Genomic DNA, 56,665 nt, shown 5'->3' with positions numbered 1-56,665 from the left:
GTTGATCGAGGCCAGCACCCCGCTGTGCCTGTTGCAGGACGCCGGCCGGTTCGGCGTGAGGCACCTGGGCGTGACCCAGGGCGGCGCGGCGGACTGGCTGTCGATGAGCTGGGCCAATTGGATGCTCGGCAATGCGCCGGACGCGGCGGTGGTGGAGATCACCCTTGGCGGCTTCACGGTGTTGGCCGAAGACGATTGCGTGCTGGCGTTGGCCGGGGCGGACCTGGGCGCGCGCATTGACGGCCAGGGCGTGGCGTCGTGGCGCTTCTTCAGTTTGCGCAAAGGCCAAGTGTTGGCGCTCACTCAGCCCGTGCTTGGCGCCCGGGCCTACCTGGCGGCGCCTGGCGGGTTCGACGCACCGCACGTCCTGGGCAGTCGCTCGACGGTTGTACGTGAAGAGCTCGGCGGTCTGGATGGGCGAGGGCGAGCGCTGGGTCGCGGTGAGCGCTTGAGCTATTCGGGCCCGGCGACGCCGCGCCCAATGCCGTACACGCGGATTCCGGATTTCCAGCAGGTGCAGCCGCTGGACCTGATCCTCGGCGCGCAGAACGGTGCGTTCAGTGGGCGTAGCCTGTTTGATGCGTTCAATACCGATTGGACGCTGGACAGTCGCGCCGACCGCATGGGCATGCGGTTGTTGGGCGCGGCGCTGGAATACCAGGGGCCGGCGATGATTTCCGAAGGTATTCCGCTGGGCGCCGTGCAGGTGCCGCCGGACGGCCAGCCGATCGTGCTGCTCAACGATCGGCAAACCATCGGCGGTTATCCGCGCCTGGGCGCCTTGACCCCGCTGTCCCTGGCCCGGCTGACGCAATGCCTGCCCGGGACGCAGGTGCGGTTGCGGCCGGTGGTGCAGGCGGTTGCGCATCGGCAGCAGGTTGAGTATTTGCAGGTGTTTTTGAAAGGCTAGAAGCATCGTCGGATCGCCGCCCGGAGCAAGCTCGCTCCCACAAGGGATCTCAGGTGTGACGAAGATCTCTGTGGGAGCGAGCTTGCTCGCGATGAGGCCTGTACAGGCAACCAAAAATCCTACTTGGAAAGAAACCGCATCCCTTCCTCCAACCCCCGCAACGTCAGCGGGTACATCCGGTCTTCCACCAACTCGCGCACGATGTTGGTCGAGGCGGTATAGCCCCAGGTGTCCTTGGGGTACGGGTTGATCCAGATGAGCTTCTTGTATTTCTCCATGAAGCGCTGCATCCACACGTAACCGGCTTCTTCATTCCAGTGCTCGACGCTGCCGCCGGCCTGGGTGATTTCATAGGGCGCCATGGCCGCGTCACCAATGAAGATGACTTTGTAGTCGGCGCCGTATTTGTGCAGCAGATCCTGGGTCGAGGTGCGCTCCGAGGTGCGGCGCAGGTTGTTCTTCCACACCGATTCATAGACGAAGTTGTGGAAGTAAAAGTACTCCAGATGCTTGAACTCGGTCTTGCAGGCCGAGAACAGTTCTTCGCAGATTTTCACGTGGGCATCCATCGAGCCCCCGATGTCGAACAGCAGCAGCAACTTCACGGTGTTGCGGCGCTCCGGGCGCATCTGGATATTCAGCAGGCCGGCGTCCCGGGCGGTGTGGTCGATGGTGCCGTCGATGTCCAGTTCTTCGGCCGCGCCCTGGCGAGCGAACTTACGCAGGCGGCGCAGGGCGATCTTGATGTTGCGAGTGCCCAACTCCACTTGATCGTCGAGGTTCTTGTACTCGCGCTGGTCCCAGACCTTGACGGCCTTGCCCTGGCGCTTGCCAGCGTCGCCGACCCGAATGCCTTCCGGGTTGAAGCCGCCGGAGCCGAACGGGCTGGTACCGCCAGTGCCGATCCACTTGTTACCACCGGCATGGCGTTCCTTCTGTTCTTCCAGGCGTTTCTTGAATTCTTCGATCAGCTTGTCCAGGCCGCCCAGGGATTGGATCTGCGCCCGTTCCTCGTCGGTCAGCGAGCGCTCGAATTCCTTGCGCAACCAGTCTTCGGGAATCAGCGCCTGGAGGTGATCGTCGAGTTTTTCCAGGCCGTTGAAGTACGCGGCGAACGCCCGGTCGAACTTGTCGAAATGCCGTTCATCCTTCACCAGGATCGCCCGGGACAGGTAATAGAACTCGTCCATGTCGGCGAAGATCACCCGCTGTTTCAGCGCGTTGATCAGGTCCAGCAGTTCGCGCACCGACACGGGCACCTTGGCGGCGCGCATCTCATTGAACAGGTTAAGCAGCATGGCAATCGCCCTCGCTCTTGTTGGACGAAGAGGATCAGCGCGTGCCGCGACGGCTCATGAACGCCAGGCGCTCAAGCAATTGCACGTCCTGTTCGTTCTTGACCAGGGCGCCGGCCAGCGGCGGAATCGCCTTGGTCGGATCGCGCTCGCGCAGCACTGCTTCGCCGATATTGTCGGCCATCAGCAGCTTGAGCCAGTCAACCAATTCGGAGGTGGAAGGTTTTTTCTTCAGGCCTGGCACCTTGCGCACGTCGAAGAACACGTCCAGCGCTTCGCTGACCAGGTCCTTCTTGATGTCCGGGTAGTGCACATCGACGATTTTCTGCAGGGTGGCGCGGTCAGGGAACGCGATGTAGTGGAAGAAACAGCGGCGCAGGAAGGCGTCCGGCAGTTCCTTCTCGTTGTTGGAGGTAATGATGATGATCGGGCGCTGCTTGGCCTTGATGGTTTCGTCGGTCTCGTAGACATAGAACTCCATCTTGTCGAGTTCTTGCAGCAGGTCGTTGGGGAATTCGATGTCGGCCTTGTCGATTTCGTCGATCAGCAGAATGACTCGCTCCTCGGACTCGAACGCTTCCCAGAGCTTGCCCTTCTTCAGGTAGTTGCGCACGTCGTGGACCTTGTCCACGCCCAACTGGGAATCGCGCAGGCGGCTGACCGCGTCGTACTCATACAAGCCCTGGTGGGCCTTGGTGGTGGACTTGATGTGCCAGGTGATCAAGCGCGCGCCGAAGGACTCCGCCAATTGTTCGGCCAGCATTGTCTTGCCGGTGCCCGGCTCGCCCTTGACCAGCAACGGTCGCTCCAGGGTGATGGCGGCGTTGACGGCCAGTTTCAGGTCATCGGTGGCCACGTAGGCGCTGGTGCCTTCGAACTTCATCTGCAACTCCTCGAACGGTGTCGCCGGCCCGGCGAGGCGGGGCGCGCGAAATAAATGTCGTGCCCGACTATACCGCGAGGCCCCGCCGACTGTGAACGCAGACGCTGTATTCAGTCTCTGAATGGGTCGTCACATGTTGACTCAGTCTCGGCGGCTTGCCAGTATTGCGTATCGCCAAATTGGCGATACATTCACTGGCATGTCCACTAAATATCGATTCAAGAATACGTACCGCATTCAATTGCGCGAAAGGGACCATCCGCCGCCCCATGTCCATCTCACCGGAGGTGGGGTTGATGTAGTCCTTAGCCTGGAAACCGTCGAAGTTATGATGGGCCGGGCACCGCCATTGATTATCAAGGAAGCGCTGGACTGGGTAAGGTCCCATCAGGCGCAATTGCTGGAGGAATGGCAACGATGCTACCCATGAAAAGGCCGCGGTTATTGGCCGTGCAGCCTTCATTACCGTTCAGTCTCGAGTTGACGTTTATCGACGGCCAGCGATTGACGCTGGATTTGACCGCCGACGTGCAACGTTACCCTGGCCTGAAACCCTTGCTGGAAAAGGGTGCGTTTGCGGGTGCAGCCCTTGGCGATGATGGCTGGAGCGTGGAATGGCCCTATCTGGATATCCAGATCGGCGCTGATACCTTGTATTTCGATGCGCTGGCGCAGAATGCCGTGGATGAAAACACTCGCATTTTCATCGACTGGCGCGCCCGCACCGGTTTGCCACTGAACAAGGCGGCCGAAGCGCTGGGCGTGAGCGCCCGTAGCATCAGTCGCTACAGCAGCGGTCGGGAGGCTGTGCCGCGATCGCTTGCCCTGGCGTGCCTGGGCTGGGACTCGCTGCAAAGCGGAGCGGGCCGAGCAGTGGCTGAGCAAAAAGGTCGCTATCGCGTAACGCCCAAAACTTAATCCTTCGAAGGTGGCGGTTGCTCGTAGCGGGCATTGAAGGCCTGGACGAAACCGTTGCGCAGAATCTGCAGGAAGGCTTCGAAGGCACTGATGTCCTGCTGATGCACATTGCCACTGAGCTCGACCCGGGTAGCAAACTGGTTCTTGCGCTGGTTTTTCAGAGCGGTTTCGCTTGTGCCGACCAACGCTTCCCAGACCGAGCGGAAGATGTTTTTGTTCTGGTTCTCCACGTCTTGCTGCCAGTCGAATACGTCCACGTCACGCAGCAGTGGCTTGATGTAGCCGCTGAGCCGGGCGTTGTCGGCTTCGGCCTCGATCACCAGGTCGCCGTGGCCGGCGTTGAAGTCGAATTTTCCATAGGCCGCGGCGAAATCGTTCAGGCGCTTGAGCTCGATGTTGGTGGCGCGCAAGCGGAAGTCGAAGTCCTCGAAGTTGCTCAAGGGGTCGAAGGTCGCCTGGACTTCCAATGGTGCGTGTTCCGCCACCAGGGCCTTGCCTTCGAAACGGGCGTCGCGCTTGCCTTCGGTGTCCACGACGTTGGTCAGGTTATAAAAGCTGGCGTTGACGTTGGTGGCCCGCAGGTTCACCGGCGGCTTGGAGTTGAAGTTGCGAAAGGTGAGCTTGCCGTCATTGATACGCACCTCGTTGAGTGTGATGGGCATCAGCTTGCTCAGTTGTTCTCGCCAGTTGGTGCCCCGGCCTGTCTGGGAATTCTCGCGGTTGGCCCCGCCGTCGACGAAGTTGACTTCCGGATGGGCGAACTCCACTTCGGCGACGACCGCATGGTCATACCACAGCGAGTGCCAGCTTACGGACAAGTCGACCAATGGAGCATCGACGAACGGCACCGGGACCTTGCCGTCGACCTTGGTGATCTTCAGGCCATTGATCCGATAGGCGCCGCGCCAGAGGGCCAGATCGACGTCCGTGACTTGGCCGTGGTAATCGCCCATGTTGGCCAGTTTGTCGTTCAGGTAATCGCGCACCAAATAAGGCAAGGCGAAATGCACGGCCACCAGCAACGCAACGATGGCGACGAATGTCCACAGTGGCCAGCTGTATCGACGCTTCATAAGAGTAGTCTCCGTTGTTAATGCCATTGACTGTTGCAACAACGGGAACGTTCGGTGCAACTGGACGGCCTTCGGCAACAGGCTTACCTTTAAACGCTAAATTTTCTCTGTATTAAGGACCCGGCCATGAGTCGTATATACGCTGACAACGCCCATTCCATTGGCAATACGCCATTGGTGCAGATCAATCGCATCGCCCCGCGCGGCGTGACCATCCTGGCGAAAATCGAAGGGCGTAACCCGGGTTACTCGGTCAAATGCCGGATCGGCGCGAACATGATCTGGGACGCGGAAAGCTCCGGCAAACTCAAGCCCGGCATGACCATTGTCGAGCCGACCTCAGGCAATACCGGCATCGGCCTGGCGTTCGTGGCCGCCGCCCGTGGCTACAAGCTGACGCTGACCATGCCCGCCTCGATGAGTATCGAGCGGCGCAAAGTGCTCAAGGCCCTGGGCGCGGAGCTGGTGCTCACCGAACCGGCCAAGGGCATGAAAGGCGCCATCGAGAAAGCCGCCGAGATCATGGCCAGTGACCCGTCGAAATATTTCATGCCGCAGCAGTTCGATAATCCGGCGAACCCGGCGATCCACGAAAAAACCACCGGCCCGGAAATCTGGAACGACACCGATGGCGCGGTAGACGTGCTGGTCGCTGGGGTAGGCACCGGCGGAACCATTACGGGGGTTTCGCGGTATATCAAGAACACCTGTGGCAAGCCGATCCTGTCGGTGGCGGTGGAGCCCGAGGCTTCGCCGGTAATCACCCAGGCACTGGCGGGACAGGAGATCAAGCCCAGCCCCCACAAGATCCAGGGGATCGGCGCAGGTTTCGTACCGAAGAACCTCGATCTGTCGATCGTGGACCAGGTCGAGCGGGTCACGGATGACGAATCCAAGGCCATGGCCCTGCGCTTGATGCAAGAAGAAGGCATCCTTTGCGGCATTTCCTGCGGTGCGGCCATGGTCGTGGCGGCGCGCCTGGCGGAGAAGCCGGAAATGCAGGGCAAGACCATCGTCGTGATTCTGCCGGATTCGGGCGAACGGTACCTGTCGAGCATGCTGTTCAGCGATTTGTTTACCGAGCAGGAGATTCAGCAGTAACCACAGGCAGGGAGTGGCGAGGGGTTTTCTGTGGCGAGGGGATTTATCCCCGCTGGGCTGCGAGCAGCCCCCATTGCGATCAATTGCAGGATCTGTTTGGCCTTGTTGGGGTCGCTTCGCGACCCAGCGGGGATAAATCCCCTCGCCACAAATAGGTTTAGTTGCTCTGAAGATTGATTTGGTGTCAGCCAAGGTTCAGGCGACGCATGTTAACAAGGGCTTTGTTGCGTAATCCTCAACAGTGAATGTTGCGCCCGGCGATGTTTAACCGGCAAAGGGACGTTTAACATGGCCGGCCGCCGCGTCGGGCTGATGACGTTGCGTAAATGGTTCCAGACAAGGAGTTAAAAAGAATGACCGTTTCGTTTGTCGCGAAGGCCTCGGTGCTGCTGCTTTTCCTGGGCAGTACGCTGTATGTGCACTTGCGTGGCAAGGCGCGTTTGCCGGTGCTGCGCCAGTTCGTCAACCATTCGGCATTGTTCGCCCCTTACAACGCCTTGATGTACCTGTTTTCCGGCGTGCCCTCCAAGCCTTACCTCGATCGCAGCAAGTTCCCCGAACTGGACGTGCTCAAGGAGAACTGGCAAGTGATCCGCGACGAAGCGATGCATCTGTTCGACGAGGGTTACATTCGCGCCGCCGAGAAAGACAACGATGCCGGCTTTGGCTCGTTCTTCAAGAAGGGCTGGAAGCGCTTCTACCTCAAGTGGTACGACAAACCGCTGCCGTCTGCCGAGTTGCTGTGCCCCCGGACCGTCGAGCTGGTCAGCCAGATCCCCAATGTGCGAGGCGCGATGTTTGCCTTGTTGCCGGGGGGCAGTCACCTGAACCCCCATCGCGATCCCTTCGCCGGGTCCCTGCGTTACCACCTGGGGCTGTCCACACCCAATTCCGATGATTGCCGGATCTTCGTCGACGGGCAGATCTACGCCTGGCGCGACGGTGAAGACGTGATGTTCGATGAAACCTATGTGCATTGGGTCAAGAATGAAACATCGCAGACGCGTGTGATTCTGTTCTGCGATGTCGAACGGCCGTTGAGCAACCGGTTGATGACCCGGCTCAACCGCGCCATCAGCGCCTTCCTCGGGCGGGCCACCGCACCGCAGAACCTTGATGACGAACGTGTCGGCGGTATCAACCGGGCCTATGCCTGGAGCAAGTCGTTCAGCGACGGCATCAGCGGCAAGGTCAAGCAATTCAAGCGCAAGCACCCCAAGGCCTATCGGGTCATGCGTCCCGTCCTGGCCGTAGCCGTATTCACGGCGCTGGGCTACTGGTTGTTTGTCTAGATATTGCGTTACACATAGAGCGCTGGTTATAGTCGGCGCTCGGTTTTCGACCCATCCCCCAAGAGATCGGCTCATGCCTGCATTCCCTTTCACCGCGGTCGTGGTTCCAGCGTTCAACGCTGGCGTCGTGCCGTGCGGGAATCGGTCGCCTGAGCAGATCGGTCAATACCCTCCACCTGTCAGTCGCTCACCGGTATACGCCTGCGTATCACCGCCGGGTGTTGGTGTTCAGGGCTGATCGGCAACGGTTGCCGTTCCCTGTGCCCGCCTGAAAAAACGACTGGATTTCAGCTTCGGCTGAGTTGGCTTCTTGCCTGACTACAGGTGGTATTCATGTTTTTCCTTTCCAAAAACGCCTTATTGGCGACGGCTTCCACGAGCCTGTTCGTTCTGCTGTGGAGCAGCGGGGCGATCTTTTCCAAACTGGGCTTGGCCCACGCGTCACCTTTCGCCTTCCTGCTGATCCGTTTTGCTATCGCACTGTGTGCGTTGGTGCTGTTGATACCCATGTTGAAGTTCAAGTTGCCCAGGTCCGGCAAGCCGATGTGGTACGCGGCGGCGACCGGCCTGGTGTTATTGGGCGCCTACCAGATTTTCTATCTGTTGGCGCTGCAACTGAACGTCACCCCCGGGGTGATGGCCACGCTGATGGGTGTGCAGCCGATCCTTACCGTGGTGCTCATGGAGCGCCAGCGTTCCTGGCAGCGGATGTTCGGCCTGGCGCTGGGATTGGTGGGCTTGATCATGGTGGTGTATCAGGGCATCGGCCTGGCCGGCATGTCACTGGCGGGCATGCTGTGCGGGTTGTTGGCGCTGGTGAGCATGACGGCGGGGTCCATCATGCAGAAGCGCATCACCGATAATCCGCTGGGCACGCTGCCGGTGCAGTACCTGGCCGGGCTCGTGTTGTGCGCGGTGTTCGTTCCGTTCCAACCGTTCCACTTCGAGCACGGCGCGGGTTTCATCGTGCCGGTGTTGTGGATGGGGCTGGTGGTGTCGGTGCTGGCGACGTTGTTGCTGTACCGGCTGATCGCCCGGGGTAACCTGGTGAACGTCACCAGCCTGTTCTACCTGGTGCCGGCGGTGACGGCGATCATGGACTACCTGGTGTTCGGCAACCGGTTGGCGTTGTTGAGCTTGCTGGGGATGGCGTTGATCATTGTCGGGTTGGTGTTTGTGTTTCGTAAGAGCCGATAGCTAATCGCTGGCAGCACCATCGCTTTCGCGAGCAGGCTCGCTCCCACAGGTTACGCGCAATCCCTGTGGGAGCGGGCTTGCTCGCGAAGCTTTTCGGCCATCCCAATGAACTACCGACTAGACACCCCAGGCTTCAACACCAACCACAACGCTGCCGCAATCAACACCCCGCCATACACATGCGCCATGCCCAGCGGCTCATCCAGCAGCAACGCGCCCCACAACACCCCGAACGGCGGGATCAGAAAGGTCGTGGTCATGGACTTGACCGGGCCGATGGAGCTCAGCAGCCGGAAATAAAGAATATAGGCAAATGCCGTACACACCAGGCCCAGGCCCAGCAGTGACAGCCAGACGCTCCAGCCACCCCAACTGGCCGGCGGTTGGGTGATCACGCTGTAGCCAAACAGCGGCAACAGGAAGAGCGTGGCGCCGAACATGCTGCCCAGGGCGGACAGGCGACTGTCCAGGCCGCCTTGATGATCGAGCCAGCGCCGGGTAAGGAAGCCGGCAAAGCCGTAGCAGGTGGTTGCGAGCAGGCAGGCGAGGGCGCCCATCAGCAGTTGCAGGTCGAACGCCACCGGGCCGGCCCGGGTGAGGATCGCGACGCCCATCAGGCCGAGAAAGACCCCGCTGACCTTCGCCGCCGTGAGTGGCTCGCGGAAAAACAGCCCACCGATCAACACGCCCATCAGCGGTGTCGTCGCGTTGAAGATCGCCGAATAACCGGCCGGCAACACTTGCGCTGCCAGGGAGTAGAACGTTGCCGGAATACCCGAGTTGATCAAGCCCAGTACCATCACGGCTTTCAGCTTGCCGCGAAAATTCCAGTCGACACGCATCAGCGCGAGGATGACCAGCAGGCCGACGAAGGCAATGGAAACGCGGAAGAAGGCCGTAGGAATCGTGCCAAGGACCGGGGCGATGATGCGCATGAACAAAAAGCTCGCGCCCCAGATGGCGGCCAATGACAGCAAACGCAGGATATCGACGAGGTTCACGAATCTGTCCTTCCTTGATCGGGCCGCAAGTGTCGCCCCGCCAAACACCGATGGCAATGGTTGCGTTGCCGAGCAATTGACCTCTAAGCTCAATCGCCAATAACAAGCATGACCCGCCGAGGTTTACCCTATGCCGCAGCCATGGCCCGCCACCGATATCGCCCGTTCGATCCTCGACGGCTTCGACGATTATCGCGAGCATTTCCGGCAGATCACCGATGGCGCCCGCGCCCGGTTCGAGCAGGCCCAATGGCTGGAGGCGCAGGCGGCATCGGCGGCACGCATCAATCTGTATGAAGAAAAAGTTTTCGAAACCGTCGGCAGGTTGCGCGACGCCTTCGCTGCCGAAACCTTGATGGATGTCGGCTGCTGGCCGCTGGTGAAAAGCGCCTACATCAGCCTGATCGACCTGCGCTTTGACGACGAATTGTCGGAGACCTGGTACAACTCGATCTTCTGCGGCCTGTTCAGTCATGACCTGATCAGCGACGGCACCATGTTCATCCACACGACGCGGCCAAGCCTGCGCCGTGCCCGCGCGGCCCAGACCCGTAGCTACAAGCCCCAAGGGCAACTGGACAAGATGCTGGTGGCGATCTTCGCCGATTATCGCTTCAGCGAGGAGTACGCCGACCTGCCTGGCGACCTGCAACGCCTCGAAAGCCAATTGCGCGAGAACCTGCCGGACTGGGTCTGCAAGGACCCGGAACTGACGGTCGAACTGTTTTCCTCGGTGCTCTATCGCAACAAGGGCGCCTACCTGGTGGGCCGCATCTACACCCGCGACGACCAATGGCCGCTGGTGATCCCGCTGCTGCACCGCGAAGGTCGCGGTATCCAGATCGACGCGCTGATCACCGACGAGGCGCAGGTGTCGATCATCTTCTCGTTCACCCGTTCGTACTTCATGGTCGACGTGCCGGTGCCGGCGGAATTCATCGGTTTTCTCAAGCGCATCCTGCCGGGCAAGCACATCGCCGAGTTGTACACCTCGATTGGTTTCTACAAGCACGGCAAGTCGGAGTTCTACCGCGCATTGATCAACCACCTGGCGAACACCGACGACCAATTCATCATGGCTCCGGGCGTGCGCGGCATGGTCATGAGCGTGTTTACCCTGCCGGGCTTCAACACGGTGTTCAAGATCATCAAGGACCGTTTCTCACCGTCGAAAAACGTCGACCGGGCCACGGTCATCGAGAAGTACCGACTGGTGAAAAGCGTCGACCGGGTCGGGCGCATGGCCGACACCCAGGAGTTCGCCGACTTCCGCTTCCCCCTGGGCAAGTTCGAGCCGGCCTGCCTGGAGGAACTGCTGGAAGTGGCGCCGTCCACGGTCTCGGTAGAAGGCGACACCGTGCTGATTCGCCACTGCTGGACCGAACGCCGGATGACGCCCCTGAACCTCTATCTGGAAAACGCCAACGAAGCCCAGGTGCGCGAGGCGCTGGAAGATTATGGCCTGGCGATCAAACAGCTGGCGGCGGCCAATATCTTCCCCGGCGACATGCTGCTCAAGAACTTCGGCGTGACCCGCCACGGCCGCGTGGTGTTCTACGACTACGATGAAATCTGCTTCCTCACCGAAGCCAACTTCCGTCACATCCCCCAGCCGCGCACGCCGGAAGACGAAATGGCGTCCGAGCCCTGGTATTCCATCGGCCCGCTGGACGTCTTCCCGGAAGAATTCCCGCCGTTCCTGTTCGCCGATGCCGGCCAGCGCAAGCTCTTCGATCAACTGCACGGCGAGCTGTACAACGCTGACTACTGGAAAGGCCTGCAAGAGGCTATCCGGGCGGGGAAGGTGATCGATGTGTTCCCGTATCGGCGTAAGGGGTAGAAGCAGCTTCAAGCTTCAAGCTTCAAGCTTCAAGTTTCGGGTTTCAGGCCGGTGCCGCTTGCAACTTGTCGCTTGCAGCTTGAAACTTGCCGCTGCTCCTACTCCCCTGCGTACCTGATGACCGACCAAGCCCCTACAATCGACAAACTGCTGAAAAACCTCGATCACGCCATGCTCGCCGACCGGCACCGGTTGCGGCGGCAGTTGCTCGAGCTGCGCAAGAAACCCGACGAAGCCAAGCTGGCCCAGTGGGTGACGCGCATGCAGGCGTCGTGCGACCAGGTGCTGGCGCGCAAGGCGAGCGTGCCGTCGATACGCTACGACGACAACTTGCCGATCGCCGCCAAGCGCGACGAAATCAAGGAGGCGTTGCTCAAGCATCAGGTGTTGATCATTGCCGGCGAAACCGGCTCGGGCAAAACCACGCAGTTGCCGAAGATCTGCCTGGAAATCGGCCGCGGCCAGCAGGGCTTGATCGGCCACACCCAGCCGCGCCGCATCGCGGCCCGCAGCGTGGCGAGCCGGGTCGCCGATGAGCTGGCCACGCCGCTGGGCGCGCTGGTGGGTTATCAGGTGCGGTTCGAGGACCAGAGCGACGCCAACACCCTGATCAAGCTGATGACCGACGGTATCCTGCTGGCCGAAACCCAGAACGACCGTTACCTCGAACGCTACGACACGATCATCGTCGACGAAGCCCACGAGCGCAGCCTGAACATCGACTTCCTGCTCGGCTACCTCAAGACCCTGCTGCCGCGTCGTCCGGACCTGAAAGTCATCATCACCTCGGCGACCATCGACCTGGAGCGCTTCTCCAAGCATTTCGATGACGCGCCAATCGTTGAAGTCTCGGGCCGCACCTTCCCGGTGGAAACCTGGTATCGCCCGCTGACGCTGGAGCAGGACGAGGAGGGCAACCGGGTCGAGGACGACTTGACCGTCGACCAGGCGATCCTCGCCACCCTCGACGAAATCGCCGCCTACGAGCGCAGCGAACGGCGCAGCCCCGGTGACGTGCTGGTGTTCCTGCCGGGCGAGCGGGAGATTCGCGACGCCGCGGAGATGCTGCGCAAGGCCCAGCTCAAGCACACTGAAATCCTGCCGCTGTATGCACGCTTGTCGCCGGCCGAACAACAACGGATCTTCCAGTCCCACCCGGGCCGTCGCGTGGTGCTGGCGACCAACGTCGCCGAGACCTCGCTGACCGTGCCGGGCATCCGCTACGTGATCGACAGCGGCACCGCGCGCATCAGCCGCTACAGCTATCGCGCCAAGGTCCAGCGCTTGCCCATCGAAGCCATTTCCCAGGCCAGCGCCAACCAGCGCAAGGGCCGCTGCGGACGGGTCGAGCCGGGGATTTGCGTGCGCCTGTACAGCGAGGAAGATTTCCTCAGCCGTCCCGAGTTCACCGATCCGGAAATCCTGCGCACCAACCTGGCGGCGGTGATCCTGCAGATGCTGCACCTGCGCCTCGGCGAAATCACCGATTTCCCGTTCATCGAGCCGCCGGACGGCAAGGCTATCAGCGACGGTTTCAACCTGCTGCAAGAACTCTCGGCGGTGGACCGCAACAGCCAGTTGACGCCGTTGGGTCGGCAATTGGCGCGCCTGCCGGTGGACCCACGCATGGGCCGCATGTTGTTGGAAGCGGCGAAATTGGGCAGCCTCCAGGAAGTGCTGATCGTTGCCAGCGCCATGTCGATCCAGGACCCGCGCGAGCGTCCGCCCGAGCGCCAACAGGCCGCCGACCAGGCCCACGCCCAATGGAAGGACGCGGATTCGGACTTTGCCGGGCTGGTCAATCTGTGGCGCGGTTTTGAAGAGCAGCGCCAGGCCTTGACCGCCAGCCCGCTGCGCAACTGGTGCCGCAAGAACTTCCTGAATTATCTGCGCCTGCGCGAATGGCGCGATTCCCATCGCCAGTTGAGCCTGATCTGCCGCGACATGCAGCTGAGCCTCAACAAGGACCCGGCCGACTACCCGAAACTGCACAAGGCCGTACTGTCGGGCCTGTTGAGCCAGATCGGCCAGAAGACCGAAGACGGCGATTACCTCGGTGCTCGCCAGCGGCGCTTCTGGGTCCACCCCTCGTCGGGCCTGGGCAAGAAACGCCCGCAGTGGCTGATGACCGCCGAGCTGGTGGAAACCACCAAGTTGTACGCACGCATGGTGGCGAAGATCGAGCCGGACTGGATCGAACCGCTGGCCGGGCACCTGATCAAGAAAAACCACTTCGAGCCCCATTGGGAGAAGAAGCGCGGGCAAGTGGTGGCCTATGAGCAAATCACCTTGTTCGGCCTCATCGTCGTCGGTCGCAGGCCGGTGCACTACGGGCCGGTGGATCCGGTGGTGTCCCGTGAGTTGTTCATCCGCGAGGCGCTGGTACGCGGCGAGATCCAGTCGAAGGCCAAGTGCCTGAGCGCCAACACGCGCTTGCTGGAACAACTCGACGAGCTCGAAGCCAAGGCCCGTCGCCGTGACATCCTCGCGGACGAGGAAACCCTGTTTGCCTTCTACGATGCGCGCCTGCCCGCCGAGATCCACCAGACGGCGACGTTCGATAGCTGGTACCGGATCAACAGCCAGAAAGACCCGCAGCTGCTGATCATGCGTGAGGAAGACGTGCTGGCCCGCGAGGCGAGCGAGGTGACGGCCAACCAGTACCCCGACACCTTGCGTGTCGGCGACCTGACCTTGCCGTTGAGCTATCACTTCGAACCCAACCATCCCCGCGACGGTGTGACCTTGCGGGTGCCGGCGCCGCTGCTGCCGATGCTCCCGCCGGAGCGTCTGGACTGGCTGGTGCCAGGGATGATCGAAGCCAAGTGCATCGCCCTGGTGCGTAACCTGCCCAAGGCTTTGCGCAAGAATTTCGTGCCGGTGCCGGACTTCGTCAAGGCGGCGCTGCAGCGCATTACGTTTGCCGAGGGCTCGTTGCCACAGTCGTTGGGGCGTGAGCTGCTGCGCATGACCGGCGCGCGGGTCAGTGACGAAGCCTGGGCCGAAGCGGCACAGCAGGTGGACAGTCATTTGCGCATGAACCTGGAAATCGTCGATGGCCAGGGCAAGTTTCTCGGCGAAGGGCGAGACCTGGCCGAACTGACCGCGCGGTTTGCCGAAGCCAGCCAGGCCGCGTTGGCCGTGCCGCAAACGGCCAAGAGCCAGGAACCGGTGGAAGCGAAAGTCTTCGCGCCGGTGGCCGAGAAAACCCAGCAGAAGATTGCCGGGTTGTCGATGACGGTCTACCCGGCATTGGTGGAAGAGGGCGGGGTGGTCAAGGAAGGACGCTTCCCGACCCCGGCCGAAGCCGAGTTCCAGCATCGTCGCGCGTTGCAGCGCTTGCTCATGCAGCAATTGGCCGAAACGGCGAAGTTCCTCCGTGGCAAGCTGCCGGGATTGACGGAGTTGGGCCTGCTTTATCGCGATTTGGGACGCGTCGACAGTCTAGTGGAAGACATCCTGCTGGCCAGCCTCGACAGCTGCATCCTCGAAGGCGAGCCGAGCCTGCCCCGTGACGGTGCCGCACTGGCGGCCCTGGCCGAACGCAAGCGCGGCGGCTGGACCGAGCACGCAGAACGCCTGGCGAAGCTGACCCTGGACATCCTCAAGCTCTGGCACGGCCTGCAAAAGCGTTTCAAGGGCAAGATCGACCTGGCCCAGGCCGTGGCGCTGAATGATATCAAGCAACAGCTTAGCCACCTGGTGTACCCGGGCTTCGTGCGGGAAACCCCGCACCAATGGCTCAAGGAGCTGCCGCGCTACCTCAAGGCCATCGAGCAACGCTTCGAGAAGCTGGGCAGCCAGGTGCAGAAGGACCGGGTCTGGAGCGGCGAGCTGTCCAACCTCTGGGCGCAATACCAGGCCCGCGCCAGCAAACACGCCCAGGAAGGCAAGCGCGATCCGCAATTGGAGCTGTACCGTTGGTGGCTGGAGGAATACCGCGTTTCGCTGTTTGCCCAGCAATTGGGGACCAAGGTGCCGATTTCCGACAAGCGTCTGGGCAAGCAGTGGGGGTTGGTGGAGGCTTGATCAGATAGTTTGACAACACCTGCCATCCCCTGTGGGAGCGAGGCTGCTCGCGAAAGCCGTGGTTCAGTTGCATTGATCTTGCCTGATACACCGCCTTCGCGAGCAGGCTCGCTCCCACAGGATTTTGTGTCGTCAGTAAGGGAACATGGGCCAAACGCCAGCCTTTATGGCAAACTTCGCGGCTATAAATGCCGGTCCCGTGGTTTTGCGCTTCAATCTCACGGGCGGATCGGAATAAAGCGATGCCTGGGCTGCTTCCCCGGATGGGAAAAGTCCCTTTGTGTGTTGGTACGTCGGTGCCAATATTTTCTGCCTGAACAGATCAGAGACACGACCATGCATAACGTCGTCATCAGCGGCACCGGCCTGTACACCCCGGCCAACAGCATCTCCAACGAAGAGCTAGTGCAATCTTTCAATACCTATGTCGCGCAGTTCAACGCCGATAACGCCGAGGCCATCGAGCGCGGCGAAGTGGAAGCATTGACCGAATCCAATGCGGCGTTCATCGAAAAGGCGTCGGGCATCAAGAGCCGCTTTGTCATGGACAAGGACGGTATCCTCGATCCACAACGCATGACCCCACGCCTGCCCGAGCGCTCCAACGACGAGTGGTCGGTGCTTTGCGAAATGGCCGTCGGCGCCGCGAAACAAGCCCTTGAGCGCGCCGGCCGTACCGCCGCCGACATCGACGGCGTGATCGTTGCCTGCTCCAACCTGCAGCGTCCATACCCGGCCATCGCCATCGAAGTCCAGGAAGCCCTGGGCATCGAAGGTTTTGGTTTCGACATGAACGTGGCCTGTTCCTCGGCGACGTTCGGCATCCAGGCCGCCGCCAACAGCGTGCAGCTGGGCCAGGCCCGGGCGATCCTGATGGTCAACCCGGAAGTGTGCACCGGCCACCTGAATTTTCGTGACCGCGACAGCCATTTCATCTTCGGTGACGCGGCCACGGCTGTGATCATCGAGCGCGCGGACCGGGCGACCTCGCCGTACCAGTTCGACGTGGTCAGCACCAAGCTGCTCACCAAGTTCTCCAACAACATCCGCAACAACTTCGGCTTCCTCAACCGCGCGGCGGAAGAGGGCATCGGCACGCGGGACAAACTGTTCGTCCAGGAAGGCCGCAAGGTGTTCCGTGATGTCTGCCCAATGGTGGCGGAGCTGATCGGCGCTCATTTGGCAGAAAACCAGCTGAACGTCGGCGAAGTGAAGCGATTCTGGCTGCACCAGGCCAACCTGAGCATGAACCAGCTGATCGTGCGCAAGCTGCTGGGACGCGAAGCCACCGAAGAGGAAGCCCCGGTGATCCTCGACCGCTACGCCAACACCAGCTCGGCCGGTTCGGTGATTTCATTCCACATGTATCAGGACGACTTGCCCAGCGGTTCGGTCGCGGTGCTCAGTTCGTTTGGCGCCGGCTATTCGATCGGCAGCGTGATCCTGCGCAAGCGTTGATCTGCCCCTGCTCGATTTCCTGTGGCGAGGGAGCAAGCTCCCTCGCCACAAAAAGCAGCCTGATCAGCTCTTCACCGCTCTAGCTTGCCGCTCGTAGCTCCCCGCTCGAAGCTGCTCTTTTTTTATTCCCTTTCGAAGTAAAAAGTTCCGCTGTCATAAAATCTTTATGTGATAGCAACTCGCCTGACATAACCCATCGCCAAGATCCCCTCCCAACACCAGCGGGCCCAGTTCCGCGTGTTTTCTAACGCATAGACTACCAACTAGGGGAATTCTTCGATGATCCGTAAGCACTTCGCAGGTGTTGCCGCCAGCGCACTGGCAATGGCAGTAACCGCCCAGGCTTTCGCCGGCACCGTGACCACTGACGGCGCCGATATCGTGGTCAAGACCAAGGGCGGCCTGGAGGTCGCTACCACTGACAAAGAGTTCAGCTTCAAGCTCGGCGGTCGTTTGCAGGCTGACTACAGCCAGTTTGATGGTATCTACACTGACAACGGCAACTCGGCAGACGCCGCTTACATCCGCCGTGCCTTTCTGGAACTTTCCGGCGTGCTGTACACGGACTGGGCCTATACCATCAACTACGACATGTCCCACAACAGTGGTGACTCCGACAACGGTTACTTCGACGAAGCGTCCTTGGCCTACAACGGCTTCAAGCCTGTTTCGATCAAGGTTGGCCGTTTCGACCCCGACTTCGGCCTGGAAAAAGCCACCAGCTCCAAGTGGGTGACCGCGCCAGAGCGTAACGCCGCCTACGACCTGATCGACTGGGCCAACAGCCACCAGAACGGCCTGGGCATCCAGGCGTCGAGCACTTTCGCCGATTCGTTCTACGCCTCGGCTGGCGTGTTCAGCAAAGACACCGACGACACCGACGGCGACAGCGTCAAGCAGGTCAACGGTCGCTTCGTGTTCGCACCGATGCACGACGCCGGCAACGTGCTGCACTTCGGCCTGAACGTGGCTTCCCGTGACGTGTCCGACACCGTGTTCGATGCACGCTACCGCTCCCGCCTGGGCATGCGTGGCGTTGAAACCCTGGGCGGCAATGACGCCGGTCCAAACGGCAACCGTCCGGTACTGGGCGGCGCCAACAACTCCCCGGCCGGCTCGTACGACCGCGACACCGCGTTCGGCCTGGAAGCCGCTTTCGCCATGGGCCCGGCGTCGATCCAAGGTGAATACATCACCCGCAAGACCAAGGCTGACGCCGACGGTTTCGAAGACATCAAGGGCCACGGTTTCTACGTTCAGGGTGCCTACACCATTACTGGCGAGTCCCGTGGCTATAAAGTTGGCAAGTTTGATGCGATCAAGCCGCAGAACAAGTCCATCGGCGCCTGGGAAGTGTTCTACCGCTTCGACAGCATGACCGTTGAAGACGACAACATCACCACTGCAAGCGCCACCCGCGAAGTGGGTGATGCCGAAGCCAAGGTGCACAACCTGGGTGTGAACTGGTACGCCAACGAAGCGGTGAAAATCTCGGCCGCCTACGTCAAGGCCAAGACCGACAAGGTCACCAACGTCAACGGTGATGACGACGGCGACGGCTTTGTCATGCGCGCCCAGTACGTGTTCTAAATCGCTGACCTGATACACCGCTACATCTTCATCCGTTACAGCTCCTTTGAACCCCGCCTCTGGCGGGGTTTTTTTATCCCCGTCCGCTCAGGATCGGCGATACTCGCCTGATCCGTCGTCTGGATCCCGGGGAACCGCATGCCGCTTCACGTCTTGGACAGCCTGTCCGCCATCGCGCCACACGAGTGGGACGCGCTGGTGCCCGTCAACCAACCCTTCCTGCGCCACGCTTTTCTCACCGCCCTGGAAGACAGTGCCAGCCTGGGCTCGCATACCGGGTGGCAGCCCGAGCATCTGCTGCACCTCGAGGAGGGGCGGATGCTGGCGGCGTTGCCCAGCTATCGCAAATGGCACTCCTATGGCGAGTATGTGTTCGATCACGGCTGGGCCGACGCTTGCGCCCGGGCCGGCATCGACTATTACCCCAAGCTGCTGACGGCGGTGCCGTTCAGTCCGGTGAGTGGCCCGCGACTGTTGACGGCGCGTGCTGAGGATGGCCTGGAGTTGCTGGGCAGCTTGCCGGGCTATCTGGAGATCGAAGGGCTTTCCAGTGCCCACATTAATTTCACCGATGCCTCTACCGATGCTGCTCTGGCCGGGCAGGAGGGCTGGTTGCAGCGGATCGGCTGCCAATACCACTGGCAGAATCGCGGCTATCGGGACTTCCAGGATTTCCTCGATGCGCTCAGTTCCCGCAAGCGCAAGCAGATGCGCAAGGAACGCGAGCAAGTGGCGGGGCAGGGCATTGATTTCGAATGGCTGGAAGGCCGTCAGTTGGACGAGGCGCAGTGGGATTTCGTCTACGCCTGTTACGCCAACACCTACGCGGTGCGTCGGCAGGCGCCTTATCTGACCCGTGCGTTCTTCAGCCTGCTGGCCGAGCGCATGCCCGAGGCCATTCGCGTGGTGCTGGCCAAGCAAGGTTCACGGCCCGTGGCGATGGCGTTCAGCCTGGTGGGCGGCGACAGTTTCTACGGACGTTACTGGGGATGCCTGGCGGAATTCGATCGCCTGCATTTCGAGACGTGTTTCTACCAGGGCATGGACTATGCGATTGCCAATGGCCTGCAGCGTTTTGACGCCGGGGCCCAGGGGGAGCACAAGTTGATTCGCGGGTTCGAACCGGTGATCACGCGCTCGTGGCACTACCTGCGTCATCCAGGCCTGAAAGCGGCGGTGGCGGATTTTCTCGCACGCGAGCATGAGGGCGTGATGGCGTATGCCGAAGAGGCCAGGACGGCACTGCCTTATCGGCAGTGCTGAGGATGTTATGAAATCCCGTGGCGAGGGAGCTTGCTCCCGCTGGACTGCGCAGCAGGCCCCTGCGGTGTATCTGACACATCGCAGTGCCAGATACAGTTTGGGGCTGCTACGCAACCCAGCGGGAGCAAGCTCCCTCGCCACGGGGTTTTGTGCTTAACCAGGGTTCAATCGATCCCGACAAATCCACCCGTCTGATGCTGCCACAGCCGCGCATACAACCCACCCTGGGCCAACAGCTCGGCATGGCTGCCGGTCTCGGCGATCCGACCTTTCTCCAGCACCACCAGCCGATCCATCCGGGCGATGGTGGAGAGGCGGTGGGCGATGGCGATCACGGTCTTGCCTTGCATCAGCGTCTCGAGGCTTTCCTGGATGGCTGCCTCGACTTCCGAGTCCAGCGCTGAGGTCGCTTCGTCCATGATCAGGATCGGCGCGTCCTTGAGCAGCACCCGGGCAATAGCGATGCGCTGGCGCTGGCCGCCGGAGAGCTTCACGCCGCGCTCGCCGACGTGGGCATCGAAACCGGTGCGGCCTTCGGCGTCCGAGAGCAATGGGATGAACTCATCCGCCCGGGCCTTGTGAACCGCTTCCCAGAGTTGCGCGTCGGTGGCGTCAGGCTTGCCATAAAGCAGGTTGTCGCGGATCGAACGGTGCAGCAGCGACGTGTCCTGGGTGATCATGCCGATGCGCGCGCGCAGGCTTTCCTGGCTGACGTGAGCAATGTCCTGGCCATCGATGAGGATGCGCCCGCCCTGGACGTCATAAAGACGCAACAGCAGGTTCACCAGCGTCGATTTACCTGCGCCGGATGGCCCGATCAGGCCGATTTTCTCGCCTGGCTTGATCACCAGGTTCAGGTCGCCGATCACGCCGCTTTTCTTGCCGTAGTGGAAATCCACATGCTCGAAACGCACTTCGCCCTGGGCCACCGCCAGTGGCTTGGCCTGCTCGCGGTCAGTGACGCTGACGGGCTGGGAGATCGTCTGCAGGCCGTCCTGGACCATGCCGATGTTTTCGAAGATGCCGGTGACCACCCACATGATCCAGCCGGACATGTTGACGATGCGGATCACCAGGCCGGTGGCCAGCGCAATCGCACCGACGCTGATCAGCGATTGGGTCCACAACCACAGCGCCAGGGCCGTGGTGCCCACGATCAGCAGGCCGTTCATGCTGGTGATGACCACGTCCATGCTGGTCACCACGCGGCCGGCCAGCTGGGCTTTTTCGGTTTGCTCCTCGATGGCTTCGCGGGCGTATTGCTGTTCGAAGTTGGTGTGGGCGAACAGCTTCAGCGTGGTGATGTTGGTGTAGCCATCGACGATCCGCCCCATGAGCTTGGAGCGGGCATCGGACGACACCACCGAGCGTTCCTTGACCCGCGGTACGAAGTAATACAGCGCGCCGATGTAGGCGGCGATCCACATCAACAGCGGGATCATCAGGCGCCAATCGGCTTCGGCGAACAGCACCAGGGAACTGATGGCATAGATCAGCACGTGCCACAACGCATCCACGGCCTGCACCGCCGAGTCCCGCAGGGAGTTGCCGGTCTGCATGATGCGCTGGGCGATGCGCCCGGCGAAGTCGTTCTGGAAGAAGTTGAGGCTCTGCTTGAGCACGTAGCTGTGGTTCTGCCAGCGGATCAGGCTGGTCATGCTCGGGCTTAGGGTCTGGTGGACCAGCAGGTCATGCAGGGCCACGAAGATCGGCCTGAACACCAGCGCAACCACGGCCATCCACGCCAGTTCAAGGCCGTGGACCTTGAAGAAGTCGGCGCTGGGCGTGGCCTGGGTCAGGTCGATGATGCGGCTCAGGTAGCTGAACAGTGCCACTTCGATCAGCGCGCCGATCAGGCCAACCACCAATAGCGCGGCGAAGCTGGGCCAGACTTGTTTCAGGTAATAGGTGTAGAAGGGCAGGACGCGGTTCGGCGGGGCCGATGTCGGGGCGTCGCGAAAGATGTCGATCAGTTTTTCGAAACGGCGATAAACCATGGGTTACATAGCCCGGGCAGGGCTCTCCTTATTTGCTGTGGGCGGCGCGGGATCGCCGACGCCGCCCAGGCTTGCCCTGCGGGTTTAGTCGATGCGCTTGGCCGACTTGATGATCACAGGGTCGATCGGCACGTTTTGCATGCCTTGTTTGGTGGTGGTCTGGGAGTTGACGATGATGTCCACCACGTCCATGCCCTTGACCACCTTGGCGAACACTGCGTAGCCGGCGTCGCGGCCTGGGTCGAGGAAGGCGTTGTCGGCCACGTTGATGAAGAACTGGCTGGTGGCCGAATCCGGGTTGGAGGTGCGGGCCATCGACAAGGTGCCGCGCACGTTATGCAGCCCGTTGCTGGCTTCGTTCTTGATCGGCGCCTTGGTGTCTTTCTGTTGCATCTGCTGGGTAAAACCGCCGCCCTGGGCCATGAAGCCCGGGATCACACGGTGGAAAATCGTGTTGTTGTAGAAGCCGCTGTCGACGTACTCAAGGAAGTTCTTGGTACTGATAGGGGCCTTCACCGGGTCCAGTTCGATTTCGATCTGGCCGTTGGTGGTGTCCAGCAAGACATGCGGCGCAGGCGCGGCCATCAGGTTGGCAGCAAAAAGGATGGTGCCGGCGGCGAGGGCGAGTTTTTTCAGCATGGGTTCAATGATCCTGGGTAGTGGAATCGATAGCGGTCAAGAATTCGAGCAGGGTCTGGTTGAAGCGTTCAGGTTGATCCAGCGGCGTAGCGTGCCGTGAATCGGTGATGACTGCCAGTCGTGCGTCAGGCAATAGCTTTACATAAGCCTCTTTCAGCGCCACCGGGGTGTAGTCGTGATCGGCGCAAATAATGAGGGTTGGACAGGCAACTTGCGCCAGGCGTTCCTGTACGCCCCAGCCGACAATGGCGTCGAAGCTGGCGAGATAAGCACGTTTGTCGTTCGTTGCCCAGCGCCGGGCCATTTCCAGGCGCAGCTCGGTCTGTTCGGGCTTGGGAAACAGCTTGGCGCCGAGGGCCTTGCCGATGGTTTCCAGGCTGAGCAGGCGCATCAGGCTCCAGCGCTTGAACCATTGCCAGCAATCATCGGGCGTGCGGACCTTGACCTCGGGGGCACTGTTGACGATGCACAAACTCTTGACCCGCGCGGGTTCGTCGACGGCCAGTTGGAAACAGATCATGCCGCCCATGGACCAGCCCACCAGGTGCACGGCGCCCAGGTCGAGGTGATCGATCAGCGCGCCCAGGTCTGCGCTGAAACCGCCGATGCTGTAGCGCTCGCGTGGCTTGTCGGAGCGACCGTGGCCACGCACATCCAGCACGATCAGGCGATAGCGGGCGGACAGCACCGGGATCTGCTTTTCCCAGTCCCGTGTGCTGGAACCCAGCCCGTGGACCAAAACCAGGGGCGCGCCTTGGCCATATTCCTCGTAGTGCAGGTTGCAACCTTCGTGCGCAAAATAGGCCATCGGCGAAGTCCTTGTCAGGCTTGTTCAGGGGCGGCGAACGGTGCATCCAGCGGCGCCGTGTCAAAGGTGCGCAGCAGTTCGATGAGGATTTGCGTGGCCGGGCCCAGGGGTTTTTCCTTGTTGGAGAACAGATAGAAGGTCGAATTGCGGCTGCCTCCCTGTTCCAAGGGTAGACGCTTGAGCAAGCCTTCCTTGAGTTCTCGTTCGATCATGTGCCGGGGCAACCAGGCGAATCCCAGGCCGCTGCCGACAAACGTCGCGGCAGTGGCGAGGCTGCCGACGGTCCAGCGTTGTTCGGCACCAAGCCAGCCGACGTCCCTGGGCTGTTGGCGGCCGGAGTCGCGGATGACCACTTGCAGATGGCTTTCCAGGTCCTGGAAGTTCAGCTCGCGGTTGAGGCGGTGCAGGGGGTGCTCGGGATGGGCCACTGCGATGAATTCGACGTCGCTCAACTCCGCGCCCAGGTAACCGGGAATGCTGAAGCCGCTGATGGCCAGGTCGGCCACGCCTTCGAGCAGCACTTCCTCGACGCCGGACAACACTTCCTCACGCAGCCGCACCCGGCAGCCTCGGCTCTGCGGCATAAATGCCGTCAGCGCCCGGACGAGGCGGGCGCTGGGGTAGGCCGCGTCGACCACCAGGCGCACCTCCGCTTCCCAACCTTGCTCCATGTGGTGGGCCAGGTCTTCCAGTTGGCTCGCCTGCTTCACCAGTTGCCGCGAGCGGCGCAACAATACGCCGCCGGCCTCGGTCAGCACGGCCTTGCGTCCATCGATGCGCAGCAGCGGCACGCCGAGCTGGTCCTGCATGCGGGCCACGGTGTAGCTCACCGAGGATTGGGAGCGGTGCAGCACTTCGGCGGCCTGGGCGAAACCACCGTGGTCCACCACCGCCTGCAACGTTCGCCATTGATCAAGGGTCACGCGGGGCGCTTTCATATTGAGCTCCTCTTGTCCTAAGCTGGCGGTCCCTTGGTGGAGACTGCCGAATGAAAAAAATCTGTTGTGCGCTGCTGGCCCTGTTGCCGCTGACCGCCTTTGCCTACCCGATCGACGTGGAAAAACACCTCAACGGCCTGAGCATCGACTACAACGCCTACGACACCGATGCCGACATCGGCTCGATCCAGGTCAACAACTACGGCAGCACCGATGCGGCCTGCAAGGTGGTGTTTCGCAACGGCCCGGAAGCGCCGCGCACCCGCAACATCGAAGTCGCCGCCGGCAAGTTCAAGAACGCCACCGCCAAGTTCAACCGCAACATCATCAAGCTGCGCATCGAGCTGACCTGCAAGCCGAAATAGCCGGCGGCGGGGCAGCGCCATAAAGCTTGCTCCGCTTATAAACGAAAATATCGATGTGTTGCAGCAATTATTTGCGCTTTTTCATCGATATGATCGCGCTTAACCTTCACTCCATCGACTGACAACATTTTCAGATGGAGCCTACAAGCCATGTCCCGCGTCCTGATCATCGAAAGCAGTGCCCGCCAGCAAGATTCTGTTTCCCGTCAACTGACCCAGACCTTCATCAGCCAATGGAAAGCTGCGCATTCGTCCGATGAAATCACCGTTCGCGACCTGGCCGTCAATCCGGTGCCGCACCTGGATGCCAACCTCCTGGGCGGCTGGATGAAACCGGCAGAGCAGCGCAACGACATCGAGAATGCTTCGCTGGAGCGCTCCAACCAACTGACCGACGAACTGCTGGCCGCCGACGTACTGGTGATGGCGGCGCCGATGTACAACTTCGCGATTCCCAGCACCTTGAAAGCCTGGCTCGACCACGTGCTGCGTGCCGGTGTGACCTTCAAGTACACCCCCACCGGCCCCCAGGGTTTGTTGACCGGTAAACGCGCCTTTGTGCTCACCGCACGCGGCGGCATTCACGCCGGCGGCGCCTCCGATCACCAGGAACCGTACCTGCGCCAGGTCATGGGTTTCATCGGTATCCATGACGTGGCCTTCATCCATGCCGAGGGCATGAACCTGGGCGGCGACTTCCAGGAGAAGGGTTTGAACCAGGCCAACGCCAAGCTTTCCCAGGTCGCCTGAGCCGTTAATCCTCGGGTAATCGCCGAGTGGTCTAGTGACTCGGCGCTTCCCTTCAAACCGTTTTGCGCATCGAACCTCCCTTTGCACTTATTGCTCCTGAGTGCATCAGCCCGATTGAACGCTTTAGCGAGATCGGGCTTTTTTTTTGCGTGCAATTTTCCATTCGCTGAATGCCCATGTGGGAGCGAGCTTGCTCGCGAAGGCGTCGTGTCAGTCGATGCATTAGCTGCCTGATACTCCGCTTTCGCGAGCAAGCTCGCTCCCACAGGGTCTGTGTAGAGAGGTAATTAGCGACAACCACCAAAACCCGCTATCTTCGCCGCCATTCAAAACGAGGAGCGGTATGGGCTATCTACTTTTTGTGACCTTGATCCAGGCATTTTCCTTCAGCCTGATCGGCGAATACCTGGCGGGGCATGTCGACAGTTATTTCGCGGTGCTGGTGCGCGTCGTGCTGGCGGGACTGGTGTTCATTCCCCTGACGCGCTGGCGTCAGGTCGAGCCATCGTTCATGCGCGGGATGCTGTTGATTGGCGCTCTGCAGTTTGGCGTGACCTACGTCTGCCTCTATCTGAGTTTCCGAGTGCTGACCGTGCCGGAAGTGCTGCTGTTTACCATCCTTACGCCGCTGCACGTGACCTTGATCGAAGACGCCCTCAATCGTCGCTTCAATCCCTGGGCCTTGATCGCGGCGCTGGTGGCAGTGGCCGGCGCGGCGGTGATTCGCTACGACCGGATCAACCCGGATTTCTTCATGGGCTTCTTGCTGCTGCAACTCGCCAACTTCACCTATGCGGCCGGGCAGGTGTTGTACAAGCGCTTGGTGGCGCGTCACCCAAGCGACCTGCCGCATTATCGGCGTTTCGGTTATTTCTACCTCGGCGCGCTGATGGTGGCGTTGCCGGCGTTCCTGCTGTTCGGCAAGGCTGATTTCTGGCCGGAGGCGCCGTTGCAATGGGGCGTGCTGGTCTTCCTCGGGCTGGTCTCCACCGCGTTGGGGCTGTACTGGTGGAACAAAGGTGCCTGCCTGGTCAACGGCGGCACGCTGGCGGTGATGAACAACCTGCACGTGCCGGTGGGGCTGCTGGTGAACCTGCTGATCTGGAACCAGCACGAGGCGCTGGGGCGGTTGCTGCTGGGTGGGTCGGTGATACTGGCGGCGGTGTGGATCAGTCGGTTGGGGGTACGACAACCTCAGCCTTCACCCTAACCCCTGTGGGAGCGAGCTTGCTCGCGATGGCGCACTATCAGTCAGCATCTATGTTTCTGACACACCGCTATCGCGAGCAAGCTCCCACACAGGGGAATCGGGTTGGCTTCAGACCACCTGCTTCTGCGCCTCCGGCAGGTGACTCGCCCCCAGCACCGCCGGCAGCAACCCCGCCCGCAGATCCGTGCCGCTCGGCTGCTGGTACAGGCCCAGCCCGAACTCCGGCATCACCGCCAGCAGGTAATCGAAGATATCCCCCTGGATGCGCTCGTAGTCGGCCCACACGGTGGTGCCGGTGAAGCAGTAGATTTCCAGCGGGATGCCCTGTGCGGTGGTCTGTAGCTGGCGCACCATGCAGGTCATGTTCGGCTGGATCTCCGGGTGGCTTTTCAAATAGGCCAGGGCATAGGCGCGAAAGGTGCCCAGGTTGGTCATCCGCCGACGGTTGGCCGCCATCGCCGCGACGTTGCCCTGGGCTTCGTTCCAGGCCTTGAGTTCGGCCTGTTTGCGGCCCATGTAGTCGGTCAGCAGGCGAACCTGGGACAGGCGCTGCTCTTCGTCGTCATGCAGGAAACGCACGCCGCTGGCATCGATGAACAGGCTGCGCTTGATCCTTCGTCCGCCGGATTGCTGCATGCCGCGCCAGTTCTTGAACGACTCGGACATCAACCGCCAGGTCGGGATCGAGACGATGGTCTTGTCGAAGTTCTGCACCTTGACCGTGTGCAGCGTGATGTCCACCACATCGCCGTCGGCGCCCACCTGCGGCATCTCGATCCAGTCGCCGACCCGCAGCATGTCGTTGCTGGTCAACTGCACGCTGGCAACGAACGACAGCAGCGTGTCCTTGTAGACCAAGAGGATCACCGCCGACATCGCACCCAGGCCCGACAGCAGCAACAGCGGCGAACGATCGATCAGCGTGGCGACGATGATGATCGCGCCGAACACATACAGCACCATTTTCGTCAGTTGCACATAGCCCTTGATCGAGCGGGTGCGTGCGTGTTCGGTGCGGGCGTAGACGTCCAGCAGGGCGCTGAGCAGGGCGCTGATGGCGAGCAACATGAACAGGATGGTGAAGGACAGCGCGACATTACCGAGGAAAACCGTGCTGGTCTTGCTCAAGCCAGGCACCAGATGCAGGCCGGACTGAATGATCAGCGACGGCGTCGTCTGCGCCAGGCGATGAAAGACTTTGTTCTGGCGCAGGTCGTTGACCCAGTGCAGGGCCGGTTGCCGGCCGATCAGCTTGGCGCCGTGCAGGATCAGGTAGCGCGCCACGCGCCCGAGCACCAATGCGATCGTCACCAGCAGCGCCAGCGCAAGGCCGGAATGCAGCAGCGGATGTTGATCCAGGGCGCCCCAGAAATCCTGGAGGTTGAGCCAGAGTTGTTTGATATCCATGGGTGAGACGGTCTTCTGTGAGCGCGATGGGGCGAATTAGAGCATTTAAGCGCCGCGAAGTGACCGTTGATCGTCAATCCTATGATCAAAACACGCTGATTTGCTGCCGTTTGCACAAAGAAACTCGGCCTTCGCGCTCGAAACCGTTACCCTATGCAGCTGTTTTTTTGCATTTCTTCGAGGTAGCACCCGTGTTTTCCCAATTCGCCCTGCACGAACGCCTGCTCAAAGCCGTGGCCGAGCTTAAATTTGTCGAGCCAACGCCGGTGCAGGCAGCGGCTATTCCGCTCGCGCTCCAAGGGCGTGACCTGCGGGTGACGGCGCAAACCGGCAGCGGCAAGACCGCCGCGTTCGTGCTGCCGATCCTCAACCGCCTGATCGGCCCGGCCAAGGTCCGCGTCAGCATCAAGACCCTGATCCTGCTGCCGACCCGTGAACTGGCCCAGCAGACCTTGAAGGAAGTGGAGCGCTTCTCGCAGTTCACCTTCATCAAGTCCGGCCTGATCACCGGCGGCGAAGACTTCAAGGTCCAGGCCGCCATGCTGCGCAAGGTGCCGGACATCCTGATCGGCACCCCGGGGCGGATGATCGAGCAATTGAACGCCGGCAACCTCGACCTCAAGGAAGTCGAAGTGCTGGTGCTGGACGAAGCCGACCGCATGCTGGACATGGGCTTTGCCGAAGACGTGCAGCGCCTGGTGGACGAATGCGTCAATCGCCAGCAGACCATGCTGTTCTCTGCCACCACCGGCGGTTCGGGCTTGCGCGAGATGATCGCCAAGGTGCTGAATAACCCTGAGCATTTGCAGCTCAACGCGGTCAGCCAACTGAACTCCACCACCCGCCAGCAGATCATCACCGCTGACCACAACCAGCACAAAGAGCAAATTGTGAACTGGTTGCTGGCCAACGAGACCTACGAAAAAGCCATCGTCTTCACCAACACCCGGGCCATGGCCGACCGCATCTACGGTCGCCTCGTTGCCCAGGAATACAAGGCGTTCGTGCTGCACGGCGAGAAAGACCAGAAGGACCGCAAGCTGGCCATCGACCGCCTGAAGCAGGGCGGCGTGAAAATCCTCGTCGCCACCGACGTCGCTGCCCGTGGCCTGGACGTGGATGGCCTGGACATGGTCATCAACTTCGACATGCCCCGCAGCGGCGACGAATACGTGCACCGCATCGGTCGTACCGGTCGTGCCGGCAACGACGGCCTAGCGATCTCGCTGATCTGCCACGGCGACTGGAACCTGATGTCGAGCATCGAGCGCTACCTCAAGCAGAGCTTCGAGCGCCGCACCATCAAGGAAGTCAAAGGCACCTACGGCGGACCGAAAAAGGTCAAGGCGTCGGGCAAGGCCGTTGGCGTGAAGAAGAAAAAGGTCGACGGCAAGGGCGACAAGAAAAAAACCGGCGCCAAGGCCCCGACCAAGCGCAAGACCGCCAACCGCCCGAAGACCGACGCCCCGTCGCTGGTCAGCAAGGACGGCATGGCCCCGCTCAAGCGCCGCAAGCCAGAGGCGCCGGCGGCTGAGTGAGTTGGCGTTAGCGCTTCATGAAAAAACCGGACCTTGGGTCCGGTTTTTTTATGCACAGATGAATCTGACACGACGCCCGTGGCGAGGGGATTTATCCCCGCTGGGGCGCGAAGCGGCCCTAAATCTGGCAACCCGGTATGTCAGATTAATCGGGAGGGCCGCTTCAGCCCAGCGGGGATAAATCCCCTCGCCACAAAAGCTGGTCATGCCTGACTCAGCGATCACTCCGCCTTCTTCTGCGCCTCTTCCAACTCCTGCAGACGCTTGTCGATCAACTGGCACTTGTCCGGCAGATCCTTGCTGGAAGTCCCCAGATCCATGGCTTGCAGTTCGTCATTCATTTCCTTGGCCTTGGACGGGTCCTGCTCGGTGAGCTTGGCAACCTTATCCGCCAGTTGCTCGCGCTTGAGGGTGGCTTCTTCAGGCGTGCAGGTGGCCCAGGCGGGCAGGGCGCAGGCGAGGGTGGCGGCGAGGGTGAGTTTGATGAGGGTTTTCATGGCTCGGGCCTCGTATTCCTTTGTTGGGCGGATATCCGGTTGAGGCTGGGGGCGGGTGGAAAGTTCATTGATTTACCATTTAGAAAATCCCGCTTTTGGCTTGTTGCGCCAGCAGTTTCTTTGCCTGTCCGCCGGCAGCAGGCGAGTCGAGAAGCGCATCCCTTCGATAAACCTATCAGTAGAAGCCTCGCACCAGCAGCATAACCGCACCGATGAAAACCACGCCCTCCATTAAAAGTGAATGCCCGCCCGGTGTCACATAGCGTAATAAACGGCGGGCGACAAACGCCCCGGGTACGGTTGCCAATCCGATCAAAAGCCCGCCCAGCACCAGTTTGGCGTCGAGCTGCTGGAACCCTCCGAATACGGCTACCTTGACCAGTCCCATCGTCAAAGAGATGACCGCATCGGTTGCAATGAGAGGAGCGCCGTATAGCCCCGACGACAAGAGGATGGTGCTGAGTACTGGACCAGTTCCAGTCATTGCCCCATTGACGAGGCCAAACCCCGCGCCGCAAACGCCTTCTCCCAGGCTTCCAAGAGCGTGGTTGGATGACGAACGCAACCGTCGGAACAAGATGCTGCAAAACATGACCCCGCTGAGCAGGACGCAAATCCATCGTGAGGACAGCAGGGTGTAGCTGTAAGCACCCAAGGCGCAACAAGGCAAGCCCGCGCACAGCAGTCTTTTGACGTGTACCCACTCGATAGCCCGCCAAAACGCCCAGGCTCGGCTACCGTTAGTCAGGACCATGCCGACCGCCATTAGGGGGATCACGTTCTCAACGCCAACAATAGGCACCAGTGCGATGGGCAGGATCAATCCCGTCCCGAAGCCTGAAACGCCTCCGATCAGGGATGCAAAGAATGCAACGGCGGCGATCACTACTGCCTCGTACAGGCCAACGTTTCCCAACTGCAACCCCCTCTATTCTCCCGACCGTGTCTGGCATGATTAAGCAAAGTCCGGCTGCTGCTACAACGTTCAAGCAAAAAGGGAACAGATTTGAATGGCAACTACTTATCCTTCTTCGGGTATCCATTCTTCCTGACTTCGGTCCTGGTGATCGACGTCTTTTCATCAGTATGGGGTAAGGCTTGGGTCTTCGTTTTATAGCGCACGGCTCAACTGTTGATGCTGTGCTTGTAGAACCTGGTCTGTACCCAGAGTCCATTTTGCTTTCCGCGCATGTGAAAAACGGCGACCCGAAGGTCGCCCGTTTTCGTTATTCAGCAGCTTGCGCTCGCAGCCGTCTCCCAATCACATCCAACACATCACACCCATCGCGCAGCGATATCGTCAGCAGCTTGCAAAAATCAGAAAGCACAACCGTATCGGAGCTGATGTCCGAACGGAACGCGATGTTTTCCAGCAGCTGGGTCACGGTGCGGATGCGGTAGTCGGCGGTTTCAAAGAGTACGTCGAGTGGGGCGTCGGTTTCGATGAGGAGGGTGGCAGGCGTGCAGTCGACGCCAGTGATGGGCATGTATCTGGTCATAGCAAGAGCCTCGGAAGTTGATGAGCCTCTCTGTTGATGCGAGTCGCCAAACCCGGTCGTCTTTTTGAGCGACGAGGGACTATAGGCTGGCCCGGTCCAGTGCCACAAGACACCGCTTTCCGAGCTTCGTGTAGGACGTTTGGCCTGGCATTTGTCGGCTTAAAGCAAGCGACTGCTACGCAGTCGAGCGGGGGCAAGCTCCCTCGCCACGGGGCGGTGCTCGGCTTGAAGATTGTGCTTATCCGCATCGTTAGCCGCAGGGGTTGGCCTCTTAGTGTCCGTTGGGATGTGGATAAGTCCTCGTTTCTTCCACTACGAGCTGTTTTGTCATCTGTCTATTTGTAGGAAGTTTCAACCTTCGAGCGAGATCCTTCGTACTTCTATAGGGGACGCGTCTGATTTCAGAAGGACGGTTTCGACAGTAGTCTCTTTGGTCAGAGGTGCGCCGCGTCGAACCATTGGCCGGATCAGTATGTGGCTGGCGCGGTTGGCTACACCGAACGGCGAGGCGATGAGATCCGCATGCCTCCGCCCGATAGCTACGAAATAGGAGGCATACGTTATGTCGAAAACATCGAAAACTGACTGGGAGCGCTTGGCCAAGTTGGATGATGCGGACATCGATACCAGCGATATCCCCGAATTGGATGAGAACTTCTTCCGTCGCGCCGAGCTGCGTGTGCCGGTAAAACAGGCGGTGACTATTCGCCTTGATGCCGATGTGGTTGAGTGGTTCAAGGGGCAGGGTGCGGGTTATCAAACACGCATCAATCAGCTTCTTCGGCAATACATGCAGGCTCAGCAGGGCCATCGTCGGTGAGCAAATCAATGACAACGGGCGACTGAGAAGTCGCCCGTTGTCATTGATTCTGTTAGCGGCGCTCGCAGGTCTTCCGATTCGATCAATCCTCTCGCGTAGCGCTGTGGTTAAGGCAAAACTGGCGACTGCTACGCAGCCGAGCGGGAGCAAGCTCCCTCGCCACGAGATCGCGCTCGACTGGGTTGCTTGGCGCATCAGCTGTGGCAGCAACTGTGGGGCTTGGCCTCTTCGTATTTATCGTGATGCCGTACCCAGTCCATGATTTCGTCTTCGTTGCGGCCCTTGGGCGTGAGGTCGAGGTAGTTGTAGGTGCCGACCAGGATGTCGAGGCCGCGGGCGTAGGTGGAGTAGGTGTGGAAGATGTCGCCGGCTTCGTTGCGATAGAAGACGCTCAGGCCTGGGAGTTCGCCTTCGGTGGTGTCGGTTTTTTCGTAGTTGTAGGTGGCTATTCCAGCGGCGGTGTCTTCGGTTTTAAAGCTGACACCGAAGTCATAGTTGAAGTCGCAGCCATGCGATGAAACCCAGTCGAAGGCCCAGCCCATGCGACGCTTGAAGGGTTGGAATTCAGCGAAGGGCGCGCGGGACACGGCCACCACGGCGACGTCGTGGTGGGCCAGGTGTTGGTTGGCGCCGTCGATGTGGTCGGACAGGAACGAGCAGCCTTGGCAGCCTTCGGTCCAGCCGGGGCCGAACATGAAGTGGTAGATGATCAGTTGGCTGCGGCCGCCGAACAGGTCGGCGAGGCTCAGTTCGCCGTGGAGGCCTTGGAAGCGGTAGGGTTTGTCGATTTTTACCCAGGGCAGGGCGCGGCGTTCGGCGCTGAGTTTGTCTCGTTCGCGGGTGAAGGCTTTTTCGTGGGCCAGGTGTTCGCGGCGGGCGGCGAGCCATTCTTCACGCGAGACGACCTGATGGTGCTCGATGTTCATGGGGCTTCTCCTCAGGGATGGATATACCGACGATTGCAAAAGTTAGTCGTTTGGCTGGCGGCGGATTCGACAAACCGTTGGTCGGCTTGTGGATATGGGCGGTCGAAAACCCGGCTGAACGGCGCTGAACCGCTTCGGTCACACGTTAGGTAGGCATCTCTCTCTCAAGCTTTAGAGGATGGACCAGGATGACGACTTATAACTGGGACTTGATCGAACGGTTGCTCCACGAAGTGCAGAACGGCGCCGGCCACAGTTTTACTCCTCGGCCTTATGCGGAGCAGCACGCGGCGGAAAAGGCGGCTCAGGGCGAGGAAATCGAGAACCTCGATCATCTGAAAGCGGTCGCTGGGGAGTACGAAAAATTACTGCTGGAGCGTGGGTATATCGAGCCCCGGCCAGAGGAGGAGGGCGGCAACGGCGAGAATTTTGTGCTGACACCACGCGGCTCGCGGTTGTTGAGCCTGATCGACAGCAGCATTCCGGGCAATGATCATCCGCGCCAGGTGCTGGATGAGCAGGAAGATGCGCTGGATGAGTTTACCTTTGATGATCTGGCTTCGAAGGCGCAGATTGCCTGATGGTCTGCGCTGAACCCTGTGGGAGCGAGCTTGCTCGCGATAGCGGTCTGACATTCAACTGATGTGTTGCCTGTTCAGCCACTATCGCGAGCAAGCTCGCTCCCACATTGGATCTACAGTGGTTTTACGAGCGCGCCGCCTTCAAGCATTTCAGATCACTGAAATCCTTCTTCACCCCATCAATTTTCTGCAACAACCGTTCACGCTGCGCCGGGGTGCTGTTGGCCATCAGGTCCACCAGCAGGCTGCGGGCCTGGGCTTCGGTTTTGTTGTAGGCCTCGCGGTAAGCGGGCGTCCATAGGCTCTCGCGGTTGACCAACAGTTGTTCGATGCGTTTCGGGAAGTCCGGGCTGTGGCGCTGGGCGACGGCTTCGCTGAACTGGTTTTGCCAGTGGGCGCGGTTGGCGATCCATTGCTGGTTCTGGTCGCCCAGGGCGGTGGACCAAGCCATCACCCGCTGGCGCTGTGCGTCGTTGATCGGGCCGATCCAGTCGTCGAGGCGTTTCTCCATGCGCTCGGCGCGCTCCTTGATCTGTTGTTCTAAAGTCGGCTTGAGGTATTCACGCTGCCGCTTGCGCTGGTCCTTGACGAACGCGGCGTCCATGTCGGCGACCTGCTCGTTGCTCAGGCCCTGCAATAACTCGATGGCCGAAGGTGTGATCTCCCGGGCGGTCTCGGCGATCGCGGCCTTGGCCTCGCGGGTGCGCTGCTGCAAGGCTTCATCAGTCACCTGGTTGGTCTGCACCATGGTCTTCAGGCGATCGAGCCAATCCAGGTAGCCGGGCAGTTGCGTGGTGCAATGCCAGCTCAAGTGCTCCTTGAGGCGATCGTCGAACCAGTCTTTTTGCTGACCGTTGATCTCCAGGTAATCGTTGAGTGTCCAGGGAATGATCAGGTCGAGGTTGCGGTAGGCCAGGCCAACACGGCTGCAAGCGGTGAGTGTCAGCAGCAGGGCGATGAACATGGCGGTGCGTACTAACCAGCGCGACATGAGCGAGTCCTTGCGAAAGCGGAGGTGCTTTGTTTGAGCATGGCAGGCGCGCGGCAGTTCAGCCGATTGAATAAGTAACGCTTAGTAAAAAGGATGGGCCATCTTCAGGGTCAGCAGGCTATCGCATTCGCTGTTGTGGCCGGAGTACGCCGAGCAGCTGCTACCGCTGAGGCTTGAGTCGCTGTAGATCAGGTCCAGGTCGATGCCCCGCCACGGTCGGGAGATTTTCAACGACCAGTCGCTGAAACTGCCTACATAACCATCTTCCACCGAGACTGGAGTATTGAGTTGGTGGGTGGTGTATTTGGCGCTGATGCCGATGCCGAAGGGCACGTTGCCACCGAGGTCGGCAAACAGGGTGCTGTTCTGCTTGTCCGGATCGTTGCTCAGGGCCGCACCGAAGCGGCTGCCGAGGATGGTCAGGCCGCCGTAGAATTCCTGGCTGTCGAGGGTGTCGACGGTGGGGTAGCTGTAGTGGATCAGGCCGACTTCGTAGCCCAGGGTCTGGTCGAAAGGGTGTTTGAAGCCCATGTAGGAATCGACTTCAAGGTCGGCGGAGTAGCCGGCACTGGGAGACCATTGTCCGACGTACCAGCCACTGTCGTGGCTCAGGTCCAGGCCGCCGTGGAACGAGCCGGTGCTCGACGGTGTGACCAGGCCTTGGGCCATGCTGCGGCTGGGGGTGGTGCCGAGCTTGAGGTCGAAGTCACCGAGCTCGCGCTGGAATACCTGCCCATAGGCAAAGGGGCAAGCGAGCAAGCTGAACGTCAGCAGGACAACAGGAATGCGCATGCTTCACTCCATCAATAGCGAGGAGCAGGGAACCGTAACCAAGCTGGAACGCTTGAGCTAGAGAGGTGCAAGCATACCGGCGAATGTTCGGCAGCGATGGCCGTTCGTCGATTTCTGCGGGAATGGATTTAAGGAGAGGGGTTCCAGCCCAAGCGCTTCGGGATTCAAAGCGCTTTGGGACCAGGTGACGCGGGGGATTACTTCTTGCCCAGGCTGATCTGCTTGGACGGACCGAAGGTCTGGCCGCTGACACCTTTGGCAATCTGCTGGATTTCACCGCCGGACTTGAGGAACGCAGCGATCTGGTCGTTGATCGACTCGCTGGTTTCAACGGCTGGAGCTGGCTTTGCTTTGCTGTTGGATGCTTTTACGCGCATGACGGCCATTAACCTATGGATAATTAATTGGGCCAGGCATCGTACAGGAAATACTTGACAATTGCTTGGCAAATATCCCCTTTGATTATTTTCGGCAAGGCCTGAATATTGACCGATTCATGCCTGTTTATTACCGCTAAGCCACTGTTTTTAAATAACAACCGTGCCTTTTATTCAAAGCTGAAGCGGCACGGCTCGAGCCCTTCGCCGTCTGACGAGTGGCTTTGTCAAGGGCGAAAACCCTTGAAAATCAAGGCCTACGCGGTCAGATCCTTCAACGTCACGAATCGCACCGCAAAACCGGGTAGAATGCCGCCCACGCAATGAGGGTATTTGGAAATGGCTTTAGTCGGGCGCTACAACAGTTTGCAAGTGGTTAAACACACCAACTTCGGTTTATACCTGGACGGCGGTGCGGACGGTGAAATCCTCCTGCCCAACCGTTATATCCCCAAGGATATTCCCAGTGAAGATGAAGACTGGCTCAATGTTTTCATTTATCTGGACAGCGACGACAAACTGATCGCCACCACGGAAAAACCGAAAGTCCAGGTTGGGGAATTCGCCAGCCTGAAAGTGGTTGAAGTCAACAGCATTGGCGTGTTCCTGGACTGGGGCCTGCCGAAGGATCTGCTGCTGCCGTATTCCGAAGAAAAACGCCAGCTGACGGCGGGCGAGTACTGCGTGGTGCACGTCTACCTCGACAAGCACACCCGCCGCATCACCGCCACCGCGCGGTTGGATCGTTATCTGGACAAGACCCCGGCCAACTACACGGCTGGGCAGGAAGTTGATTTGCTGGTTGCCGAAGCTACCGACATGGGCTTCAAGGCGATCATCAATAACAAGCACTGGGGCTTGATCCACAAGAACGAAATCTTCAAGTTCATGCGCGCCGGCAAACAGGAAAAGGGTTTCATCAAGGAGATCCGTCCGGACGGCAAGATCAGCTTGAGTTTGCAGCCGGTGGGTCAGGAAGCGGCCACCAGCCTCAACGCGAAGATCCTCGCCAAGTTGCGTGAAAACAACGGCACGCTGCCGGTCAGCGACAAGAGCGACCCGGTGTTGATCAGCAGTCTGTTTGGCGTGAGCAAGGGCAACTTCAAGAAGGCCATTGGTGCGCTGTACAAGAACGGGCAGATTGTCATTCATGCTGATCGTATTGAGCTGACTTGATCGTTAGGCCGAGCAAACCACCGTTGGCTAGGTCATCCTGTGGCGAGGGGATTTATCCCCGCTGGGCTGCGAAGCAGCCCTGATTCGAACGCCTCGGTGTACCTGCCAGATTGAGTGGTTATTTTTGGGGCTGCTCCGCAGCCCAGCGGGGATAAATCCCCTCGCCACAAATTTTCGCTGTATACAAAACTCCTTGCACCTTAACCATGCACCCGCGCCCCGTTCGTGGGCGTTCTGTTGTGCTCGTTCGGTTTTTACCTGCGCTGAAAAGCGCGGTTTGTCTCGCATCCAGCGCCTATGGCACGCATTCTGCGTAGCAACCCGTATACAAACCACGCCGGCTCCCGTGCGCAGTGTGGTGGACAATCAAACTCGGGGGCACGGCGGCACCCAAAAGGAGCCCCGCAATGTCCGAGCAATTGCCCAACGGCTACAGCCCCCGTCTCTATAACGAAGACCTGGGCCCGCTGCCGCAGAAATGGAATTGGTACAACATCTTCGCGTTCTGGATGAGTGATGTGCACAGCGTCGGCGGCTATGTGTTTGCCGCCAGCCTGTTCGCCTTGGGCCTGGCGAGTTGGCAGGTGCTGATCGCGTTGCTCGGCGGGATTTGCATCGTGCAATTGATCGCCAATCTGGTCGCGAAGCCGAGTCAACAGGCGGCGGTGCCTTATCCGGTCATTTGCAGGCTGGCATTTGGCGTGTTCGGGGCGAATATCCCGGCGGTGATTCGCGGGCTGATCGCGGTGGCCTGGTATGGGATCCAGACGTACCTGGCGTCAAGTGCGCTGATCATCGTAGTCCTGCGGTTTTTTCCTTCGATGGAAGCCTACGCGACACCTCATTTTGCCGGCTTGTCCTACCTGGGCTGGTTCGGTTTCCTCAGCCTGTGGTTCGTCCAGGCATTGGTGTTCTGGACCGGCATGGAGTCGATCCGTCGTTTCATCGATTGGGCTGGGCCGGTGGTGTATGCCGTGATGTTCCTGTTGGCCGGTTGGATTGTCTGGAAGGCTGGTTGGAGCAACATCAGTTTTACCCTGGCGGAAAAGTCCCTATCCGGTTGGCAGGCATTCGGCCAAGTGATCGTGGCGACGGCCCTGGTGGTGTCCTACTTTTCGGGTCCGACCTTGAATTTCGGCGATTTCAGTCGGTACTGCCGGAGCATGTCCGACGTACGTCGTGGAAATTTCTGGGGCCTGCCGGTGAATTTCCTGGCGTTCTCCCTGGTGACCGTGGTGATTGTTTCCGGCACGTTGCCGGTGTTTGGAGAAATGCTCCACGACCCGATCGCCACCGTGGCGCGCATCGACAACAACGTCGCCGTCCTGCTGGGCGCCTTTGCCTTCGTCACCGCGACCATCGGCATCAACATCGTCGCCAACTTCGTGTCCCCGGCGTTCGACTTTGCCAACGTCGCGCCGAGCAAGATCAGTTGGCGCGCCGGCGGCATGATTGCGGCGGTGGCTTCGATTTTCATCACGCCGTGGAATCTGTTCAACAACCCTGAAGTGATCCACTACACCCTGGACGTGCTGGCGGCGTTTATCGGCCCGTTGTTTGGCATCCTGCTGGTGGATTACTACCTGATCAAGAAGCAGCAGATCGACGTCGATGCGCTGTTCAACGACGGCCCGACTGGACGTTATTACTACAGCGGGGGGATCAACTGGACAGCGGTGAAGGCGTTGATCCCGGCGACGCTGATGGGCGTCGCAATCACGTTCACGCCGTTTCTCCAACCGATGGCCAACTTTGCCTGGTTCACTGGCTGCTTCCTCGGCGGTGTGTTGTATTTCGCCTTGGCGCGACGCGAACCTTTCCCACAGCTGAACACATCGCTGAACCCGGCCGGCCAGGCCTGATCACCGCAGGACGGTCTGGGCGCAGCGTTCGACCGCGCTTCGGTTGGCGGGCCGCAGCAACAGGCCGCCCGCCAGCACCAGGCCGCTGCCGGCAATGATCAGCGCGGGTTGCAAGCCGCCGCTGAAATGGCTGCTCAGCGCCGCCAGCAACGGTCCGCTGAGCTGGCCGATGGCGAAACACGCGGTCAGCAGACCGATGTTGCGCTGGATGGCATGGGGCGCCAGTTCTCGGGAACGCAACACCATCAATTGCATGCAAGCCAGGAACGGCGTGCCACACAGGATCACGCCCAGCGCCAATCCCGCGCCGCTGCCCAGCAGGCAGGCAAACACGCCAGCAGCTTGCAGCCACAAGGTCGCCATCAACCAGCGGCTGGTGGTGTTCGGGTTGGGCCGGCGCAGGCTCACCAACAGCACGCCGATGGCTGCGGCCAGGCCGAAGCAAGGCCAGAACAGGTCTGCCTGCCATTGCCCGTGGAACTGTGCGGAAGCCATCTGCGACAGGAAGGTCGCCGGAATGATATAGCCAACGCCATACAAGGCATAAACCACGCAGAGCCGGGCGATGCCGCGGTGGTTGGCCACGGTGGTTGGCGCTGCAACAGTGGCCGTAGGCACGGGTTTCGGCAGGGCCGGCAGGATCACCAGCAACATCAACAGCGCCGCCCCGGCGTATACCAGCCACAAGATGTCGGATGTCTGGCCCAACAGGTTCGAGCCAAGGGCCAACAAGCCTGTCAGAAAAATTCCCAAGCCAGGTCCGGCGAATACCAGTGCGCCCAGCCGTGGTCGCCCCGTCGCCGCAGCCAAGGGTTGGCTCAGGGCGGTAATCATCACCATCACCCAGGCGCTCGCCACGCCCGTGCCGAAGCGCAACGCCAGGTGCGGCCAGAAGCCCCAGGCCCAGAACGACGCCAGGGTTAACAGCACGCACAACCACAGGCCGCCGAGCAACCGTCGCTGCACCTGTTCCGGACGGCGGGCGAACATGGCGTCGAGCGCGCCGAGCAGATAACCGAGGTAGTTGGCAGCGGCGATCAGACCGGCGGCGGTCAAGTCCACCTGACCTTCGCCGATCAAATGAGGTAACTGCGGTGTGAGGGCGAAGCGGCCAATGCCCATGGCCATCATCAGGGCAATGAAGCTGGCGAGCAGGCGAATCAAGGGCGACATGGTCGATCTCCGGCGTCGAGGTGATTGACCGTCAGGCTAGGACCGATTGACTTTCATTAAAAATGAATAATAGTGAGCAACTTGTTCGTTTTTGGAGAAGGCCGTGGAGTTCAGCCAGTTACGTATTTTCCAAGCGGTGGCCGAAGAGGGTTCCATCACTCGGGCCGCCGAGCGTCTGCACCGGGTGCCGTCGAACCTGTCGACCCGGCTCAAGCAGCTGGAAGAGCAGTTGGGCGTGGATCTTTTCCTAAGGGAGCGTCAGCGATTGCAGTTGTCGCCTGCGGGAAAAGTCCTGTTGGACTATGCGACCAAGCTGTTCGCCTTGCACGACGAAGCCCACGCGGCGGTGCAGGGCGGCCAGCCGGCCGGGGATTTTGTCCTGGGCACGATGTACAGCACGGCGGCGACGCATTTGCCGGACCTGCTGGCGGCTTATCACCGGGCTTATCCGGCGGTGAACCTGCAAGTGCAATCGGGACCGAGTGGGGAGTTGCTTGAAGGCCTGCTCACCAATCGCCTCGATGCGGCGCTGGTGGACGGCCCGCTGGAGCTGGCGGGGTTGGATGGCGTGCCGTTGTGCGACGAGCGGTTGGTGTTGATCACTGAGACCGATCATCTGCCGGTGCGCAGTGCGCTGGATGTGCAGGGCCGTGCGGTGTTCACTTTCCGGCGTGGCTGTTCCTATCGGATGCGCCTGGAAGCCTGGTTCGCCCACGACCATGCAACCATGGGCCGGGCGATGGAGATCGAGTCATACCAGGGAATGCTGGCCTGTGTGATTGCCGGCTCCGGGGTGGCGCTGATGTCCGAGTCGATGCTCGCCAGCCTGCCGGGGCGCGAACGTGTCATGGTGCATCCGCTGGCCGAGCCGTTTGCCAGTGCGACGACGTGGTTGATGTGGCGCAAAGGCATGGTCGGCGCCAACCTGAACGCCTGGATTGAATTGCAACAACAAGCCTGGCCGCGTGCGCCAATGATCCCGGCGCAATCGGCTTGAACTCACCACCTGGGATTTGGATCAATTCAGTAACAGATCATTGCAATCTGTAACGAGCATTGAACAGGACTTCGGACTATTATCAGTGCGAAGGGGCCACAGAAATCTGCCGCTCGCACCACCTGAGGGGGCACCACGATGAAAGAGAAAATCCAGAACTGGCTTCATGACCTGGGTGTCGCGCTTGGCCTGATCGAGCCGCCCATGCAGCCGATACCGATCCGCACTGACGACGAGCAACGTCGCCGCCAGCCGCGCCGCCGGTAAACCCACCAGGAATTTGGAGAGATCGCAGTTCCGGACCATTTCAATCGAGATGGCCCGGAACTGCGATCTTTTTATTGGCGGCGCGAACACCTGTGGCGAGGGGATTTATCCCCGCTCGACTGCGCAGCAGTCGCAAACAGGGTCAAGAGTATCTTCTGAAAGATAGGAAAGGCTTAAACAGGGCAGCTTCACGCCCTGAGCTCTTCCGTCAACATGCTTTCGTTGTCTCCGGTGTTGTCATCAAAGGCGAGTTGTGGCGGGTCAGGGCTTGTAGATAGATGCTTTCGTCGTACGGGACTCTGGCCTTCCAGCACCGATAAACGATCCTGATCCATTTAAAAGCCAGTGCCCTCAGGGCTGCTTGATGAGAGCAGCCCTTGGCCTTCTGCTGACGATAGTATGCCCCTGCCCATGCCGATTGATTGATGCTGTGGGCAGCCCACTCCACAAACGTCTGACGCAAAAAGGTTGAACATAGATAGCGCCAGCGGACGATTTTCTTCTTGCCACTGCGCTCGGTAACCGGGGCGATCCCGGCATATCGCTGCACCGCACCAGCATTCTTGAAGCGATCACGTTGCTCACCAAAAGCCACCATCAGCCGGGGTGCAAGCTGTGGCCCGGCCCCAGGCAAGGATTTGAAGAGGCTGTAATCGGCCAGGGTATTGGCCGTTTCTTCAATCGCCGCATCAAACTGCTTGATCGCCACCAGCATCCCGCTCAACTGCGATGCCAGGGTCCGTACATACAGCGCTGAAGGGTTAACAATCCCCGGATCCTCTGTCAGTGGCGTGGCCTTGAGGATCAAGGCCAGACGCTCCTGATTGAGTTCTGCATGGCGAACATTATGCGCGTTAAGAAATTTCAAAACGCTGGTAGGCCGAGCACGTTTAAGTGCTTCCAACGTCGACCAGCGCTCCAGGAAATTACAAAACACCAGCGTGTCATGGTCGTGGAACAACTCCAGCACCAACGGATAGTACTGCTTGAGCATGCAAACCAACCGATTGCTGATTCTTACTCGCTCATCAACCAAGGTTCGCCGATGTTCGGTCAAGCTAGCCAGATGGCGTATGGCAGGACTTTGTTTCTCTTGCTGGGGAAATCTGTCGGGATGCTTGAGCAGCAGCTCAAGTGCCCACTGGGCATCGCTCGGATCGTCCTTCGCACCGCTGGGGACGAAGGCTTTGCGGTGTTTGGCTAAGGTGGCGGGATTGATTGGGAACAGACAAAAGAAATCATATTTTTGCAGAGCCGCGATCAGGGGGCCTTTATCCAACTCCACGGCAATGGCAATAGGGCCGCCATAGCGCTGGTACAGCCCATGAGCCCATTGATCGATGGCTTCGGGGGTGTGTCGGATCACCGAGAAGGACCGCTGGGCTTGCCCAGCAACCTGCAAGCAGACGTCATGTTTGGTATCGGCCCAATCAATTCCGATATAAGCAGTGAATTTTTGAGACAACAGCGTTTGCATGGCACACCTCCACAGACGCTAAAGTACATGCAGGAACATGCATGCTTGCGTCCAGCGAAGGCGATATAGAGAGCCGTGGCCGGCTTTCCCTGAGTGTTCGTTAGAGGGCGCAAGCGCACCTGCTGGGCTCGAAGGTGAAGCGGTAATCATCGAAATGCGTTGCAGCCCTATTCGTAGCCCGCAGGTGCATGTTCCTTCCTCGCCGACAACCGAATTCCAGCGAACATCAGTATGGAAGAGGAAGGAACGGACTACCTATATCGCAGCCCTGCGGGGATAAATCCCCTCGCCACAAGTGTGTTCGGCTCGATTCAGTTTCGATCAAGCGGCCTTGGCCACCACATTCGACCTTGGCGATAGCAAACTCACCAGCACGAAACTCACCAACGCCACGCTCAGGCTGTAATAGATCGGCGTGTTCGCATCCAAACCATCCTTGAACATGAAGAACAACGCCGTCACGAAGCCCAGCGACATGCTGCTGATCGCGCCTGCGGTGGTCGCGCGTTTCCAGTAGATGGCACCGATCAGCGGGATCAGCATGCCGCCCACCAGCAGGTTGTACGCCAGCGTCAGGGCGCTGATCACATCGCTGACCACCAGGGCGATCGCCAGGACAACCCCGCCCAACAGCAAGGTCGCGATGCGGTTTTCATGGACGTCGCCGTTACCGCTTTCACGACCTTGGCGCAGACGCGGCAGGAGATCCTGGACGACGGTGGTGGAGGCCGCCAGCAGTCCCGCCGCCGCGGTGGACATCAGCGCCGCGAGGGCAGCGGCGATGACGAGGCCGCGGATCCCGTTGGGCAAGCTGTGTTGCACCACGCTGGCGAAGGCGTTGTTGACGTTTTCCAGGTCCGGCAGCAACACCTTGGCCGCCATGCCGATCAGCGCACCGGCCAGGCCGTAGAGCACGCAGTACAGGCCGGCGGCGGTGCCGGCGACTTTGGCCACGCCTTCGCTGCGGGCGGTGAATACCCGCTGCCAGATGTCCTGGCCGATGAAGATGCCGAAAAAGTAGATCAGGAAGTACGTGACGATGGTGTCCCAGCCAATCGCGGTGAAATCGAAATAGCGCGCCGGCAAGGCCGCCACCATCGCGTCCCAGCCACCGGCGTCACTGATGGACATCGGCATCAGCAAGAACACCAGGCCGATGGTCATGATCAGGAACTGCACGATGTCGGTCAGGGTCAGCGACCACATGCCGCCGATGGTGGAATACAGCACCACCACGCCGCCGCCCACCAGGATCGACACCCAGAAGGGCAGGCCGAACAGCACCTGCATGACCGTGCCGATGGCGATGGTCGACGTGGCGCCGATCATCAGCGCGTAGACCAGCATGATCAGTGCGCTGGCGTGGCGCGCGGCCGGGTTGTAGCGGCGCTCCAGCACCTGGGTCACGGTGTAGATCTTGAGCTTGAGCAACGGCTTGGCGAGGAACAGGCTCAGCCCGACGATGCCCAGGCCGATGGCGCCGCACAGCCAGAATCCGGAAATGCCATGGACATAGCCCAGGCGCACGGTGCCGATGGTCGAGGCGCCGCCGAGCACGGTGGCGGCCATGGTGCCCAGGTAAAAGCCCGGGCCGAGGTTACGCCCGGCGACGAGGTAGTCGTCACGGGTCTTGGCGCGGCGCATGCCGTACCAGCCGAGGGCGATCATGCCGGTGGCGTAGATGAGAACGACGATTAAATCCAAGGCCATGATGGCGTGTCTCCGATTTGTCTTTTTTATAGGAAGTCGAGATGGCGCCATGGACAGATGGAGTTGTGGCGAGGGGATTTAGCGAAACGTCGCACCGCCCCGCTGGGCTGCGAAGCAGCCCCAAAACAGCCAACTCAATCTATCAGGCACACCGAGATGTCAGGGTTTGGGACCGCTGCGCGCTCCAGCGGGGATAAATCCCCTCGCCACAGGTCCAGCGCTCGGCGAGACAGCATCCTTGCTCCGCGGATCCTGCGGCCCATACACCGCCGCAGGTTCCGGAAACAGCCCCAGCAACGCCAGGTACACCACCGACGCCAGCCCCAGGGTCACCGGCAGGCTGATGTCGATCCCACCGGCCAATTCCCCTAGCGGGCCGACGAATTGCCCAGGCAGGTTGACGAAGCACAGGCCGACCAATGCGCTGGGAATCCACGCGCCCAATCCGCGCCAGTTCCAGCCATGGCTGAACCAGTAGCGCCCGCCGGTTTCGCCGCGGGTGAACACCTGCAGGTCGTCCGGACAGTAGAAGCCACGGCGCACCAGCAGGCCGATGATCATGATCACCATCCACGGCGTGGTGCAGGTGATGATCAGCACGGCGAAGGTCGACACGCTTTGCACCAGGTTCGCCGCGAAGCGACCGATGAAGATGAAGGCAATCGACAGCACGCCGATCAGCAGCGTCGCCTTGACCCGCGACAGCAGCCGTGGGAACACGCTGGACATGTCCAGCCCGGTGCCATACAGCGACGTGGTGCCGGTGGACATGCCGCCAATCACCGCGATCAGGCACACCGGCAGGAAGAACCAGCCCGGCGACACCGCCAGCAGCCCGCCCACGTAGTTGTTGGCCGCGATGTAGTCCGGCGCCTTGATCGCCACGATGGTGGCAGTGGAGAGGCCGAACAGGAACGGGATCAGCGTCGCCAACTGCGCGGCGATCACCGCCAGCATGATGTGCGGCTTGGGCGTGTTTCGCGGAATGTAGCGCGACCAGTCACCCAGGAAGGCCCCGAAGGAAATCGGGTTGCTCATTGCGACCAGCGCCGCGCCGATGAAGGCGGCGTAGAAGCCCGGTTGGCCGAGGGCGACCGTGCCGGCAAACTGGCTGTCGAAGCTCGGTGCAAAGGCGAAGATGCCCAGCAGGAACAACAGGCTGGCGGCCCACACGGCGATGCGGTTGACCCACAGCATGAAGCGGAAGCCGTAGATGCAAACGGTCAGCACCAACAGGGCGAACAGGCCGTAGGCCAGGCCCAGGCTCAGGTCGGTTTCCGGCACGCCGACCAGCCGCTTGGCGCCGCCGATCAGCGCATCGCCCGAGCTCCATACCGACAGCGAGAAGAACGCGACGGCGGTCAGCAGCGACAGGAACGAGCCGACGATTCGCCCGTGCACGCCGAAATGCGCACCGGAAGACACCGCGTTGTTGGTGCCGTTGAGCGGACCGAACAGGCCCATCGGCGCGAGGATGATCGAACCGACCAACACGCCCAGGACGATCGCCCAGACCCCGGCCTGGAAGGATAGGCCGAACAGCACCGGGAAACTGCCGAGCACGGCGGTGGCAAAGGTGTTGGCGCCGCCGAAGATCAGTCGAAACAGATCGCCCGGGCCGGCGGTTCGTTCATGGTCCGGGATCTGCTCGACCCCGTTGGTTTCAATCTGCGTAAGGCTTTTATCGTTATTGTTATGCATGATCTGCTCCGATCATCGAGGCGCGTTCATCGTGCGTGAACGTCGCCTGCTTGGCTAAGGGGGTGGCAGCCCTTCCGGCATTGCGGACAAATGTTCATGACAGGCCAGCCATAGGCCTTGTTGTTCTTGGCGAAACACAATGGTTTCGCGCTCCTGGCTAAAGTGAAGCTCCCCTTGCATGCGCAGCTCAGTGGCCACGTCATGGATGAAAATCGCCACGTCCCCTAGCAGGCTGACGAAGGCGTTGCTCGAGGTGCAGCTCAACACCTCGAAGCCATCCTCGGACCGCCAGCGATCCCACAACGCCTGGTAGGCATCGCGGGACAGCAGGGGCTGTTCGAGGGTGTGGAACACGAAACTCGCATCGACCGTGAACGCACCGAAATAGGCGTCGCGGTCATTGCGGGCGAAGGCCGACACCAATTTTGCGGCGGCCTTGAGGACTTGGTCTCGATCGTTCATGGCCGCGCCTCAGCGATGAACCACGCCGGGCAGTACGCAGAGCATCTCGTACAGCAGGTTGGCGCCCAGCAGCGAGGTGTTGCCGGTGGTGTCGTAGGGCGGCGAAACTTCTACCAGATCGCAACCGACCAGGTCGAGGCCCTGGCAGCCACGGACGATTTCGATTGCCTGGATAGTGGTCAATCCACCGATTTCCGGGGTGCCGGTGCCTGGCGCCCAGGCCGGGTCGATGCCGTCGATGTCGAAGCTCAGGTACACCGGGCCGCCGCCGACTTTTTCACGCACTTCAGCCATCAGTGGGGCCAGGGATTTGTGCCAGCACTCTTCAGCCTGGACCACGCGGAAGCCCTGGTTGCGGCTCCAATTGAAATCCTCGGCGGTGTAGCCTTGGGCGCGCAGGCCGATCTGCACCACGCGGTCGCAATCGAGCAGGCCTTCCTCCACGGCGCGGCGGAAGGTGGTGCCGTGGGCGATTTTCTCGCCGAACATGTGGTCGTTGACATCGGCATGGGCGTCGATGTGCACGAGGCCGACTTTGCCGTGTTTCTTGTGGATCGCCCGCAGGATCGGCAGGGTGATGGTGTGGTCACCGCCCAGGGTCAGCGGGATGACATTGTGTTCGAGGATCTTGTGATACGACTCTTCGATGATCCGTACCGCGTCCAGCAGGTTGAAGGTGTTGATCGCCACGTCACCGATGTCCGCCACCGACAGCGAGTCGAACGGCGCGGCACCGGTGGCCATGTTGTAGGGGCGGATCATCACGGATTCGGCGCGGATCTCGCGGGGGCCGAAACGGGTGCCGGCGCGCAGGGAGGTGCCGATGTCCAGCGGCACGCCGACGAAGGCCGCGTCGAGGCCGGCGGCGGTTTGCAAATGGGGGAGTCGCATCATGGTGGCGATGCCGCCGAAGCGCGGCATTTCGTTGCCGCCCAGTGGTTGGTGAAGAATCTTGTCCACGGGTAGGGCCTCATCGTTGTTTTATTTATCAGGGGCCGATTCTGCGAAAAGCCGTTGCCGTGAAGAATCGCTGGCGGCAAATACTTAGTTCAGATTTTTCTAAACTAATGGCGGGCGGGGCGATAGACTCCGCGTCTGTGCAGTCCTGGGGCAAAAAGCCCCCTGTGGCGAGGGGATTTATCCCCGCTGGGGCGCGAAGCGGCCCTAAACCCTGATATCCCGGTGTATCAGGCAGATTGAGTTGACTTTCTTGGGGCTGCTTCGCAGCCCAGCGGGGATAAATCCCCTCGCCACAAGAGCGCTACCAAGCCCTGAGTATTTTGGAGACCCCCCAATGGCCAACCCTCTACCCGACCTGAAGCTGCTGCGCATTTTTGTCAGCGTGGTCCGGCACCAGGGGTTCGCCAACGCCCAGCACGAGCTCAACCTTTCCACGTCCGCCATCAGCACCTACATGAGCCAGCTCGAATCGGCCCTGGGGCTGGTGCTCTGCCATCGCGGCCGGGGTGGGTTCAGCCTGACCAGCAAAGGCGAGTTGTTCCATCAGGAAACCTTGCGCCTGCTTGGCGAGCTCGAAGGCTTCGAGCAGTACGCCGCCGCCCTCAAGGGCGAGTTGCGCGGAACGTTGAACCTGGGGGTGATCGACTCCACCGTCAGCGACAAGGCCTTGCCGTTCGCCGAAGCCATCGGCGCGTACAGCCAGGAACATCCGGCGGTGCATCTGCACCTGTCGGTCCTGAGCCCGTATGAACTGCAACTCGGCGTCCAGGACAACCGCCTGGACCTGGCGATCGGCGCGTTTTCCACGCGCATGAGCGGGCTGGTCTACATGCCGTTGTACCGTGAGCAGCACTGGTTGTATTGCAGCAACCGCCATCCGCTGTTCACTGAACGGCGCATTCCCGAACAAGTCATCACCCAGCAGCGGATGGTCGGGCGCGGTTACTGGAGCCAGGCCGAATTGGCCCGTCATGGCTTCAAGCACAGTGCGGCGACGGTGGAGAGCATGGAGGCGCAGTTGATCCTGGTGCTGTCAGGCGCCTACATCGGCTACCTGCCCGAGCATTACGCCCAGGCCTGGGTCGACAAGGGCGACTTGCGCGTGCTGTTGCCGGCGACGTTTGGTTATCAGGCGCCGTTCTCGATGATCGTGCGCCGTGGCCGCAGCCGCGAGCCGCTGATCCAGACCTTCCGTGATCTGCTCAAAGCTCAACTGAACCAGGCGTGACCATGTCCAGAATCCAATGCCCGCGTTGCCTCAGGCCGCAAAGCCACTGCCTGTGCCCGTTGATCCCCAGCCTCGACAGCCGTACCCGCGTTCTGCTGTTGCAGCATCCCAGCGAAGTGAACCATGCCTTGAACACCGCGCGGCTGGCGGCGTTGGGGCTGACGAATGCCGAGTTGATCGTGGGCGAGGTGTTCGAGGATTTGCCCCGGCTGCTCAACCAACCGGGTTACCGGGCGCGTTTGTTGTTTCCCGCTGACGATGCACAGCCAATCCAGGCCTATGGCGCGTCCGAAGAGCCGCTGCTCTTGGTCGTTCCCGATGGCACCTGGCGCAAGGCGCGCAAGATTCTGCACCTCAATCCGCTGCTGGCGGCATTGCCGAGGGTGACGTTGGTTGATGGCGGCCTGTCCCGCTACCGCTTGCGCAAGGCGCCAGGGCCGGGGGCGCTGTCGACGGTGGAGGCGATTGTCCAGGCGTTGCAGGTCCTGGAGGCACCGGCGAGTTTCGAGCCGCTGCTGAGGCCGTTCGAGGCGTTGATCGAGGGGCAGATTGCGGCGATGGGGGAGGAGACGTTTCGGCGTAATCATGCTGAGAAATAGGTGGTGTGGTTGCCGGCCTCATCGCGAGCAAGCTCGCTCCCACAGTTGATCTCCAGTGCACTCAAGGTTAGTGGTCACCACAAATCCAATGTGGGAGCGAGCTTGCTCGCGATGGCGATAGCCCAGACACCGAAGATCCCAGCCAAAGCCTACCGCTCGCGCATCGCCTCGGTCCGTGCTTTCAACACCGGCTTGAGCAAGTAATCCAACACACTTTTCTCCCCAGTAATGATATCCACCGTCGCCACCATCCCCGGGATGATCAGCAACGGTTTCGCATCCCTGCCCAAATGGTTCTTGTCGGTACGCACCTGGATCAGATAGAAGCTGTTGCCCTTGTCATCGGTGATGGTGTCGGCGCCGATCAGTTCGAGCTTGGCGCTGAGTCCGCCGTAGATCGTGTAGTCGTAGGCACTGAACTTGACCATGGCTTTCTGGCCTGGATGCAGGAATGCCACGTCCTGTGGGCGGACCTTGGCTTCGATCAGCAAATTGTCTTCCAGTGGCACGATCTCGATCATGTCGCTGCCAGGCTGGACCACGCCGCCGATGGTGTTGACCTTCAATTGCTTGATCACCCCGTGCACCGGCGAGACCACGGTGGTGCGGGTCACGCGGTCGTCGATGGCGATGCTCGTGGCGGTGATTTTTGACAGCTCGGTGCGTTTCTCGTTGAGGTCTTTCGCGGCATCGGAGCGGAAGGTCTGTTCCGATTCGTCGATCTTGCTCTTGATCTCGTTGATCGCCGATTCGGCCCGAGGGATCGCCAGTGTGGTGGCGTTGAGCGAGCCGCGGATTTCCACCGCGCTGCGCTTGAGCCGCAGGATTTCGACGGGTGAAACCGCCCCGGTGCGCACCAGCGGCGCCGACATGTTCATTTCTTCTTGCAGCAAGGCCAGCGCCGAGCTGAACTGGCCTTGCTTGGAGCGAAACTCTGCGAGTTCCTGGGTTTTTTGCCGCAGCTGTTCGGTCAGCGTCCGCTGCTCGCTGGCCAGGCGTCGCTGGCGTTGCTCATAGAGCGCGCGCTCGTCCTCGGCCACCTGCGGCGCCTTGCCGGTCACTTCGGTGGACAACTGCAAGGGCCGTCCTTCGGCCTCTGCCGACAAGCGTTCGACCTGTGCCATCAACGCATAACGATCCGCCTCGCTCTCGCCCTTGTTCGACAGGAACCGCGTGTCGTCCAGGCGCAGCAGGGTGTCGCCCTTGTTCACCATCTGGCCTTCGCGCACGAAAATCTCGGTGATGATGCCGCCTTCGAGGTTCTGGATCACCTGGATCTTGCTCGACGGAATCGCCTTGCCTTCGCCGGTGGTGACTTCCTGCAACACCGCCAGTTTGGCCCAGACCAGCCCGCTGATAATCAGCCCTGCGGCCAGCCACACGGTGACGCGCGACCGGCGCGGCGAGTCCTGCAGCGTCGCGCCGGCGGTTTCCGGCATGAACTCGCTTTCGGCGCTTTTGCTGAAACTGCCGAAGTAGCTTCGGGCGGCTGAATCGGGTGTTTGAGCAGACATGGGGCGGTACCCGTTGGTTAATTGTTATAGATCCGGTGCGAGCTTTTGTGGCGAGGGGATTTATCCCCGCTGGGCTGCGAAGCGGCCCCAAGACAGTTGCCTCAGTCTGTCTGGCACACCGAGGCACATGGTTTTAGGACTGCTGCGCAGCCCAGCGGGGATAAATCCCCTCGCCACAAGGGATATGTGTTGGTATTTAAACCGCCGCTGAGCCCACCCGTCCCTTGCGCAACGCCTCGATCACCGCATCCTTCGGCCCGTCCGCCACGATCCGGCCGTTATCCAGCACCACCAGCCGATCCACCAGGCTGAGCATCGAGGTGCGGTGGGTGACCAGCAGCACGGTCTTGCCCTGTACGTGGGTATGAAGTTTCTGCCGCAGGACGTCTTCGCTGCTGTTGTCCATGGCGCTGGTGGGTTCGTCCAGCAGCAGGATCGGCGGGTCGAGCAACAAGGCCCGGGCCAGCAACACGGCCTGGCGCTGGCCGCCGGACAGCAACTGCCCGCGCTCGCCCACCGGACGATCAAAGCCCTGCGGATGTTGGCGCGCCAGTTCGGTGACACCGGTCAGTTCCGCCACTTCCAGCATGCGTGCGTCGCTGATGTAGCGGGCACCGAGGGTGAGGTTGTCGCGCAGGCTGCCGGCGAGCAGCGGCAGGTCATGGGCGACGTAGCCGATCTGTTGGCGCAAGTCGGCGACGTCCAGTTGCCGCAGGTCCAGGCCGTCCAGCAGCAACTGGCCTTCCTCCGGCGCATAGAAACCCATCACCAGCCGCGCCAGGGTGCTTTTGCCCGAGCCGCTGCGGCCGATGATCCCGATCCGTTCACCCGGCTTGAGGCTAAAACTGACGTTCGCCAGTGCCGGGGTGTTCTGGCCGTTGTAGTGGAAGGTCACGCCGCTCACGTCCAGCGCGCCTTGCAATTGCGTGCGATCAAGGGGCCGCTGCTTGGCATCGCGCTCCTGGGGCAAAGCCATCAGGGCATCGGTGCTGCGCATGGTGAGCTGGGCCTGCTGGTAGCGGGTGATCAGCCCGGCGATCTGGCCCAGCGGCGCGAGGACCCGGCTGCCGAGCATGTAGGTCGCCACCAGCGCACCGACGCTGAGGTTGCCGGCGATGATGCTGTAGACCCCCGCGACAATGGTCGTCATGCCGGCCAGTTGTTGGAGGAACAGCGTGCCGTTGGTCGCCAGCGCCGAAAGGTTGCGCGCGTGGCTGTCGAGGCGGGTGAGGGCGCCGTGGGTGCTTTCCCACTGATGCTGGCGCTCGCTTTCGGCGCTGCAGGCCTTGAGGGTTTCCAGGCCGCCGAGGGTTTCGATCAGCAGGGCCTGGCGCTGGGCGCCCAGGGCCAGGCTTTTCTGCACGGTGTCGCGCAGCCGCGCCTGGATGATCATGGCGAAGACAATGGTGATTGGAAACGCCACTACGGGAATCACCACCAGCCATCCACCCAACAGGCCGATCACCACCAGCATCAGCAGGGCGAAGGGCAGGTCGATCAGACTGGTGAGTGTCACCGCCGTGAGAAATTCTCGCAGACCCTGGAAGTCATGGATGCTCTGGGCAAAGCCGCCGATGGTCACGGGCTTGGCTTTCATCGCCATGCCGGTGATGCGTTCGAACAGGGTCGCCGAGAGAATCACGTCGGTCTTCTTGCCGGCGGTGTCCAGCAGATGGGCCCGCACCACTCGTAGCACCAGTTCGAAACCGGTGCCGATCAGCAGCCCCACGGCCAGCACCCACAGCGTTGATGTGGCCTGGTTTGGCACAACGCGGTCGTAGGTCTGCATGACGAACAGCGGCACCATCAAGCCCAGCAGGTTGATCAGGAAACTCGCCAGGATCGCGTCGCTGTACAACCAGCGCGACAATTTCAAGGTGTCGCGAAACCACGCTTCGACCCGCGGCACCAAGGGCGCGCGCAGGTCTTCGAGTTCGTGACGCGGCCGGGCGAACAAGGCCTGGCCGCTGTAGTCGATGGTCAGCTCTTCACGGCTGACCCATTGTTCGCCGCCATCGGCCTCGCTGGGCAGGATCAGCGCGCGACCGTCCTCGCCCCAGCGCCGCAATATTGCGCAGCGGCCCCCGGCGAGGATCAGCATCACCGGCAGATTCAGCGCCGAGATGTCCGCCAGGTCGCGACGCAACAGCCGCGCCTGCAAACTGGCCCGGGCCGCTGCACGCGGCAGCAGTTCCAGGCTCAAGCGTTGGTGCGCCATAGGAAGCCCGGCGCTGAGGCTGGCGCGACTGACGGTCGCGCCATGGAGTTTGCAGAGGATCAACAAGCCGTCCAGCAAGGGATCATCGAAGTTCGAGCGCGGGTCGGCGCTCGGGGTGGTGGGTTCCATGCTGGTCAAGTCGGTCGCTCCCACGGGATTACTTCAGTTCCGGCAGCCGTGCCTGGTTCTTGACTTCGGTCTGCGCGACCGCATCGGCCGGCAGCACGATCCGTTGCTTGTGCAGCAGCAGGCCCATGTTCGCCAGCACCCGGTACATCGAAAACTCCTCGGTGTAGCGCACCTCGGTGTAGCGACGGTTGGCGTTGTACAGCTCGTTTTCGCTGTCGAGCAGGTCGAGCAGGGTCCGTTGGCCGAGGCCGAATTGATCCTGGTAGGCGGAGCGCACGCGGGCGGTGGTGTCGGCGTATTCACGGGCCGTCGGGGTCTGTTTGCGCGCATTGAGCATGGCGTTCCAGGCCAGGCGCGTGTCTTCGTTGAGCTGGCGCAGGGCGTTGTTGCGGATGTCCATGGCCTGGTTGATCTGGTGCGCGTTGGACGCCAGCCGCGCCTTGTCGCTGCCGCCGCGGAACAGGTTGTAGTTCATTACTACGCCCAGCCGCCAATTGTTGTCGTGACCTTCTTCACCGCCGATGTTGTTGTTGGCGCCCACTGCCGCCTCGGCGTCGAAGCGCGGGTAGAACGGCGATTTCGCCACTTCATATTGGCTTTCGGCGGACTGGATGTCGGCCTGGGCCGATTTCAGGTAAGGGTTGTTATCCACCATGCTTTGCTGGGCTTCGCGCAGTTCGGCAGGGATCTCGCCTTTGGTGGACGGCGGTGTTTCCAACTCATCGGGCATGCGCCCGACCACGCTATAGAAGTTCGCCTCGGCGTCGGCCAGGTCGACCTGGGCGGTGTCGTAGTTGTTTTCCGCCAGGGCCCGACGGGCATTGGACTGATCGGAGTCGGCGGTGCTACCCACCCCGCGCTCGGTGCGCAGGCCGATCTGGTCGTTGACCCGCAGGTGCGCCTGCAAGTTGTTCTTGGCCAGGGTCAGCAGCTCGCGGCGCTTGAGGACTTCCAGGTAGACCTCGATGGTGCGCAGGGCCAGGTCTTGCGCGGTGCCCTGGGCGTAATAGGCCCGGGAATTGACCACGCCCTGGGTGCGTTCGACTTCATTGGCGGTGTTGAATCCGTCGAAGATCATCTGCCGCAGGCGCAGCTCCGACTGGGTGTAGGTCAGGATGTTCGTGTGATGGTTGCCCAGCGCCCGGGTATTGGTGTTGTCGCTGTAGCCGCGACCATATCCGGCGTTCAGATCCACTGACGGATAAAAGCCCCCTCTTGCCACTTTGACGTCTTCATTGGCCGACAGGCGGCTGTCCACCCGTTGCGCCAATTCGGGGTGCGTCGCGATGGTGCTCTGGATGGCTTCGGTCAACGACATCGCCTGCGCCTGAGAAGAACAGGCCATGGCCAGCAAAACCGCGCTGCAGAGGGGTGTAAGAACGCGCATGGGGTGTATCTCCTGAGGTCTGTTGTGCTTCGTTGTCGCCAGAAAATTGACGTTTAAAAGATCAAAACCGTTTCAACCTTGTAACAACACAGCTAAGAACATCCTGTGGAAAACCTAAGAAGAATTTCTCATAACGCTTATTTCGAAAAAAACTTATGTCGTTAAAAAAAACCGGCACATTGTTCAGAGCAGGAGCCTTTGTATTTAAGGGTTCTGACGGTTTTAAGACGTCAATAAAAAGTTCCATTCAAATTTTGAAACGACGTGAAGAACAGCAAAAAAGTTGAAAAACGGGGCGGTTCAGGGTGACGGTTTTTTGTCGTTATGGCGAAGCGCTAGCGTCGCCAGGCCCCGTGAAAGCTGGCAGATTTTCCAGATTCTGACGGTCGACTTGAGCGTGACTTCTTCACCCAGACAGATGCCGACCACGGGTTGGCAACGGAGGGAATGCACATGGCAGCGCTCATCGGTACCGTCAGCAAGGTGGTAGGGCAGGTTTTCGCGGAGGCCGCCGGTGGGGTGCGACGCCCATTGGTCGAAGGTGATCGTTTGTATGCCGGCGAGCACTTGGTCACCGGGGCCGAAGGCGCAGTGGCCGTGCATTTACAGAACGGCCACGAATTGACGTTGGGGCGCGGCAGCGACCTGACCCTGACCCCGCAATTGCTGGCTAACCAGGCGCCGCATGTCGACACGCCTGAAACCGCAGCGCCGAGCGACGCGCAACTGACCGATGTGCAAAAGCTGCAGCAAGCCATCGCCGCCGGCGCCGACCCGACCCAGGCGGGCGAAGCCACCGCGGCGGGGCCCGGCAACGCAAGCGCGGCGGGAGCCTTGGGTGGCGGTCACAGCTTTGTGTTGCTGGAGGAAGTCGGTGGACAAGTCGACCCGCAGATCGGCTTTCCCACGGCGGGGTTCAATGGGATTCCGGAGTTTCCCCAGCTGGAATTGGCGGCCGATCCGGATAGTAATAACGACGGCATCGTCCCCCCCGTAACGCCCGAGACCCCGGACAACCCTGTCACCCTGGATGGCCTGACCGTGGACGGCGGCGAACTGACCGCCAACGAAGCCAACCTCGCCGACGGTACCGCCAGCAATCCAGGCGCGCTGGTGCAAAGCGGTACGTTCACGGTTTCTGCGCCCGACGGGCTGAGCAGCCTGAGCATCGGTGGTGTCAATGTGATTACCGGCGGCGTGCCCGCAGGTTTCCCACAATCCGTCACCTCGCCCTTGGGCAATACCCTGACCGTCACAGGCTATGACCCGGCCACTGGCGTCGTCAGCTACAGCTACACCTTGAACGACAACGAAACCCATCCGGCGGGTGACGGTGCCAACAGCATCAGCGAGCAATTCCCTGTGGTGGCCGTCGACACCGATGGCGACACCGCCAACGGAACCTTGGACGTCAACATTACCGACGACGTGCCCCAGGCGATCGACGACAGCCACGCCAGCACCGCATCGGAAACCCTTGTCACGCTCACGGGCAATGTCTTGCCCAACGACCACCAGGGCGCTGACCGAATTCCCACCGGCCCCGACAGCGGGCCGATCATTGGCGGCACCTTCACCGGCACTTATGGGACCCTGGTCCTCAATCCCAACGGCACCTACACCTACACGCTGAACACCAGCGATCCGCAATTCGTCGCGTTGCACGGCGGCGGCAACGGCACCGAAACCTTCACCTACACCCTGACCGACGCCGACGGCGACACCAGCACCGCCAACCTGGTGCTGCAAGTCCACAACAACGACGATCCAGTGATCATCAACGGCCTCGACACGGAAGGCGGCGAGCTGACGCTGCAGGA

Annotated in this window: 49 protein-coding genes (1 of these 49 cut by a window edge); 24 read left to right on the top strand and 25 right to left on the bottom strand. The window is 60.8% G+C overall.

What is annotated here, in order from left to right; translation table 11 throughout:
• A protein-coding gene (locus Q7C33_RS18200) for a biotin-dependent carboxyltransferase family protein (protein ID WP_407683896.1) crosses the window boundary here: on the top strand, nt 1-910 show its 3' portion. 11 nt of this gene lie to the left of the window's left edge; the window shows 910 of its 921 coding nt (coding positions 12-921); its start codon lies off the left edge, out of view; it ends in the stop codon at nt 908-910.
• A 119-nt stretch (nt 911-1,029) separates the two neighbouring features.
• Here Q7C33_RS18200 and Q7C33_RS18195 read toward each other — a convergent pair whose 3' ends face one another.
• Together Q7C33_RS18195 and Q7C33_RS18190 are read right to left on the bottom strand one after the other, a co-directional pair.
• Nucleotides 1,030-2,208: a vWA domain-containing protein gene (locus Q7C33_RS18195; protein ID WP_003198888.1), complete on the bottom strand. Its 1,179-nt coding sequence runs from the start codon at nt 2,206-2,208 to the stop codon at nt 1,030-1,032.
• A 34-nt stretch (nt 2,209-2,242) separates the two neighbouring features.
• Complete coding sequence (locus tag Q7C33_RS18190; protein WP_053143593.1) at nt 2,243-3,088, bottom strand: AAA family ATPase; 846 nt, start codon at nt 3,086-3,088, stop codon at nt 2,243-2,245.
• Nucleotides 3,089-3,287: 199 nt separating this feature from the next.
• Between Q7C33_RS18190 and Q7C33_RS18185 the strand changes: the two genes are divergently transcribed.
• Together Q7C33_RS18185 and Q7C33_RS18180 are read left to right on the top strand one after the other, a co-directional pair.
• Entirely contained in the window at nt 3,288-3,518 is a 231-nt protein-coding gene (locus tag Q7C33_RS18185) for a DUF4160 domain-containing protein (protein ID WP_217862083.1), read from the top strand.
• The gene (locus Q7C33_RS18180; RefSeq protein ID WP_217860112.1) at nt 3,506-4,006 is read left to right on the top strand and encodes a DUF2442 domain-containing protein; all 501 of its coding nucleotides are present in this window, start codon (nt 3,506-3,508) and stop codon (nt 4,004-4,006) included. Before Q7C33_RS18185 ends, Q7C33_RS18180 begins: the two co-directional genes overlap by 13 nt.
• On the opposite strand, the gene Q7C33_RS18175 is transcribed toward Q7C33_RS18180, so the two are convergent.
• The gene (locus Q7C33_RS18175) at nt 4,003-5,079 is read right to left on the bottom strand and encodes a DUF748 domain-containing protein (protein WP_198797163.1); all 1,077 of its coding nucleotides are present in this window, start codon (nt 5,077-5,079) and stop codon (nt 4,003-4,005) included. The genes Q7C33_RS18180 and Q7C33_RS18175 overlap by 4 nt on opposite strands.
• A 126-nt stretch (nt 5,080-5,205) precedes the next feature.
• Here Q7C33_RS18175 and cysK point away from each other — a divergent pair, with 126 nt between their 5' ends.
• The 3 genes from cysK to Q7C33_RS18160 all read left to right on the top strand — a co-directional run bounded on the left by cysK (nt 5,206) and on the right by Q7C33_RS18160 (nt 8,669).
• On the top strand, nt 5,206-6,180 hold the full coding sequence (gene cysK / locus Q7C33_RS18170) for a cysteine synthase A (RefSeq protein ID WP_030141173.1): 975 nt from the start codon (nt 5,206-5,208) through the stop codon (nt 6,178-6,180).
• A gap of 353 nt (nt 6,181-6,533) precedes the next feature.
• Nucleotides 6,534-7,472 (top strand): aspartyl/asparaginyl beta-hydroxylase domain-containing protein, encoded by a 939-nt coding sequence (locus tag Q7C33_RS18165; protein ID WP_198797164.1) that lies wholly within the window; start codon nt 6,534-6,536, stop codon nt 7,470-7,472.
• A 333-nt stretch (nt 7,473-7,805) separates the two neighbouring features.
• The gene (locus tag Q7C33_RS18160; RefSeq protein WP_407683895.1) at nt 7,806-8,669 is read left to right on the top strand and encodes a DMT family transporter; all 864 of its coding nucleotides are present in this window, start codon (nt 7,806-7,808) and stop codon (nt 8,667-8,669) included.
• Nucleotides 8,670-8,779: 110 nt separating this feature from the next.
• Here Q7C33_RS18160 and Q7C33_RS18155 read toward each other — a convergent pair whose 3' ends face one another.
• Nucleotides 8,780-9,670, bottom strand: coding sequence for a DMT family transporter (locus tag Q7C33_RS18155; protein WP_217860108.1), 891 nt, complete (start codon nt 9,668-9,670; stop codon nt 8,780-8,782).
• A 130-nt stretch (nt 9,671-9,800) separates the two neighbouring features.
• On the opposite strand from Q7C33_RS18155, the gene aceK reads away from it, so the two are divergent.
• The 5 genes from aceK to Q7C33_RS18130 all read left to right on the top strand — a co-directional run bounded on the left by aceK (nt 9,801) and on the right by Q7C33_RS18130 (nt 19,850).
• A complete protein-coding gene (aceK, locus tag Q7C33_RS18150; RefSeq protein ID WP_407683894.1) occupies nt 9,801-11,510 on the top strand; it encodes a bifunctional isocitrate dehydrogenase kinase/phosphatase in 1,710 nt (569 codons plus the stop codon).
• A gap of 117 nt (nt 11,511-11,627) precedes the next feature.
• Nucleotides 11,628-15,539 (top strand): ATP-dependent RNA helicase HrpA, encoded by a 3,912-nt coding sequence (hrpA, locus tag Q7C33_RS18145; RefSeq protein WP_407683893.1) that lies wholly within the window; start codon nt 11,628-11,630, stop codon nt 15,537-15,539.
• A 336-nt stretch (nt 15,540-15,875) separates the two neighbouring features.
• Complete coding sequence (locus Q7C33_RS18140; protein WP_198797169.1) at nt 15,876-16,997, top strand: beta-ketoacyl-ACP synthase III; 1,122 nt, start codon at nt 15,876-15,878, stop codon at nt 16,995-16,997.
• A gap of 279 nt (nt 16,998-17,276) precedes the next feature.
• The gene (locus Q7C33_RS18135; protein WP_217860104.1) at nt 17,277-18,587 is read left to right on the top strand and encodes an OprO/OprP family phosphate-selective porin; all 1,311 of its coding nucleotides are present in this window, start codon (nt 17,277-17,279) and stop codon (nt 18,585-18,587) included.
• Between the two features lie 138 nt (nt 18,588-18,725).
• Nucleotides 18,726-19,850: a GNAT family N-acetyltransferase gene (locus Q7C33_RS18130; protein WP_407683892.1), complete on the top strand. Its 1,125-nt coding sequence runs from the start codon at nt 18,726-18,728 to the stop codon at nt 19,848-19,850.
• Between the two features lie 164 nt (nt 19,851-20,014).
• Here Q7C33_RS18130 and Q7C33_RS18125 read toward each other — a convergent pair whose 3' ends face one another.
• The 4 genes from Q7C33_RS18125 to Q7C33_RS18110 form a co-directional block, all read right to left on the bottom strand.
• Nucleotides 20,015-21,847 carry an ABC transporter ATP-binding protein gene (locus Q7C33_RS18125; RefSeq protein WP_407683891.1) on the bottom strand — a complete coding sequence of 611 codons (1,833 nt, stop codon included), beginning with the start codon at nt 21,845-21,847 and terminating at the stop codon, nt 20,015-20,017.
• An 84-nt stretch (nt 21,848-21,931) separates the two neighbouring features.
• Complete coding sequence (locus Q7C33_RS18120) at nt 21,932-22,486, bottom strand: peptidylprolyl isomerase (protein ID WP_407683890.1); 555 nt, start codon at nt 22,484-22,486, stop codon at nt 21,932-21,934.
• A 4-nt stretch (nt 22,487-22,490) separates the two neighbouring features.
• Nucleotides 22,491-23,294: an alpha/beta fold hydrolase gene (locus Q7C33_RS18115; protein WP_407683889.1), complete on the bottom strand. Its 804-nt coding sequence runs from the start codon at nt 23,292-23,294 to the stop codon at nt 22,491-22,493.
• Nucleotides 23,295-23,308: 14 nt separating this feature from the next.
• On the bottom strand, nt 23,309-24,232 hold the full coding sequence (locus tag Q7C33_RS18110) for a LysR family transcriptional regulator (RefSeq protein WP_030141161.1): 924 nt from the start codon (nt 24,230-24,232) through the stop codon (nt 23,309-23,311).
• Between the two features lie 50 nt (nt 24,233-24,282).
• On the opposite strand from Q7C33_RS18110, the gene Q7C33_RS18105 reads away from it, so the two are divergent.
• From Q7C33_RS18105 to Q7C33_RS18095, 3 genes are all read left to right on the top strand, one after another.
• Nucleotides 24,283-24,597 (top strand): hypothetical protein, encoded by a 315-nt coding sequence (locus Q7C33_RS18105; RefSeq protein WP_030141160.1) that lies wholly within the window; start codon nt 24,283-24,285, stop codon nt 24,595-24,597.
• 150 nt (nt 24,598-24,747) lie between these two features.
• Entirely contained in the window at nt 24,748-25,347 is a 600-nt protein-coding gene (locus Q7C33_RS18100; protein WP_407683888.1) for an FMN-dependent NADH-azoreductase, read from the top strand.
• 343 nt (nt 25,348-25,690) lie between these two features.
• Nucleotides 25,691-26,557, top strand: coding sequence for a carboxylate/amino acid/amine transporter (locus Q7C33_RS18095; protein ID WP_407683887.1), 867 nt, complete (start codon nt 25,691-25,693; stop codon nt 26,555-26,557).
• A gap of 108 nt (nt 26,558-26,665) precedes the next feature.
• On the opposite strand, the gene Q7C33_RS18090 is transcribed toward Q7C33_RS18095, so the two are convergent.
• Nucleotides 26,666-27,964 carry a mechanosensitive ion channel family protein gene (locus Q7C33_RS18090; RefSeq protein WP_030141157.1) on the bottom strand — a complete coding sequence of 433 codons (1,299 nt, stop codon included), beginning with the start codon at nt 27,962-27,964 and terminating at the stop codon, nt 26,666-26,668.
• Between the two features lie 191 nt (nt 27,965-28,155).
• On the opposite strand from Q7C33_RS18090, the gene Q7C33_RS18085 reads away from it, so the two are divergent.
• The gene (locus Q7C33_RS18085) at nt 28,156-29,502 is read left to right on the top strand and encodes a DEAD/DEAH box helicase (RefSeq protein WP_323154362.1); all 1,347 of its coding nucleotides are present in this window, start codon (nt 28,156-28,158) and stop codon (nt 29,500-29,502) included.
• A 221-nt stretch (nt 29,503-29,723) separates the two neighbouring features.
• Here Q7C33_RS18085 and Q7C33_RS18080 read toward each other — a convergent pair whose 3' ends face one another.
• The 3 genes from Q7C33_RS18080 to Q7C33_RS18070 all read right to left on the bottom strand — a co-directional run bounded on the left by Q7C33_RS18080 (nt 29,724) and on the right by Q7C33_RS18070 (nt 31,498).
• Nucleotides 29,724-29,999: a hypothetical protein gene (locus Q7C33_RS18080; protein WP_030141155.1), complete on the bottom strand. Its 276-nt coding sequence runs from the start codon at nt 29,997-29,999 to the stop codon at nt 29,724-29,726.
• Nucleotides 30,000-30,174: 175 nt separating this feature from the next.
• A complete protein-coding gene (locus tag Q7C33_RS18075) occupies nt 30,175-30,885 on the bottom strand; it encodes a sulfite exporter TauE/SafE family protein (RefSeq protein WP_407683886.1) in 711 nt (236 codons plus the stop codon).
• Between the two features lie 340 nt (nt 30,886-31,225).
• The gene (locus Q7C33_RS18070; RefSeq protein WP_030141153.1) at nt 31,226-31,498 is read right to left on the bottom strand and encodes a hypothetical protein; all 273 of its coding nucleotides are present in this window, start codon (nt 31,496-31,498) and stop codon (nt 31,226-31,228) included.
• A 562-nt stretch (nt 31,499-32,060) separates the two neighbouring features.
• Here Q7C33_RS18070 and Q7C33_RS18065 point away from each other — a divergent pair.
• The gene (locus Q7C33_RS18065) at nt 32,061-32,318 is read left to right on the top strand and encodes a BrnA antitoxin family protein (RefSeq protein ID WP_030141152.1); all 258 of its coding nucleotides are present in this window, start codon (nt 32,061-32,063) and stop codon (nt 32,316-32,318) included.
• Nucleotides 32,319-32,512: 194 nt separating this feature from the next.
• On the opposite strand, the gene Q7C33_RS18060 is transcribed toward Q7C33_RS18065, so the two are convergent.
• Nucleotides 32,513-33,244, bottom strand: coding sequence for a DUF899 domain-containing protein (locus Q7C33_RS18060; RefSeq protein WP_030141151.1), 732 nt, complete (start codon nt 33,242-33,244; stop codon nt 32,513-32,515).
• A 188-nt stretch (nt 33,245-33,432) separates the two neighbouring features.
• Between Q7C33_RS18060 and Q7C33_RS18055 the strand changes: the two genes are divergently transcribed.
• A complete protein-coding gene (locus Q7C33_RS18055) occupies nt 33,433-33,825 on the top strand; it encodes a hypothetical protein (RefSeq protein WP_030141150.1) in 393 nt (130 codons plus the stop codon).
• A gap of 124 nt (nt 33,826-33,949) precedes the next feature.
• Here the strand turns inward: Q7C33_RS18055 and Q7C33_RS18050 are convergent, their stop codons facing one another.
• From Q7C33_RS18050 to Q7C33_RS18040, 3 genes are all read right to left on the bottom strand, one after another.
• Nucleotides 33,950-34,816, bottom strand: coding sequence for a DUF6279 family lipoprotein (locus Q7C33_RS18050; RefSeq protein WP_407683885.1), 867 nt, complete (start codon nt 34,814-34,816; stop codon nt 33,950-33,952).
• An 81-nt stretch (nt 34,817-34,897) separates the two neighbouring features.
• Nucleotides 34,898-35,608, bottom strand: a complete 711-nt coding sequence (locus Q7C33_RS18045) for a TorF family putative porin (RefSeq protein WP_030141148.1) — start codon at nt 35,606-35,608, stop codon at nt 34,898-34,900.
• Between the two features lie 197 nt (nt 35,609-35,805).
• Complete coding sequence (locus Q7C33_RS18040) at nt 35,806-35,994, bottom strand: hypothetical protein (RefSeq protein ID WP_018607615.1); 189 nt, start codon at nt 35,992-35,994, stop codon at nt 35,806-35,808.
• A gap of 330 nt (nt 35,995-36,324) precedes the next feature.
• Between Q7C33_RS18040 and Q7C33_RS18035 the strand changes: the two genes are divergently transcribed.
• On the top strand, nt 36,325-37,161 hold the full coding sequence (locus Q7C33_RS18035; RefSeq protein ID WP_030141147.1) for a CvfB family protein: 837 nt from the start codon (nt 36,325-36,327) through the stop codon (nt 37,159-37,161).
• Nucleotides 37,162-37,568: 407 nt separating this feature from the next.
• Nucleotides 37,569-39,023 (top strand): NCS1 family nucleobase:cation symporter-1, encoded by a 1,455-nt coding sequence (locus tag Q7C33_RS18030; RefSeq protein ID WP_181287473.1) that lies wholly within the window; start codon nt 37,569-37,571, stop codon nt 39,021-39,023.
• Here Q7C33_RS18030 and Q7C33_RS18025 read toward each other — a convergent pair whose 3' ends face one another.
• Nucleotides 39,024-40,196 carry an MFS transporter gene (locus Q7C33_RS18025; protein WP_198797182.1) on the bottom strand — a complete coding sequence of 391 codons (1,173 nt, stop codon included), beginning with the start codon at nt 40,194-40,196 and terminating at the stop codon, nt 39,024-39,026.
• A 103-nt stretch (nt 40,197-40,299) separates the two neighbouring features.
• Between Q7C33_RS18025 and ptrR the strand changes: the two genes are divergently transcribed.
• Both ptrR and Q7C33_RS18015 read left to right on the top strand, forming a co-directional pair.
• A complete protein-coding gene (gene ptrR, locus Q7C33_RS18020) occupies nt 40,300-41,193 on the top strand; it encodes a putrescine utilization regulator PtrR (RefSeq protein ID WP_198797183.1) in 894 nt (297 codons plus the stop codon).
• A gap of 138 nt (nt 41,194-41,331) precedes the next feature.
• Nucleotides 41,332-41,460, top strand: coding sequence for a PA1414 family protein (locus Q7C33_RS18015; RefSeq protein ID WP_256222727.1), 129 nt, complete (start codon nt 41,332-41,334; stop codon nt 41,458-41,460).
• A gap of 208 nt (nt 41,461-41,668) precedes the next feature.
• Here the strand turns inward: Q7C33_RS18015 and Q7C33_RS18010 are convergent, their stop codons facing one another.
• From Q7C33_RS18010 to speB, 5 genes are all read right to left on the bottom strand, one after another.
• Nucleotides 41,669-42,937 (bottom strand): IS110 family transposase, encoded by a 1,269-nt coding sequence (locus Q7C33_RS18010; RefSeq protein ID WP_407683884.1) that lies wholly within the window; start codon nt 42,935-42,937, stop codon nt 41,669-41,671.
• 321 nt (nt 42,938-43,258) lie between these two features.
• The gene (locus tag Q7C33_RS18005) at nt 43,259-44,647 is read right to left on the bottom strand and encodes a sodium:solute symporter (RefSeq protein WP_217860090.1); all 1,389 of its coding nucleotides are present in this window, start codon (nt 44,645-44,647) and stop codon (nt 43,259-43,261) included.
• Between the two features lie 159 nt (nt 44,648-44,806).
• Nucleotides 44,807-46,351: a purine-cytosine permease family protein gene (locus Q7C33_RS18000; protein ID WP_407683929.1), complete on the bottom strand. Its 1,545-nt coding sequence runs from the start codon at nt 46,349-46,351 to the stop codon at nt 44,807-44,809.
• A gap of 51 nt (nt 46,352-46,402) precedes the next feature.
• Complete coding sequence (locus tag Q7C33_RS17995; RefSeq protein WP_323154372.1) at nt 46,403-46,810, bottom strand: YybH family protein; 408 nt, start codon at nt 46,808-46,810, stop codon at nt 46,403-46,405.
• A 9-nt stretch (nt 46,811-46,819) separates the two neighbouring features.
• Nucleotides 46,820-47,770, bottom strand: a complete 951-nt coding sequence (gene speB / locus Q7C33_RS17990) for an agmatinase (protein WP_072341466.1) — start codon at nt 47,768-47,770, stop codon at nt 46,820-46,822.
• 334 nt (nt 47,771-48,104) lie between these two features.
• On the opposite strand from speB, the gene Q7C33_RS17985 reads away from it, so the two are divergent.
• Nucleotides 48,105-48,998, top strand: a complete 894-nt coding sequence (locus tag Q7C33_RS17985; RefSeq protein WP_217860087.1) for a LysR family transcriptional regulator — start codon at nt 48,105-48,107, stop codon at nt 48,996-48,998.
• A 2-nt stretch (nt 48,999-49,000) separates the two neighbouring features.
• The gene (locus Q7C33_RS17980; RefSeq protein ID WP_407683883.1) at nt 49,001-49,597 is read left to right on the top strand and encodes a tRNA-uridine aminocarboxypropyltransferase; all 597 of its coding nucleotides are present in this window, start codon (nt 49,001-49,003) and stop codon (nt 49,595-49,597) included.
• 149 nt (nt 49,598-49,746) lie between these two features.
• Here Q7C33_RS17980 and Q7C33_RS17975 read toward each other — a convergent pair whose 3' ends face one another.
• The 3 genes from Q7C33_RS17975 to Q7C33_RS17965 form a co-directional block, all read right to left on the bottom strand.
• Entirely contained in the window at nt 49,747-51,111 is a 1,365-nt protein-coding gene (locus Q7C33_RS17975; protein ID WP_407683882.1) for an HlyD family type I secretion periplasmic adaptor subunit, read from the bottom strand.
• Between the two features lie 196 nt (nt 51,112-51,307).
• Nucleotides 51,308-53,467: a type I secretion system permease/ATPase gene (locus Q7C33_RS17970; protein ID WP_217860085.1), complete on the bottom strand. Its 2,160-nt coding sequence runs from the start codon at nt 53,465-53,467 to the stop codon at nt 51,308-51,310.
• Between the two features lie 19 nt (nt 53,468-53,486).
• Entirely contained in the window at nt 53,487-54,845 is a 1,359-nt protein-coding gene (locus Q7C33_RS17965) for a TolC family outer membrane protein (protein WP_198797189.1), read from the bottom strand.
• A 453-nt stretch (nt 54,846-55,298) separates the two neighbouring features.
• On the opposite strand from Q7C33_RS17965, the gene Q7C33_RS17960 reads away from it, so the two are divergent.
• Nucleotides 55,299-56,665 (top strand): retention module-containing protein (locus tag Q7C33_RS17960; protein WP_407683881.1); only part of this gene is annotated, 1,367 nt, incomplete at its 3' end.

This window comes from Pseudomonas sp. BP11-1-1 (assembly GCF_052112105.1).
GTDB lineage: Bacteria > Pseudomonadota > Gammaproteobacteria > Pseudomonadales > Pseudomonadaceae > Aquipseudomonas > Aquipseudomonas alvandae.
The sequence above is the reverse complement of the archived record's forward strand: the minus strand, read 5'-3'. Positions and strand labels throughout refer to the sequence as shown.

Excerpts from the sequence above, each read along its gene's own strand:
- Q7C33_RS18110 (WP_030141161.1), bottom strand. The coding sequence starts at position 24,232 with ATGAAAGCGCCCCGCGTGACCCTTGATCAATGGCGAACGTTGCAGGCG.
- Q7C33_RS17980 (WP_407683883.1), top strand. The coding sequence starts at position 49,001 with ATGTCCAGAATCCAATGCCCGCGTTGCCTCAGGCCGCAAAGCCACTGC.
- Q7C33_RS18055 (WP_030141150.1), top strand. The coding sequence starts at position 33,433 with ATGACGACTTATAACTGGGACTTGATCGAACGGTTGCTCCACGAAGTG.
- Q7C33_RS18090 (WP_030141157.1), bottom strand. The coding sequence starts at position 27,964 with ATGGATATCAAACAACTCTGGCTCAACCTCCAGGATTTCTGGGGCGCC.
- Q7C33_RS18080 (WP_030141155.1), bottom strand. The coding sequence starts at position 29,999 with ATGAAAACCCTCATCAAACTCACCCTCGCCGCCACCCTCGCCTGCGCC.
- Q7C33_RS18010 (WP_407683884.1), bottom strand. The coding sequence starts at position 42,937 with ATGCAAACGCTGTTGTCTCAAAAATTCACTGCTTATATCGGAATTGAT.
- Q7C33_RS18185 (WP_217862083.1), top strand. The coding sequence starts at position 3,288 with ATGTCCACTAAATATCGATTCAAGAATACGTACCGCATTCAATTGCGC.
- Q7C33_RS18005 (WP_217860090.1), bottom strand. The coding sequence starts at position 44,647 with ATGGCCTTGGATTTAATCGTCGTTCTCATCTACGCCACCGGCATGATC.
- Q7C33_RS18160 (WP_407683895.1), top strand. The coding sequence starts at position 7,806 with ATGTTTTTCCTTTCCAAAAACGCCTTATTGGCGACGGCTTCCACGAGC.
- Q7C33_RS18130 (WP_407683892.1), top strand. The coding sequence starts at position 18,726 with ATGCCGCTTCACGTCTTGGACAGCCTGTCCGCCATCGCGCCACACGAG.
- Q7C33_RS17975 (WP_407683882.1), bottom strand. The coding sequence starts at position 51,111 with ATGTCTGCTCAAACACCCGATTCAGCCGCCCGAAGCTACTTCGGCAGT.
- Q7C33_RS18165 (WP_198797164.1), top strand. The coding sequence starts at position 6,534 with ATGACCGTTTCGTTTGTCGCGAAGGCCTCGGTGCTGCTGCTTTTCCTG.
- Q7C33_RS17985 (WP_217860087.1), top strand. The coding sequence starts at position 48,105 with ATGGCCAACCCTCTACCCGACCTGAAGCTGCTGCGCATTTTTGTCAGC.
- Q7C33_RS18175 (WP_198797163.1), bottom strand. The coding sequence starts at position 5,079 with ATGAAGCGTCGATACAGCTGGCCACTGTGGACATTCGTCGCCATCGTT.
- Q7C33_RS18025 (WP_198797182.1), bottom strand. The coding sequence starts at position 40,196 with ATGTCGCCCTTGATTCGCCTGCTCGCCAGCTTCATTGCCCTGATGATG.
- aceK (WP_407683894.1), top strand. The coding sequence starts at position 9,801 with ATGCCGCAGCCATGGCCCGCCACCGATATCGCCCGTTCGATCCTCGAC.
- Q7C33_RS18100 (WP_407683888.1), top strand. The coding sequence starts at position 24,748 with ATGTCCCGCGTCCTGATCATCGAAAGCAGTGCCCGCCAGCAAGATTCT.
- Q7C33_RS17995 (WP_323154372.1), bottom strand. The coding sequence starts at position 46,810 with ATGAACGATCGAGACCAAGTCCTCAAGGCCGCCGCAAAATTGGTGTCG.
- Q7C33_RS18195 (WP_003198888.1), bottom strand. The coding sequence starts at position 2,208 with ATGCTGCTTAACCTGTTCAATGAGATGCGCGCCGCCAAGGTGCCCGTG.
- Q7C33_RS18050 (WP_407683885.1), bottom strand. The coding sequence starts at position 34,816 with ATGTCGCGCTGGTTAGTACGCACCGCCATGTTCATCGCCCTGCTGCTG.
- Q7C33_RS18120 (WP_407683890.1), bottom strand. The coding sequence starts at position 22,486 with ATGCTGAAAAAACTCGCCCTCGCCGCCGGCACCATCCTTTTTGCTGCC.
- Q7C33_RS17965 (WP_198797189.1), bottom strand. The coding sequence starts at position 54,845 with ATGCGCGTTCTTACACCCCTCTGCAGCGCGGTTTTGCTGGCCATGGCC.
- Q7C33_RS18190 (WP_053143593.1), bottom strand. The coding sequence starts at position 3,088 with ATGAAGTTCGAAGGCACCAGCGCCTACGTGGCCACCGATGACCTGAAA.
- Q7C33_RS18140 (WP_198797169.1), top strand. The coding sequence starts at position 15,876 with ATGCATAACGTCGTCATCAGCGGCACCGGCCTGTACACCCCGGCCAAC.
- Q7C33_RS18060 (WP_030141151.1), bottom strand. The coding sequence starts at position 33,244 with ATGAACATCGAGCACCATCAGGTCGTCTCGCGTGAAGAATGGCTCGCC.
- Q7C33_RS18105 (WP_030141160.1), top strand. The coding sequence starts at position 24,283 with ATGAAAAAAATCTGTTGTGCGCTGCTGGCCCTGTTGCCGCTGACCGCC.
- Q7C33_RS18070 (WP_030141153.1), bottom strand. The coding sequence starts at position 31,498 with ATGACCAGATACATGCCCATCACTGGCGTCGACTGCACGCCTGCCACC.
- Q7C33_RS18015 (WP_256222727.1), top strand. The coding sequence starts at position 41,332 with ATGAAAGAGAAAATCCAGAACTGGCTTCATGACCTGGGTGTCGCGCTT.
- Q7C33_RS18045 (WP_030141148.1), bottom strand. The coding sequence starts at position 35,608 with ATGCGCATTCCTGTTGTCCTGCTGACGTTCAGCTTGCTCGCTTGCCCC.
- hrpA (WP_407683893.1), top strand. The coding sequence starts at position 11,628 with ATGACCGACCAAGCCCCTACAATCGACAAACTGCTGAAAAACCTCGAT.
- Q7C33_RS18180 (WP_217860112.1), top strand. The coding sequence starts at position 3,506 with ATGCTACCCATGAAAAGGCCGCGGTTATTGGCCGTGCAGCCTTCATTA.
- Q7C33_RS18095 (WP_407683887.1), top strand. The coding sequence starts at position 25,691 with ATGGGCTATCTACTTTTTGTGACCTTGATCCAGGCATTTTCCTTCAGC.
- Q7C33_RS18035 (WP_030141147.1), top strand. The coding sequence starts at position 36,325 with ATGGCTTTAGTCGGGCGCTACAACAGTTTGCAAGTGGTTAAACACACC.
- Q7C33_RS18030 (WP_181287473.1), top strand. The coding sequence starts at position 37,569 with ATGTCCGAGCAATTGCCCAACGGCTACAGCCCCCGTCTCTATAACGAA.
- Q7C33_RS18040 (WP_018607615.1), bottom strand. The coding sequence starts at position 35,994 with ATGGCCGTCATGCGCGTAAAAGCATCCAACAGCAAAGCAAAGCCAGCT.
- Q7C33_RS18135 (WP_217860104.1), top strand. The coding sequence starts at position 17,277 with ATGATCCGTAAGCACTTCGCAGGTGTTGCCGCCAGCGCACTGGCAATG.
- Q7C33_RS18115 (WP_407683889.1), bottom strand. The coding sequence starts at position 23,294 with ATGGCCTATTTTGCGCACGAAGGTTGCAACCTGCACTACGAGGAATAT.
- Q7C33_RS18065 (WP_030141152.1), top strand. The coding sequence starts at position 32,061 with ATGTCGAAAACATCGAAAACTGACTGGGAGCGCTTGGCCAAGTTGGAT.
- cysK (WP_030141173.1), top strand. The coding sequence starts at position 5,206 with ATGAGTCGTATATACGCTGACAACGCCCATTCCATTGGCAATACGCCA.
- Q7C33_RS18125 (WP_407683891.1), bottom strand. The coding sequence starts at position 21,847 with ATGGTTTATCGCCGTTTCGAAAAACTGATCGACATCTTTCGCGACGCC.